The following is a 55,870-nucleotide window of genomic DNA, read 5'->3' as shown; positions in this document are numbered from 1 at the left end:
GTGGGCGGCACGTTGCCCGTCTGGAACTCCGCGGCGGCCTCGCGGTACCGGTCAAGGACTGCCTGCTGCCTCTTGTCCTCGGAATCCAGCACCGAGGGTGGACCGTTGGGATGTGGGGCCCGACGGCCTCCCTCCTTGCCGTACACCGCCGATGGTCCGATCCACGGTCCGTACCCGTGCCAGTGCCCTGACCAGCTCATCTGTGCCCTTCTGGAAGTGCGGGGCCGCCCCGCCAGAGCAGGGCGGCCCGTTTTGTCCTGGATGGGGAAGCGCCAGACTAGAGCGCCAGACCCCGCTTCTTGGCCCAGCCGATGACGAAGTCGTCCACCTCGCTCGCGGTGGCGCGCAACTCCTGGCCGAGCCCCTCGGGCTTCGAGTCACGGAGCGCGAACGACTCCTCGGCGCCGGGGATGGCTGCCACGCCGATGCACGACTCGTGCTCGCCGTTGAGGTTGCCGCCGCAGAAGTTCTCAAACGCGCCGTCATCGACGGCAGGGAGGGTGTAGAGGTTCTGCACGGGTAGTCCTCCTTGCACATGTACTGTGCGGAGATTCGTTCTCCGCGCCGTGGTGCACTTGTCACCCGCCCCGGCCCGACCTGTCCTTCTTCGGGGTACTGGCTTGCCTGGGTGGGATTTGAGTTCCGCCCCGCGAAGGCAAGGGCCGTACGGGGGGTCGGCGGAGGTCACCTCGGGGACGGAAGATCATCAGTTCACGAACCAGAGCGCGATGCCCACGGGCGAAACCGCAAGGGTTATGAGGCCCTGGAAGACCCACAGAGTTTTTCAGTCACCGTGGACACCACGCGTCTCCCCTCGGTACCGCATGGCTTGCGGCTTCCTTGGCTGCTCGGTCGGAATGAACGTAGAGCGGTCGACAGCCAACTCCCAAGTAGATTGCGCGAGTTTGCAGCAAGTCCTTTGACGAGCTCGAATGCCTCCTCGACCATCGGTGTGTCGCGCAATTTTGTGCAAGGCGGACGACAGGAGAACGGCCATGAAGCTACGGTTCCTTGGTAAGAACTCCCAAGTGGGCGACTGCCCGACCCTCTACGCCACCGACCGTGACACCTACCTCGTACAGGGGTGGAAGATCTTCGCGAACGACCTGCTGAGGCAACTCACCCTTTCCGAGGGCGAGACGGCCGTGGAGGTCCCCACCGAACTGTTCGAACACCTGGAGAAGGACAGCCTCCCCTCTGGCGAGTTCAAGCGCTGTGAGGACCCCCTGATGGTCCTCACACCCGGCGGTACGTACGTTGTCCAGGGCCGGGCGGTGACCGACCCCGAGACCCTGGCCCAGATGTCGATTCCGGACTACGAGACCGTGGTCGAGGTCTCCAAGGCCGCGATCACCGCCCTACTGGAGGAACCACGTGGAGCTGATCTCCAGCGCCGAGCGCAACCAGCTCTTTGAGAGCTTCGCGCACGACGCCTTCCACCTGGAACTGAGGGACGACTACTCAGTCCCAGCAGAAGACGGCCCGTACGAGAGTTGGCTCCGAGGGACAGTCGACAACTCGTTCATGGTGCCGTGGACACAGCTCATGAAGCGCGTCACCGACTCCGGGAAGACCGTGCGCCGTGTGCGGGTCGTCACCGAGCCCCATAGCTCCTACATCCAGTGGGAGTACGCGACTGCCCACGTCAACGTGGAGGCGGGCGAGTCCATCCGCTGGCTACCGCGCCACAAGCTGCACGAGGATCTGGTCTTCCCTGTAGAGGGCAATGACTGGTGGCTCTTCGATGACAAGCTCCTGGCCGTGGGGCACTTCGACGACTCAGGGAGGGTTCTCGGGTCCGAAGTGACCGATGATCCCGAGACGGTCGCCGCCTGTGTCCGCGTGCGGGATCTGCTCTGGGCCTCCGCCATCCCGCACTCCGAGTACACGCCCTGACAGTTCCGTGAGCGACCAAGCACAAGCGACACGCGAGGCGCTGGGTGCCCGGCTGCGTGGATTCCGCAAGGACGCGGGGTACAGCAGCGGCCGGGCCTTCGCCGCTGCCACAGGATGGCAGGAATCCAAGGTCTCTCGTATCGAGAACGGGAAGCAGAACGCGAGCGAGGAGGACATCCGCGTCTGGTGCCACTCGACGGGACACAAGACCGACTTCCCCGACCTGGTGGCCACAGTTCGCCACATCGACGAGATGTGGATGGAGTGGCGCCGGCAGCTCCAGGACGGGGCCGCGAACCGTCAGAGGAAGTCTCTGCCGCTCTACCAGAAGACCAAGGTGTTCAGGATCTGGGAGCCCAATGTCATCTGGGGCACCATTCAGACCGCCGACTACGCCAAGGCCATCTTCGAGGAGGTATCGAACTTCCACGAGAGCCCGGCCGACACGGAGCCAGCAGTGGCGAAGCGCCTCGAACGGCAGAAGTACCTCTACGAGGGAAACCGGATCTTCAACGTTCTCCTCGGCGAGCAGGCCCTCTACTCAAACCACGGCGGCTCCGAGGTCATGAGGGCACAACTGGATCGGCTTCTGGCCGTGATGGCGCTTCCACGGCTCAGCCTGGGCATCGTCCCACGGTCCGCCCGCCTCGCCCTCTGGCTCGGGCACGGCTTCTCGATGTTCGACGAGCTCGTCATGGTGGAGGCGCTCTCCGCAGAGATGTCCGTGACACAGCCGAGGGAAATCGAGCTGTACCGCAAGGCATTTGCACTTCACCGGCAGTCCGCCGTCTATGGCCAGGCTGCCAGGGACCTCATCCTGACTTCCATCGATCACTTCGACCGCCGGCGAAGGGAAAATCGTGACTGAAATACAGGATTGGCACACCAGCACCTACACCAAGTCCGATAACTGCGTCGAAGTCGCCGATAGCGACCCAGCCGAGGTCAAGGTCCGGGACTCTAAGCGCCGGGGAGGCGTAATCCTGACCTTCCCCCAGTTTTCCTGGGGCCAATTCATGGATTTCATAAAGCTCTGAGCTGCTCATGCTGCTCGCGGTTTGACCGGCGGGTACCGGCCCCCGCCGCAACGCGGCGGGGGCCGGTACCCATGACCGTCCTCGGTCAGTCGAACCACCGCGCCCGCGCCAGCTCATCCCCCCGCTCCGGGTCCTCCAGCAGGGCGGCGACCTCGAAGCGGCGCGGCCACTGGCCCGCTGCCCAGGCCAGGCCTGCCGCCACGCCCTCCAGGGTGGCGGCGTGGAGGGTGCCGTCGGGGGTGTAGCGCCAGTCCAGTTCGGCGGTGGCGTCGGGGCCGTCGCCGACGAGGAGTTCCTCATGCTCGTAGTACGCGTGGGGGGTGGCCGGGCCGAGCAGGGCGCGGACGGCCTCGGGGACCTCGTGCTGCACGCCCTCGGAGCGCACCTCGGCGCTGACCGCCTCGCTCAGGCGCCGTACCTGGAGCAGTTCGGCCAGGGCGGCGGCGCGGGCCGGGCGTACCGGGAGCAGGGCGTGGCCGGCGGCCAGTGGCACCAGGTCCGGGGCGTCGGCGACCACGGCGTCGGCCGCGTCTACCACCTGGACTTCCTGGTCGCGCACGGTCCGCAGCTCGTCCGGGAGGGTCACCTGGTCGGGGTCCAGGTCCGCCAGCAGGCCGTAGAGGGCGTGCAGTTGGGCGGCGCCGACGGTCAGGTCCGGGTCGGCGAGCCGGGCCAGCAGTTCGGCCGCGCCGCCCGGCTCGTCGAGGAGGGCGGCGACGGAGGTGCGGACGCCGAGGGCCCGGAGCACCTGGGCGTCGACGTCGCCCGCGTCGGCGGACTCGTACAGCCCGGCGAGCAGCGCGTCGCCGCCCGCCGACCGCAGACCGGCGGGCCGGCGCCCGTCCAGCACCGGGTGTCCGCGCAGCCACCAGGCGGTGTACGGGCGGACGGATTCGGTGGTGCCGTCGGGGAGCAGGACCCGTACGGGCGCGGTCAGGGCGTCGCGCAGCGGGGGCTGGGACAGCATCGCCAGCACCTGCGGCCAGGCGTCGTCGTCGACCAGGTCGAGGTCGCGGACCGCGACCAGTTCGGTCACCACCGGGGGGACGGGGGTCTCCGGCAGCGCGTCGAGGATGTCCTCGCACCAGACGTCCACCGCGTCCAGCAGTCCGACGTCGTCCGGCTCGGCGAAGTCGCCCTCCCGGGGCTCCATCTCGTCCGGGTCGAGCACCACATCGGTGGCCCGGACCAGCGCGAAGGCGGCCATGACGCCCACGGCCGTCAGCGGCTGCTCGCCCCAGCGTTCGGCCAACTCCGCGTCACAGGCCGCGATTTCGCCCTCCCGGATGACGCGCTCGAAGGCGCTGCCCGGGTAGACCAGCTCGCCCGCCGGTGCCAGTTCGCCGTCCTCGTCGGGCAGCGCGAGCGCCCCGAGCCAGGGCTCGTCGCCCGGCGTGAGGTTGGCGTCCCGGACCAGGCCGAGCACCGTCTCCGCCAGCTCCTCGGCGCCCAGCGGGGCCCCCGGCCCGTCGCCCAGCTCGTCGGCGAAGACGTCGTACGCGTCCTCGTCGGCCTCCAGGGAGTTCGCCACCGCCGCCCGCACCTGGGGCGTGGTCAGTACGGCGCGCGGGGCGGCCGGGGTGGCGCCCAGCTTCTCCAGCAGCGGGTGCACCGCGTCGGGGTGGGCGACCTTCAGGCCGAGCCGGGCGAGCGTACGGTGCCGGGCAGCGGCGTCCTCGTCGGGGCCGCCGCCGGGCAGCGGCAGGAGCACCTGACGCGGCCCGATCGTGGTCCGTACGCCGCCCTGCGCGCCGCCGGGTGCCTGGCCGGCCGTGCCCGCGAGCGGGACCGGCAGCCCGCTGAGCCGGTCCGGGTCGGTACCGGCCAGCGCGTCGTAGAGCCGCCACCACCAGCCGGGCGAGCGTTCGACACCGGCCAGCCGGTCGATCATCTCGCCGAGCGGCACCCGGGCCACGCCCAACGCCCGCAGCTCCGGACGGCGTTCGAGCCCGGCCGGCAGCAGGCTGGGGAACAGCTCCGCCAATACGCCCACGGCCGCCGCGCCCGCGCCCTCCACCAACTCTGCGTCCACCGGGCGCAGGACATACCGGTCCACCCCGCCGTCGCCCTCGTCCCACTCGTCCGCCGGCGCCGCCTCGGGCTCGGCCGTACGCCCGCCGGCCGGCGCGCCCGCGCTCGGCAGGAACCGCACCCGCGGCAGCAGTTCCAGCACCTGGCGGCGCAGCTCCCCGTCCAGCCCGCCCTTGCCCAGCGGGCCCGGCACCAGATCGAGGGTGCCGACGGACACCGGCTGCCAGTCGCCCAGCAGCGCCGCATACGTCGCGGCCACCCGCTCCACCAGGAAGTCCGTCAGCGCGCCCGGCGCGACATGGCGCCGGGTCGGCTCCAGCGGGAACGAGGCGATCAGCAGCGCGGGCAGCCCCAGCGGCTCGTCCGTCGGCGTCGGGGCGTGCACCACCGCCGCCGTCCCCGGCCGCACCGGCGCGCCCTCGCCGTCCACCGGAACCGCCCAGGTCACCGACCAGACCGGCCGCAGTCGCTCCTCGACCGGCCGGTCCGCCAGCAGCGCCGGATCCAGCGACCCGCCGTCGCTCGCCACCCGCCACCGGGTCGCGCCCCGCTCGCTGTCCTCGATCAGGACGTACGGGCCGTCCTGGCTGCGCCGCAACTCCCGTACGCCCTCCGGGGTCTCGACCACGACCTCGGCCAGCCCCGGCAGCGTCAGCAGCAGCGCCGCATCGATCCCGGTCAGCAGCCGCTCGGCGAGATCCTGCGCCGCGACATCCCGCAGCGGCAGCACGACGGCGGTGTCATACCCCTCGGGCGCGCCGCCCTCCGCGGGCAGCGGCAGCCGCAGCAGCGGGACATGCCCGTCCCGGCGGCGCAACTCACCACCCAGTCCGGGGCTGTGCGCCGCCACCTCCTCGGCCATCGCCCGCGCCTCGGCCAGCGACCAGCGGACGCCGCCGGTCCGGCCCACCAGTGCCGGCTCATCACTCACCGACAGCACCGCGGCGAAGCCCACACCGAACCGGCCGACCGCACCGGCCGCCACACTGGGCTCCCGCTTCGCGGACGCCCGCAGCGTCGACAGCGACTCCACCCCGGTGGCGTCCAGCGGGGCACCGGTGTTGGACGCCACGAGTACGGCGGGCGCGTCGCCGTTGGCCGCGTGCAGGGTCAGCCGGAGCCGGCCGGGCACCCCGGACCGGGCAGCCGCGTCCGCCGCGTTCTGCGCCAGCTCCACGGCCAGCCGGTCGCGGTAGCCGCCGAGCGCCAGGTCCTCCTCGGCGTTCGCGTCCTCCCGGAACCGGGCCGGCGAGGCGGCCCAGGCATCCAGCACACCACGCCGCAGTCGGGCCGTCCCGAACGGGTCTCCGGCTGCGCCTCGCACCCACGACGTAGCTGTCACTGTCGGTCTCCCTTTAAGCGTGTGTCGGTGGGCCGACGGTATCGCCCCACGTTGCGGGTGGCGCCGCCGTACCTCGTCTGTTGTTTCGCCTGTCGGCGGGAGGGGGTGTTTTGGGGTGGGGCCCCGGTGTGTGGTGGGTGCCGGGTGTGCGGCCTCCGGGGTGGGTGTTCGGACTGCTTCGCTTTACGTCCGAACACCCACCCCTCCGGCCCCACACCCTCCCGTAAGCAGAAGGGACCCCACCCCTGTGAGAAGGATTGTCAAAGACCAGTAGTGCGGCCGCATCGTGACGCGGCAGAACTACTGGTCTTTGACATTCCCCCCACCGGACGGAGGCCGCCATCCGTACGGGAGGGGGCGGCCCGGAGGGGTCTGTGTTGTGGACGTAAAGCGAAGCAGTCCACAACACAGGCCCCGGAGGGCCGCCACCGGCACCCACCAGCAATAACCGCGGCCCCCGCCCAAACACCCACCCCGCCGGAGGCGACACGGCGTCGCAGACGACAACGTGGGGCCAGGGGCCCAGCCCCTAGCTGTGGCCGAGCTCCTCGGCCGGCCCGGTCTCCTCGACCGACCCCCCGTCTCGCTCGGGACGCAACGACAACGGCTCGACAACGGTCTCGTCGACAACCGGCGCGGCAGGCCGCGGCGGTTTAGGCATGACGGCGGCCTCGGAATGCGCCCCGCACCCGTAGGCGAGGGAGACGACCCGGCCGTCCGCCGGGGAGAACTCGTTGGCGCAGACGCCGAACGCCTGGCCCAGGGAGCCGGGCAGGGTGGTGAGGAAGCCGCAGGTCACGCAGGTGGCGGGGGCCGCCTGGGCCATGGGGGTGCGGGCGCCGTAGGCCTCTTCCCAGCGGTCGGCGGCGGTGTGCAGGCCGTAGCGGGAGAGCACCCGGGCGCGGCGCATGCCCAGTTCCTCGGCGACGGCCGCGATGCTGCCGCGCTGGGGGGCGGGCTGGACGGCGGGTGAGCCCGGGAGGACGTCCGCCTCCTCGGTGTCGGCGACGTCGGCGGCCATGCCCTCGGCGACCGGGGAGTTCGGGGGCGGGACGTCCTCGCCGGTGAAGCCGGGCTCCAGGCGCAGGTCGTCGGCCTCAGTGGGCAGCAGATCGCCTGGGCCCATGTCGCCGGGGCGCAGCCGCTCACTCCACGGCACCCACTCGGGTGCCAGCAGGGCGTCGGGGCCGGGCAGCAGGGCCACCTCGTCGAGCGTGACGCTCTTGGCGCGGGAGGCCCGGGCAACCGTCGCGGCCCAGCGCCAGCCCCGGTAGCCGGGCTCGTCGCAGGCGAAGAGGTGGGTGACGACGCGGTCTCCGTCGGCAACGGCCTCGAGGTACTCCCCGACCATGCCGGGCAGTGCGGCTTCCTCCGCCGCCGCCCTCGCAAGGTCAACCGCCTCGGCGCACAGGCGGTCGGGGGTACGGCTTCGCATCGCAGCACTCACAAGAATCGATTCTCTCTTCCACGCCGTCTCACGAGTGCGCCAGCCGGAGCTGTCCTTGTCCTGTCCGGACGACCGGCGGTGCCGGGGCGGGCGGAGCGGACCTGGGGACCGCGTCGACGTCCGCGCCCGGTCGTTTCGGTCGAGCGCACCTCTTACGTCCCATTCTGCGGGATCGCGCGGAGGCACGCGGCCAAGAACGACCGCCGGTGGCGCGCTACACACGCTACCCCTTCAACGGTGGACGACCCCTCGGTGGGAGCGGCAAATGTCCACAGCCACGACCGCGGACGGGTACGCCTCGCGCGCCAGGACGGAGAAAGTGCCCCCTCCTGGGCGAGTTGGGGCACTATGACCGGATGGCTGCCGTACGGGCGTCGAAGGTGTCTCAGGTGTCGAGGACAGCAGGGAAATCGTCACGGGTCTCGCGCGCCTCGACGCGCGGCGGGGACGGACGCAATCGGGTCCGCCGGGCGGGCCGGGCCGTCGGCCGTGCGCTGCACCGCCCGTTCACCGGCGCGGCGCGCGGGGTGCGGCGCGCCACGCATGCGCACGGCGCCGGGGAGTCGGGCCTGGGCAAACTGATCGAGCTGCACGCGGTGAACTCCGCCGGCGACATGCTGATCACCGTGGCGCTGGCTTCGACGGTGTTCTTCTCGGTGCCGACGGATGAGGCGCGGGGCCGGGTGGCGCTGTATCTGGCGGTCACGCTGGCGCCGTTCGCCCTGCTCGCACCGGTGGTCGGGCCGCTGCTGGACCGGGTGCCGCACGGCCGCCGGGCGGCGATGGCGGGCGCGATGCTGGCGCGGGCCGTGCTGGCGCTGACGATGTCCGGCGCGGTCACCACCGGGGGGCTGGAGCTGTATCCGGCGGCGCTGGGCGTGCTGGTGTCTTCGAAGGCGTACGGGGTGGTCCGCAGCGCGGTGGTGCCGCGGCTGCTGCCCCCGCGGATTTCGCTGGTCAGGGCCAATTCCCGGGTGACGCTCGCGGGGCTGCTGGCGACGGGGGCGGCGGCCCCGGCGGCGGCCGGGCTGCATCTGATCGGGCCGAGCTGGCCGCTGTACGGGGCGTGTGTGGTGTTCGTGGCCGGGACGGTCCTGTCGTTCTCGCTGCCGCACAAGGTCGATTCGGCGAAGGGCGAGCGCCGGGCCCGGCTGGCGTCCCGGGACGCGGCGGCGCGCCCGGCGGGCGGCGGGCGCAAGCCCGGACTGCGCACGGTCGGCCCGTCGGTGCTGCACGGTCTTCAGGCCAATGCCTGTCTGCGGGCGCTCTCCGGATTCCTGACGTTCTTCCTGGCCTTCCTGCTGCGGGAGCATCCGCTGGACGGGCTGGGCCCGGCGGCCTCGCTCGGGCTGGTGGTGGTGGCGGCCGGTGCCGGCAATGCGCTGGGGACGGCGGTGGGCGCCTGGCTGAAGGCCCGCGGGCCGGAGCGGATCATCGCCGCGATGCTGGGGCTGGCGCTCTGCGCGACGGTGCTCGCGGCGGTGTTCTACCAGGCGGTGGCGGTGGTCGTGGTGACCGCCGCGGCGGCGGCCGCGGGGCTGTGCCAGGCGCTGGCGAAGCTGTCGTTGGACGCGATGATCCAGCGCGATGTGCCGGAGGAGGTGCGTACCTCCGCGTTCGCCCGGTCCGAGACGGCGCTCCAGATGTCGTGGGTGGTGGGCGGCGCGATCGGGATCTCGCTGCCGCTGATCGGCACGCTGGGGATGGCGGTGGCCGCGGGGCTGGTGGCGCTGGGCGTGGTGCTGGCCGTACGGGGACTGCTGAGCGCGGCCCGGCGGGGCGGTGCGCGCAGCGCCCGGGTGGCCTGACCGGCGACGGACGGCGCGGCACGCCGCACCCGGGCGTGGCGTGAGCTGAGGCGCCAGATAGCCTGCCCGTATGACCGCTGCGTTGATCTCCTGGGGCAAGGGCCGCCGTGCCGCTGCCGCCATCGGTGCCGTGTCCCTGGGTCTCATCACCCTCTCCGCCTGCGAGAAGCCGACCGCGCTCGCGACCGTGACCGTCGGTTCGTCGACCGTGACGGCCGAGGCCACCCCCGGCTGCGACGGTGACGGCAAGGTCCTGTCCAAGAAGGACGTCTCGGCCTGCCTGACCAAGAAGGGCGGCAAGACGATCACCGTGCACCCCGGTGAGAAGGTGCGCGTCGGCGTCGACCCCGAGGTCGCCAAGTCCGGCTGGATCGTCATCGGTGCCGGCCCGGTCATGCGCGAGCCCAGCAAGCAGACGTACCGCAGCTTCGACGCGGACACGCTCTTCATGCAGCAGAACCCGCAGACCGGCCAGACCACGTACTCCAAGGACGTCACCCTCCAGGTCGCCGAGCTGGGCGCGGGCGAGGGCCCCAAGACGATGTGGCACTTCACGCTGAAGCAGGAGAACTAGGCGCACGGGCCGGATGATGCGGGTCCTGGTCGTCACGGCGGTGGCCGCCGAGCGTGACGCGGTGTGTGCCGTGGCGGGGTCCTGCGCGGCGGTGACGCTGCCCGGCGGGCAGGAGCTGCGGCGGGCCGCCGGGCTTCCGGTGGCGCTCGACGCGCTGGCCGCCGGTGTCGGTCCGGCCGCCGCGGCCGCCGGCACGGCCACCGCGCTGACCGCCGCCGCCCTCGCCGGGCAGCCGTACGACCTGGTGGTCTCGGCCGGTATCGGCGGCGGCTTTCCCCCCGCCGCGCCGCTGGGGTCGGTGGTGGTCGCGGACGCGATCGTCGCGGCCGACCTCGGCGCGGAGACCCCCGACGGCTTCCTCCCGGTCACCGAACTAGGCTTCGGGACGGTCGTGCACCGCCCCGACCCGGCGCTGGTGCGGACCGTCGCGGCGGCGGCCGGCGCGGTGTCCGGCCCGGTCGTCACGGTCTCGACGGTCACCGGCAGCGCGGCCCGCGCCGCCGAGCTGGCGGCACGTCACCCGGGGGTGCTGGCCGAGGCGATGGAGGGCTTCGGGGTCGCCGAGGCGGCCGCCGCCCACGGGGTGCCGGTGCTGGAGATCCGCGCGGTCTCCAATGCCGTCGGCCCCCGCGACCGCGCCGCCTGGCGCATCGGGGACGCCCTCGCCGCGCTGACCGGCGCCTTCCGTACGCTCCCCGGAGCCCTCACGGCCGCCACCGGACCGGCTCCGGAACCTCTCCACCACGTCCCTGAGGAGACCCCGTGACCCGGCCGCTGAACATCGCGTACTCGCCGTGCCCGAACGACACCTTCGTCTTCGACGCGCTGGCGCACGGCCGCGTCCCGGACGCGCCGGAGCTGGCGGTCACCTTCGCCGATATCGACCTCACCAACGGCATGGCCGAGCGCGGTGAGTTCGATGTGCTGAAGGTGTCGTACGCGGTGCTGCCGTGGGTGCTCCAGGACTATGCGCTGCTGCCCTGCGGCGGGGCGCTGGGGCGCGGCTGCGGGCCGCTGGTGCTGACCCGGGAGCAGGGCGCGGCGGCGGATCTGGCGGGCAAGACGGTCGCGGTGCCCAGTGAGCGGTCCACCGCGTATCTGCTGTTCCGGCTGTGGGCGGCGGCCGAGGTGCCGGGCGGGGTCGGGGAGATCGTGGTGCTGCCGTTCCACGAGATCATGCCGGCCGTGCGCGACGGCAAGGTCGATGCGGGCCTGGTCATCCACGAGGCGCGCTTCACGTACCAGAACTACGGCCTGTCCTGCCTGGCCGACATGGGCGAGCACTGGGAGCACACCACCGGACTGCCGATCCCGCTCGGCGCGATCATCGCCAAGCGGTCGCTGGGCGAAGGGGCGTTGCGCGATCTCGCGGCGGCGATCCGCAGTTCGGTCCTGATGGCCTGGGACGATCCGGCGGCCTCCCGGCCGTATGTCCTGGAGCACGCACAGGAGATGGACCCGAAGGTCGCCGACCAGCACATCGGGCTGTACGTCAATGAGTTCACCGCCGACCTCGGCGAGGACGGCTATGCCGCGGTGCGCGGGCTGCTCACCCGCGCCGCGGCCGAGGGGCTCGTTCCGCCCCTCGGCCGCGATGCGCTGAGCTTTGTGTGAGAGCTGCCGGGTGTGACGGCCGCGGTGCGGGCGGGGTGCGCCGGTCCGCGGCCGGGTGCGTCAGACGTCCATCTGGTCGGCGACGGCGCGCAGCATGCCGGCGATCTTGGCGCCGTGCACCTTGTCCGGGTAACGGCCCCGTTCGAGCTGCTGGGTGACGTTCTCCAGAAGCGTGGTGAGGTCCTGGACGATCGAGGCGAGTTCATCGGGCTTGCGGCGCTGGGCCGCGGCCACCGATGGGGCGGGGTCGAGCAGTGTCACGGTCAGCGCCTGGTCGCCGCGCTGGCCCGCGACCACGCCGAATTCGACGCGCTGGCCAGGCTTGAGTGCGGCTACGCCGTCGGGCAGCACCGACGAGTGCACGAAGACGTCACCGCCGTCATCGCGGGAGAGAAAGCCGAAGCCCTTCTCACTGTTGAACCACTTGACCTTGCCGGTAGGCACGTCTGTCCTCGTCCTCGTACTCGTTGGAAAATAACTGGGCCGGGTCTACTGCGGAATCTGCGGGCTGGCTTCCTCTCCGCCCGGGCGAGGCCGGGCTGAAGAGGTCTGGAGAGCAATGCAGCGGGCCGCAGGACCCGCCACCCCAAGGCTAATGGTCCCAAGGCCGGTGACAAGACGCCGCCGGGTGGATACTCCGTGCTTCTGGCCCGGACTTACCCTGGTCAGGTGTCTGACGAAACGCCCCTTGCCGGGGATCTGCTGGTCCGAATCGGCGCGATCATGTTCCTAGTTGGCGCAGCGGCCACTCTCGCCACCGTGGCCCCGCTGTTCCTGGGAACCGATCCGCTGCCGTCCGTCTTCTACGGCGTGTGCATGCTGATGGGCGCCGGTTTTGTGGTCGCGGCGGCCGGAGTGATCCGTTCCGCGCTCGCGCAGCGCCGTCAGATGGCGGCGGCTTCGCCCCCGTCCGCCCCCTCCGCCACATAGCGCGCCAGCCAGGACGGAAACTCCGTCAGGTCGCCGAGCACCACCTCGGCGCCGGCCGCGCGCAGTTCCGTGGCGTCGCACGGGCCGGTGGCGACCGCGACGGACAACGCGCCGGCGGTGTGCGCCCCGACGACGTCACCGATGTGATCGCCGACGTAGACCTGCGCCTGGTGCTTGTCGAGCGCCTCGGCCTTACCCGCCGCCCACAGGGAGCCGTAGAGGGCGTCCACGTCGAGCCCGAGGTGTGCCAGGTGCAGCTTGGCGTTGGGTTCGTACTTGGCGGTCACCACGATCGCCTGGCCGCCCGCCCGGTGCACCGCGTCGATGGCCTCCCGGGCGCCGGGCAGGGCGGGCGTCGCCGCGATCCCGTACTCCGGGTACAGCGACCGGTAGAGGCCGGCGATCTCCGCCACCCGCTCCGCGGGGAACCACCGGCGGATCTCCTCCTCCAGCGGAGGCCCCAGCCGGCTCACGGCGAGGTCGGCGTCGACGAAGGTGCCGGTGCGGGCGGACAGCTCGTGATAGGCGGCCCTGATGCCGGGGCGGGAGTCGATCAGCGTCATATCGAGGTCGAAGCCGACCGTCAGGGTGTGTGCAGCCATGCCTGCCATTGTGCCCGCGGCGCCGCGCCGGTCACCCGGCCCGGTTCGCCGCGCCCGTTCACCGCGGGATCCGCCGCATCCGCCACACCAGGAACAGCGCCGAGGCGACGGCCGCCACCCGCGCCATCACCGGCAGCCCGGCCAGCGTTTCCGCCCCCAGCCGGCCCTGGGCGAGGGGCTCGCCCCACCGCCCGTCGAACCGGCCCCACAGCCACACCACCAGGCCGCCGACGACGGTGCCCGGCACCCCGAGCGCCGCGAACTTGGCCTCCGCGCGGGTCAGCCGCCGGGAGACGTAGGCGAGCCCCCAGCCGCCCGCCAGCGCGAGCCACGACCCCAGGGCCGCACCGGCCACCAGCAGCAGCACCGCCAGCGTCAGAACGGGGCTGAGCGGGGCCCGCGCCGCCACCGCCACGACCTCTTCGCCGGCCTCGGCCTCGACCGGGGGCGCGGGAGCGGCGCGCCCACGGCCCAGCGCGCGCCGCAGCATCCGGGGCAGCGGGCGCTCCGCCGGTCCGCCCTCGTCCGCGGCCTGCCCGTCGGCCCCGGCGGCTTTGTCCGTGCCGTCCTTGGTCAGTGACAGCGGGCGCTCGTCCTCGGGCCGGTCCCACATCTCCGGGATCTCGATCCCGCCGACGAATCCGGGCACCGTCTCCCCCGGCCCGAACGGCGCGGGCTCGACCCGCCACCAGTCCGGTGCGTCCTCGGTGTCACCCAGCTCGTCGGCGCCGGCCAGATGCGGGGGCAGGCCGACCGTCGGCGCGGGGCCCGGCGCCCCGTCGCGCGGTGCGGGGACCGAGCCGCCCGTGGCCGCCCCACCGCTCCCGGCCGCCTTGCCCGTCAGCCCGCTGCGCGCGGCCAGGCCGGTGAGCTTGTCGCGGGCGCCGCTCCACCGCCGGGGCGACTCGGCGGGCCTCGGGCCGAGCGGTACGGCAGGCCCGTCGGCGGTCCCGGTGCCCGGCTCCTGCCGCGTCGCGCCGCTCCAGGCGGCTCCCGGCACCCGGTCGTCCGCGCTCCCCGCGGCCGCGACCACCGCCTCCGGCGTCCCCAGCCGGGCCAGCAGCCGCTTCACCCCGGGCACCGAATCGGCCTGCTCGCCGTCGATCTCGGCCCGGAGCCCGGTCACCAGCCGCATCCGGGTGGCGGCGGGCAGCCCCCGCTGCTGGGCCAGGTCGCCCACCCGGCTCAGATAGTCAAAGACGAGCTGATCACTCTCGATCCCCACGAAATCCCCTGCGGCGTCCGCTGGTTGCTGCCCCGACGGTACCCCTTCGGCCGGCGGCCGGGCCGGAGGCGGCCCGGGGGCGGCGCAGCGGGTGTCTCACGGATCGGGGCGGACCGGGGCGGCGCCGTGCGGCCGCGCGCTCCCCCCTCTTCCCCGGCCCCGCTAACGTAGGACGAATGACCGGTACACCCCGCACCCTCGCCGAGGAGCTCAGGACCCGCACCGACCGCGGGCTCGTCGGGCTGCTGCGGGCACGTCCCGACCTGCTCAATCCGGTGCCGGGCGATGTCACCCAGCTCGCGACCCGGGCCGGGACGCGGGCGTCGGTGGTCCGCGCGGTGGAGCGGCTCGACCGGTTCGTGCTCCAGACCGCGGAGGCGCTGGCGGTGGCGCCCGACCCGTGCCCGTACGACACGCTGGGCGCGCTGATGGCCGGGGACGCCGGGGACCCGGCGGTCGCCGCCGAGCTGCCCCGGGCGGTGGCGGAGCTGCGGGCGCAGGCGCTGGTGTGGGGCCCGGACGACCGGCTGCGGCTGGTGCGGACGGCCCGTGAGCTGCTCACGCCGAGCCCCGCGCACCCGTCGCCGACCGGCCTGGGCCCGACCGTCGCCGAAGCCATGGCGGGGATGTCGCCGGGGCGGCTCCAGGAGATCATCGCCGCGGCCGGGCTGCCCACCACCCACGACCCGGTCACCGCGGTCGGCGCGCTCACCACGCTGTTCGCCGACCGGGTCCGGATGGCGGCGCTGCTGGACACCGCGCCCGCCGAGTCCGTCGCCGTCCTCGACAAGCTGCTGTGGGGCCCGCCCTACGGCGCGGTCACCGACCGCCCGGCCCCGCATCTGCAGTGGCTGCTGGACCGGGGCCTGCTGATCCCGGCGGGCGCCCGGAACGTCGTGCTGCCGCGGGAGGCGGCGCTGCATCTGCGCGGCGGCCGCGCGCATCACGCCGCCGAGCCGGTCCCGCCCGCGCTCGCGCCCGCCACGGAACGCGATCCACAGCTTGTGGACAACGCCGCCGCGAGCCAGGCGTTCACCGCGCTCGCGACCGTCGAGGAGCTGCTCAAGGAGTGGGACCTGGGCGGACCGGCCGTCCTGCGGGCCGGCGGGATGAGCGTCCGCGACCTCAAGCGGACCGCCACCGCCCTGGACACCACCGAGCAGCTCGCCGCCTTCTGGCTCGAACTCGCCTACGCGGCCGGGCTGATCGCCTCCGACGGCGAGGCCGGCGAGCGGTTCGCGGCCACCCCGGCTGCCGAGGAGTGGCTCCAGCTGCCCGACCACGCGCGCTGGGCGGAGCTGGCGGCCGGCTGGCTCGCCGCGACCCGCGCCCCCGGGATCGTCGGCACCGCCGACGCCAAGGGCCGCGCGCTCGCCGTGCTCGGCCCGCACCTCGACCGCTCCCCCGCCCCCGAGGTCCGCCGCCGCGCCCTCGCCCTGCTCGCCGCGCTGCCGCCGGGCACCGCCGTCCCGGCGACGGCCGTACTGGCCCGGCTGCGGTGGGAGCGGCCGCTACGCGGCGGCGCACCGGCCACGGGACAGCTGCCGGCCGACGGCGCCACCGCCGCTCCCGGACCCGCCGACGACCTCCGCTCGCGCCTGGCCCAATGGACGCTGGCCGAGGCCGAGTTGCTCGGCGTGACCGGACGCGGCGCGCTCGCCACCCACGGCCGCATCCTGATCGACAGCCCGTCGGACAGCACCGCGCCCACCCCCGCCGAAACCACCGCCGCCGCGACCCGCGCCGCCGCCCTGCTCGCCCCGCTCCTCCCCGAGCCCGTCGACCATGTGCTCCTCCAGGCGGACCTGACCGCGGTCGCGCCCGGCCCGCTGCGCCGCCCGCTCGCCGAGGCGCTCGGCGTGCTCGCCGACATCGAGTCCAAGGGCGGTGCGACGGTCTACCGCTTCACCCCCGGGTCCGTACGCCGCGCCCTGGACGCCGGCCGGTCCGCCGCCGAACTCCAGGAATTCCTCGCCGCCCACTCCCGCACCCCGGTCCCCCAGCCGCTCGCCTACCTCGTCGACGACGTGGCCCGTAAGCACGGGCAGCTGCGGATCGGCGCGGCCGCCGCCTATGTCCGCTGTGACGACGACGCGCTGCTCTCCGAGATCCTCGCGGACCGCCGCGCCGCCACCCTCCGGCTGCGCCGCCTCGCCCCGACCGTGCTCGCCGCCCAGACCTCCCCCGACCAACTCCTCGACGGCCTCCGGGCAATGGGCTATGCCCCGGCCGCCGAGTCGGCCGCCGGTGACGTCCTGATCGCCCGCGCCGACTCCTACCGGACCCCGCCGCGCACCGCCCCCGCCCCGGTCCCCGACGGCCCGCCGTCCCCGGACCCCACCCTGCTCGCGGCGGCGGTCCGCGCCATCCGCGCCGGCGACCTCGCGGCGACCGCGGAACGCAAACCGGTCCAGGCGCCCGCCCCGGCCCCCGGCGGCTTCCCCCGCACCACCTCCGCCGAGACCCTCGCCACGATGCAGGCCGCGGTGCTGGCCAACTCCGCGCTTTGGATCGGCTATGTCAACGCCGACGGCGCCGCCAGCCAGCGTGTCATCGCGCCCGTACGCGTCGAGGGCGGCTTTGTGACGGCGTACGACCACACCTCCGACGAGGTGCGGACGTACCCGCTGCACCGCATCACGGGCGTGGCGGAACTGGCGGACGACTCGGTCTGAGCGGACGGCTGAGGGGCGTGCCGGTGCCGGCCGCCCTTTCCGGACGGCCGGGCACCGGCGGGGATCCGTCGGGCCGCGGCGTGATCAGCGGGGCCAGCCGCAGTGGACGTGGGTGGCGTGTCCGGCGCTCCCCGGCCCGAGGACCTCGGTGGCGCCGAGCTTCCGGCAGGCGGCCATCAGGTTGCGGTGCGGGGCGCCGCTGCCGACATGGCGGCCGTTGATGTAGTTGATGTCGAAGGCGAGCCCGGCGTAGTGGCGGGAGCGGCTGCTGTGGTCACCGCCGACGATCTCGGAGACGGCGATCCGGTAGCCGTACCGGGTCCGCAGCTTCAGCATCCCGTCGAGCATCCGGGCGTCCAGGGCGACCCGGCGGTTCGGCCGGTCGCCCCAGCGGCTGGTGAGCGCGCCCTTGCCGTGGGCGGTGTCGACGAGGTTCTGCCGGGCGGTGGATGCGGCGTGCTGACCGCCGACGTGGCCGGTGGCCGGTGCGATCCCCTTCGTGGCCAGGATCTGCTGCGCGAGTGCGGCCCGGCCGGGGGCGGCGGTGGCGGTGGCCGCGGTGCCCATGAGGGCGGCGAGGGCGGCGGCACCGGCGATCAGGCGCGGGGCGAGGGTGCGTACGGACATGGGTGACTCCTTGTCAGGTGTGGTGGTTGCTGTCGGCGCGGCCGTCGCCAGGGCGGCGGGCGCGGGCCCGGCCGTGGGACAGCGGTCCTGGCCGCGGTACCGGCCACGCTTCCGGCAAGGGCGGTACCTCCCCGAAAGGGTGATGTCAGCGGCATAGTCGTCTCCCTCGTTTTCCTTGCTGCACCGATGCGTTGAGCCCCTCCGCTCCCGGATTCGCGCAGGCCGGCGCACCCCTGGGCCAGGGGTGGGAACGGAGCGGAGGGTGCGCGGCCCGACCGGCGGCGCCCTTCCACGATGCAGCACCGGCGGGGGACTTCACTACGCTCTGCCGGGCTCCGGCTCATGCATCGATGCAGCTCCTCGATGCACGCTGCTGACCTGCGCTTATGCAGCGGTGAGCGGCCGAGCGCGACAGCTGAGGACATTCGAACGCCCCGGGGGAAGCATGACGGGACCCACCGCAGCGGACCGGGACGCGGTCCGCGCGCTGGCGGAACTGCTCAGGACGTGGTGGGAGTTGTCGGCGCGGGAGGGCCGGCCGAAGCCCACCCAGCAGTCACTGGCCGGACGTCTGAGCATCGACCAGACCACCCTCTCCCGCTATCTCAACCCCCGGCACCCCTCCACCGCGCCGCTCAGAACCGTCGAACTCCTCCATACCGTGCTGCGCGCACCGGCCGCCGACCTTCCCCGGGCCCGCGCCCTGGCCGAGGCGGCGGCGGCCGGAGCGGCCCGTAAGTCACCCCGCCCGTGCGGCACCGTCCCGGCGGACGGTTCGGTCGACCCCGCCCCGGTCCCGGCGGCCCGCGTCACCCGCCGCACAGCCGCCGCCCGCGCCGCCCTCGCGTTCCTGGGCGTACTCACGCTCGGCGGCGGTATCGGCCTCGGCTGGGGCGTGCTCGCCCACCGCGCCGGCCCGGACGGGCCGCCGGTCGCCGCCGTGGCCGCCTCGGCGGGGCCCACGGCCGCCGGCTGGCCGCTGGCGCGCAAGGGCGATCTGCTGTGGAAGGCCCGTGCCGTCCAGTACCTGCTCCGGGCCCACGGCCATGACATCGAGGCCGATGGCGATTTCGGGGTGCGGACGGCGGCCGCGGTGAAGAAGTTCCAGGCCGCCCACGGGCTGCTGGCGGACGGCAAGGTCGGCGCGCGGACCTGGTCGCATCTGATCATCCGGATCGATTCCCAGCACGCCCCGCAGCAGGCGGTCGTGGCCCTCCAGTACCTGCTCGACAACAGCGGCACCGCCACCGACATCACCGGCCTCTTCACCCCCTCCACCACCCGCTCCCTGGAAACCTTCCAGCGCGACCGGGCCCTCCCCGTGACCGGCGTCGCCGACCGCGACACCTGGCGGGCCCTCCTCACCGCACAAGGGCCCGGCATCCATCGCTGACGGCCGCCGCGGCGATGCGGCACACTGGACGTTTGGCCGTATCTGCGGTCGATGTCCACGGTCGTGATCAACGGCCTGGGGCTGCGGCCGGTCCCGGCGGCCGACGGCCGGAAGCGAAAGGCGAGGCCTGTGAACGGACCCCTCATCGTCCAGAGCGACAAGACGCTGCTGCTGGAGGTGGACCATGAGCTGGCGGACGCCTGCCGGCGGGCCATCGCGCCCTTCGCCGAGCTGGAGCGGGCGCCCGAGCACATCCATACGTACCGGGTGACGCCGCTGGGACTGTGGAACGCGCGGGCCGCCGGGCACGACGCCGAGCAGGTCGTGGACGCGCTGGTGCAGTTCTCGCGGTATCCGGTGCCGCACGCACTGCTCGTCGACATCGCCGAGACGATGTCCCGCTACGGGCGGCTGACGCTGGTCAAGGACCCCGCGCACGGTCTGATGCTGACCACCACCGACCGCCCGGTGCTGGAGGAGATCCTGCGGTCGAAGAAGGTGCAGCCGCTGGTCGGGGCGCGGCTGGACCCGGACTCGGTCGTGGTGCACCCGTCGGAGCGCGGGCAGATCAAGCAGACGCTGCTCAAGCTGGGCTGGCCGGCCGAGGACCTGGCCGGTTACGTCGACGGTGAGGCGCACCCGATCGAGCTGGACGAGAACGGCTGGGCGCTGCGGCCGTACCAGCAGCAGGCCGTGGAGGGTTTCTGGCACGGCGGCTCGGGTGTGGTCGTGCTGCCCTGCGGTGCGGGCAAGACGCTGGTCGGGGCGGGCGCGATGGCGCAGGCCAAGGCGACCACGCTGATCCTGGTGACGAACACGGTCTCGGCCCGGCAGTGGAAGCACGAGCTGGTGAAGCGGACCTCGCTGACCGAGGAGGAGATCGGCGAGTACAGCGGCGCGCGCAAGGAGATCCGGCCGGTCACCATCGCCACGTACCAGGTGCTGACGACCAAGCGGAAGGGCGTCTACCCGCATCTGGAGCTCTTCGACTCCCGGGACTGGGGCCTGATCGTCTACGACGAGGTGCATCTGCTGCCCGCCCCGGTCTTCAAGTTCACCGCCGATCTTCAGGCCCGGCGGCGGCTGGGGCTGACCGCGACGCTGGTCCGCGAGGACGGCCGGGAGTCGGATGTCTTCTCCCTCATCGGGCCCAAGCGGTTCGACGCCCCGTGGAAGGAGATCGAGGCCCAGGGCTATATCGCCCCCGCGGACTGTGTCGAGGTCCGGGTCAATCTGACCGAGTCGGAGCGGCTGGCGTATGCCACGGCCGAGACCGAGGAGAAGTACCGCTTCTGCGCCACCACGGCCAGCAAGCAGTACGTGACCGAGGCGCTGGTCCGCCGGCACCAGGGCGAGCAGACGCTGGTCATCGGCCAGTACATCGACCAGCTGGACGAGCTGGGCGAGCATCTGGACGCACCGGTGATCAAGGGCGAGACCACCAACGCCCAGCGCGAGAAGCTCTTCGACGCCTTCCGTCAGGGCGAGATCTCGGTGCTCGTGGTCTCCAAGGTCGCGAACTTCTCCGTCGACCTCCCGGAGGCGACGGTCGCGATCCAGGTGTCCGGCACCTTCGGCTCCCGCCAGGAGGAGGCCCAGCGGCTGGGCCGGGTGCTGCGCCCCAAGGCGGACGGGCACGAGGCGCGGTTCTACTCGGTCGTCGCGCGCGACACCATCGACCAGGACTTCGCGGCCCACCGCCAGCGCTTCCTGGCCGAGCAGGGGTACGCGTACCGGATCGTGGACGCGGACGAGCTGCTGGCGGCCGACGAGGACGTCTGAGCCGGACGGCCGCCGGGCTCAGACCGCCGGGGACCGGCTGGCCGCCGGCTCCGGTGCGGTGCGCGGCGACGGGAGGCCACCGCCGTCCGGAGCCACCGGCGGCCGCCGGGTCCACCAGAACACCGCCGCCAGCAGCGCCAGCCCGAGCAGCGGATACAGCGACGCGAACGGCTGCTGCCACCAGGGGATCCACAGATCGAGGTCGCCGGTGTGCGGGACGATCCACATCGTGCGGGCGGTGAAGGCGAGGGTGACGGCGGCCAGCAGCGCCCTGCGCCACGGGTCGCGACGGGTGCGGGCGGCGAGCGCGACGAGCAGCGGCACACACCAGACCCAGTGGTGGGACCAGCTGATCGGCGAGACCAGCAGCGCCGTGACGGCCGTGCACAGCACGCCCCAGCCGTCCAGGCCGCGGCGCAGACAGATCCGGCGGGCGGCCCAGAGCCCGGCGGCCGTGGCGAGCAGCGCGGGCACCGCCCACAGGAGGCCGGGCTCCGGCTCGTGCAGCACCCGGGTGATCAGGCCCTGGAGGGACTGGTTGTCGACGATCCAGACCTTGCCGACCCGGCCGGTCTCGAACATCCGCCGGGTCCAGAACTCGACGCTGGCATCGGGCAGCACCAGCCAGCCCACCAGCACCGAGCACAGGAACCCGGCGAGGGCGGTGCAGGCGGCCTTCACCCGGCCGGTGACGAGCAGGTAGACGGCGAAGAGCGCGGGGGTGAGTTTGATACCGGCCGCGACACCGGTGGCGAACCCCTTGAAGCGCGCGCCGTCCGGACGGGCGAGGTCCCACAGGACCAGGCAGGTCAGCGCGAGGTTGACCTGCCCGAAGACGAAGGTCTGGAAGACCGGCTCCAGCCAGAGGCCGAGCGCGGTGGCGGCCAACAGGACGGGCGTGGTGTGGGCGGCCCTGCGCAACCCCGCGGCCTTGCAGGAGAGGTGGATGAGCAGCGCGAGCAGGGCCGCGTTGACGAGCACGCAGACGACCTTGAGCGTGCCGAGCGAGAGCCAGGTGGTCGGTATGAAGAGCAGGGCGGCGAAGGGCGGGTAGGTGGCCGGAAGGTGCCACTTGGTGACCGTGAAGCCGTAGAGATCACCGCCGGTGGCGGCGGCCGCACCCTCGGCCCGGTAGACCGCTATATCGGACATCGGCAGCGGCTGGACCTGGTAGAGCACCCAGAGTCCGGCGAAGGACACCAGGAGCAGCGCTGCGGCGAGCGCCAGGCGGCCGGGATGGGCGGTGCTCCGCGCCCAGGTGCGTCTCCACGTCCTTGTCCCCTCGGCGGCAGACACCCGCTGACCCCTCCCCATCGCCCTGAGCGCGCCTACCGCGGTGACGCTAGTGGATCGAGGCCGGTCGTCCGTTACGGTTTCCGGTCATCCGGATGTCGACGCGGGGGCCGGCTTCGCGCGCCCGATCGCGCGTGTGGTGTGCATGATCTGTACGTGCCTGGGCGGCACGCGTCAGATGCGGCTTCTTGCCCGTATTGTGCGCCGTGCGGGCGGACGGGGCGGCCGGGGCACGCGCTCAGCTTCATGCGGTGGGGCTCAAGCTCCATGTGGCGGGGCTCAGCTCCATGTGACGGGCCGCGGCATCAGTCGTTCGCGTACTCGCCCATGACGACGACGCTGAAGGCGGCCGAGGCGAAGACCTTGATCGCGCGGAGGGCGTTGCCCACGACATAGCGGTGCTCATGGGCGGTCGCCGGATCGCGCCCGGGGTCGACGAGGGCGGTGGCGCCCTTGGCCGGGTGAAGGGAGACGGGGTGGACAGGGCCTGGGGGAATCGCTGCGCTGCTCATGACTCCATGATGGAATTCACGCGATTGCAGCACATCGGTCCATAGGTCCATCCCTAAGGGCCGGATGTCCGTCTTCAGGCCCACCCGGCCCCCTACGGGAGATCGAGGCCGCCGTCGCGCCGGAGACCGCCGCGGCCGGTCAAAAACCCGTTGGCGCCCTCATGAACCGCTGACTACAATCGCGCGTCTGCCTGCCTCCCGTCGAGGAGTGCCGCCGTCCGGTCGGAAACCGGGCGGCCTTCGCTTCGCCGCTGACCCGCACACGCAGGATCCGCGCTGTGCACCGACACCGGCCCGCCGCGCCCGCGCTACCGGCGCGCGCCCGCCGACGTAACCGCCACGGAGGCAACGCCGTGCCCTCGCACGCCCCCCACCCGACCACGGAGCCGCGCACCGACCGCCCCCGGCCGTCATCCGACGACCCGCTCCTGCGCGAAAAGTCCCACCTCGCCGCCTCCCGCTCCGCCCTGCGCGCGATGCGGGCCGACGCCGAGGCGCTGAACATCGCCGATGTCACCGCGAACTGGGTCAACGCCGAGGTCCTCCAGGGCGAGATCGACGCCCGGATCAAGGCGCTCGCCGACCTCTCGCACACCCCGCTCTTCTTCGGCCGCCTCGACTACCTCCACGCCCCCGGCCTCGAACTCGCCGAGGGCGCCGAAGGAGAGAACTTCTACATCGGCCGTCGGCACGTCCACGACGCCGATGGCAACCCCATGGTCATCGACTGGCGCGCACCCGTCTCCCAGCCGTTCTACCGGGCCTCCACGAAGGACCCGATGGACCTCAAGCTGCGCCGCCGCTTCGGCTACACGGGCGGTGAGCTGACCGCGTACGAGGACGAGCACCTCACCGACCCGGCCGAGGCCACCCGGACCAGCGCCCTGCTCCAGTCGGAGATCGAGCGGCCGCGCGTCGGCCCCATGCGGGACATCGTCGCCACCATCCAGCCGGAGCAGGACGAGATCGTGCGGGCCGGTATCGGCGGCTCGGTCTGCGTCCAGGGCGCGCCGGGCACCGGAAAGACAGCGGTCGGCCTGCACCGGGTCGCCTATCTGCTCTATGCGCACCGCGAGCGGCTGGCCCGCTCCGGCACCCTCGTCATCGGCCCGAACCGCTCCTTCCTGCACTACATCGAGCAGGTGCTGCCGGCCCTCGGCGAGCTGGAGGTCAAGCAGGCCACCGTCGACGACCTGGTCGGGCATGTGGAGGTGCGCGGCACGGACGAGGCGGCCGCCGCGACGGTCAAGGGCGACGCCCGGATGGCGGAGGTGCTGCGGCGCGCGGTCCGCTCACACATCACAATGCCGCAGGAGCCCTGTGTGGTCGTCCGCGGCTCCCGCCACTGGCGCGTACCCGCCTATGAACTCGAAGAGATCGTCCAGGAGTTGCGGGACCGCGAGATCCGCTACGGCGCCGCCCGGGAGGCCCTGCCGCAGCGGATCGCCCATGCCGTGCTGGTGCGGATGGAACAGGCGGGCGAGGCCCCGGACGACCGGGTGCAGGACGCGGTGGCCCGTAACACCGCCGTGAAAGCCACGGTCAAGACGGTCTGGCCGCCGGTCGATCCGGCGAAGCTGGTCCTGCGGCTGCTGGGCGACGCCGACTTCCTCGCCGAGCAGGCCGAGGGGGTTCTGACCACTGAGGAGCAGAAGACGATCCTGTGGACCAAACCGGCCCGCAGCGTGAAGAGCGCCAAGTGGTCCGCCGCGGACGCGGTGTTGATCGACGAGGCGACGGACCTGATCGCGCGCACCCCGTCGCTGGGCCATGTGGTCCTCGACGAGGCCCAGGACCTCTCCCCCATGCAGTACCGCGCGGTCGGCCGCCGCTGCACGACCGGCTCCGCGACCATCCTCGGCGATATCGCCCAGGGCACCACCCCCTGGGCGACCAACACCTGGGAGGAGGCGCTGACCCACCTCGGCAAGCCCGGTTCGGCCGTCGAGGAACTCACCCAGGGCTTCCGCGTGCCGCGCGAGGTCATCGCCTACGCCTCCCGGCTGCTGCCCGCCATCGCCCCCGACCTGACGGAGGCCACCTCGATCCGTGAGTCGGCGGGCGACTTCGCGATCCGTCCCGTCGACGCGGCCGCCCTGACCGCCGCCACCCTCACGGCCTGCGACGACGCACTGGCGAAGGAGGGCTCGATCGGCCTGATCGCCGCGGAGGCCCGGATCCCGGAGCTGCGTACGGCCCTGGAGGCAGCGGGCGTGACCTGCCTGGCGCCCGGCGAGGAGACCTCGGCCGAGGCCCGGCTGACGCTGGTACCCGCCACCCTCGCCAAGGGCCTGGAGTACGACTACGTGGTCCTGGACGAGCCCGCCGCGATCGTCGACGGCGAACCCGACGAACGGACCGGCCTGCGCCGCCTGTACGTCTGCCTGACCCGTGCGGTCTCCGGTCTGACGGTGGTCCATGCGGCGGCCCTGCCGGAGCAACTGGCCGACCGCTGAGGGCCCCTGCGGGCAGCCCGCCGGGGGCACGGCGCCTGACGCGGCGGCGTCAGGCGACCTTGGCGCAGATCATGGTCGTGCCGTCGTAGACGTTCCAGGAGTAGCGGTAGCGGCCCGGCTCCCCCGGGCAGGCGCCGGTCCCCGCCGAAGCCCGCATGACGGCCGTGACCTGCATGATGTAGTCGAACTCCCGGGGCACCCGGTCGGCGCTGCAATTCCACGCGGTGAGCAGGTTCGCCGGCCCGGGGCGACCGCCCCGGGCCTTGGCCAGGAAGCACTGCCCCATGCGGAACTGCCGCTCCACACACAGGTTGGTGGACGAGGACCCCGTCCCGCTGTGCCACCAGCCACCCCGGCCACCGCCGGACGGACAGCTCCCGGCCCCGGCCACCCGCAGCACCCGCAGATACGCACTGGCGGCCCCGCAGCCGACCCGCACCGGCGCCGAACGGCTCCAGTTGCCGTAGCCGTCCTGGTAGGCGTCGAGACAGTCGCCGCTCCGTACGGCCGCGAAGGCCGCGTCGACCGGGCTGGGGGTACGGGACGCGGCGGCCGTCGGCCGCGAACCGGTCCCGCCGCTGGTGGACGTACCGCTGGAGGTACCGCTCGACGAACCGGAGGTGTCCGTGGCTTCCCAGGGTTTCCAGAGGAAGACCACGAAGGCGATGCACAGGAGCACCGGCCAGAAACAGCCGCTGCCGGACGAGGAGTTGGCGGTCTGCGGGGTGGGCGACGTCTTGGCCGAGCCGGACACGGCGGCCTTCGACGAGGCCGATGCGGTCGCCGAGGTCCGGGCCCGCTTCTGCCGCAGCGCCTCCTGGGCGCGCTGCTGCCGCTCCGCCCGCTCCTCCTGGTTCCGGCGGGCGGCCCGCTCCTCGGTGTAGACGCGGGTGGGGCCCGGTGGCGGGACCTGTTGCGTCCCCTCGTCGGCGGCGGGGGGCTGCGCGCCCGTGGTCTCGCGCAGATAGAAGAGCGTCGCGCCCAGCAAGTACACGTCGGACGCCGTGGTGGACTGCTCGGCACGGGCCTGCTCCGGCGAGGTGAAGGCGACGGTACCCAGCGTCAGCGTCGTCCGGGTGATGTCGTTGGCGTGCGAGATGCCGAAGTCGATGAGCCGGGGACCGGCCAGCGGCAGCAGGATGTTCTGGGGTTTGACGTCCCGGTGGACGATGCCCTCGTCATGCAGGATCACCAGGGCCTGCGCGGTACCCGCCGCGATCCAGCGCACCGCGGAGCCGGGCAGCCGTCTCGCGCTGCGGACGAGCTCGGAGAGCGCGGGCGCCGGTATGTACTCGATGGCCATCCAGGGCAGTTCGGCGTCCGGATCGGCCTCGCGCACCCGGGCCGTATAGGCGCTGTCGATCCGCCGGGCCAGCGTCACCTCGCGGGCGAACCGCCGCCGGTCGGTGTCGCTGACGACGCCCTCGGCGAGCAGCGTCTTGACGGCGGCCAGCGACCCGTCGACCGTGGACCGCGCCAGATAGATCCGCCCCATACCGCCGGAGCCGAGCCGCCCCAGCATCCGGTAGCCGCCGAGCCACCGCGGGTCGTCACCACCGAGCGGCTTGACTCCCATACCCGTCATGCCGTGTCACCCTCCCCCTGGTCCCCCCACCGTGACACTCGTCAAACGGTCCCATGCCAAAGGGAGTTGAGGAAGCGGGCGGGGCGGGGGGCGGGTGGGCCCGATGGAGCCGTTTCCCTGGGGAGGCGGCGCCTTTCGGCGCCGTCTGATGCTCGGCTCTCTCGGCGCCGTCGAATGCTCGGCCTTCTGGGATGGCTTGGCCGTCTTGGCCGGGTCGGGCTGCCTCGGCCGTCTCTGGCTACCTCGGCTACCTCTGGCTGCCTTGGCCGGGTCGGGCTACCTCGGCCGTCTCGGCTGCCTCGGACCCCTCAGACCCGCTGGGCGACGGGCAGATCCAGTGCCTCGCGCCACTCCCGTACCGCCGCCGCCTCCACCGGGGCCGACCATCCGGCGGGGCGGGCGGCGCCCCCGATGTGGAACGCGTCGAGACCAGCCGCCCGCAGCGCCGGCAGATGGCCGAGCCCGAGTCCGCCGCCTACCAGGATCCGCGGCGCGTACCCGGGCTCGCCCGCCGCCGTACGCGCCTGCTCGGCCAGCAGCGTCGGCAGCCCCCGGTCGACGCCCTCCGCGGACCCGGCCGTCAGATAGGTGTCGAGCCCCGCGGCTCCGGCCGCCCCGGCCAGCTCCCTGCGCAGCGCGTCCCGGTCGGCGGCCCGGTCGATGGCCCGGTGGAAGGTCCACCGGCAGCCGTCGATCACCTCGGCCAGCGCCGTCACCGCCGCCAGATCCGGCCGCCCGTCCGGCGTGAGAAATCCGAGGACGAACTCCTCGGCACCCTCCGCCCGCAGCGCCGCGGCCTCCTCGCACAGCGCCGCCACATCGCCCGCCGCGAAGCCGTCGGCGGCCCGCAGCATGACCCGTAGGGGGAGACCGACGGCCGCCCGGATCGCCGCGAACGTGGCCCGCGGCGGGGTGAGACCGTCGGCCGCCATGTCCGTCACCAGCTCCAGCCGGTCGGCCCCGCCGGCCTCGGCGGCGACCGCGTCCTGCGGGCCGAGCGCGATCACCTCCAGCAGCGCGCGCTTGCTCATATGACCCAATCCTCCGCTGACGACATGACGGGACGGACCCCTAACAGGTCTAGTCCAATATCCCAGAGTACGGGCCACCCGGCCCTCCGGACACCAGCCCCTCACCGGCACGCCCGGAAACCGCCCATACGCCTTACCCACGCCGCCACCCGCACGACCGCCCGGCGGCCGCCGGCCGCCGCCTTGTGCCAAGGGCGATCGCCACCCTCTCCTGCCGCTGCCGTCCGCAGACCTGACCGGGCCTCACCCTCCGCCCCAGATTTCGCCGGGTGCGAGGCACAATGGCTGGCATGAATCCCGTGCCCCGTACGGCAGACACCACCGACCCGGCGCCGGAGCTGCGGCAGCGCTGGGCCGACACCGTCACCGCGGCCCGCGGCACCAAGAACCCCACGGCCCCCGACCCGGCCCCGTACGCGGACAACCTCCTGTCCCGTTGGCGCGAACCGCAGCGGCGCTACCACACCGTCGACCATCTGGCCGCGGTCCTGCTGCGCATCGACGAACTGGCCGAGCACGCGGATGACTTGCCCACCGTCCAGTTGGCGGCCTGGTTCCACGACGCGGTCTACCGCCCGGAGCGCTCCGAGAACGAGGAGCGCAGCGCGGCCCTCGCCAAGCGGGCACTGCCCGAGCTGGGCATCGGCGCGGCCCGCACGGCCGAGGTCGCCCGCCTGGTGCGGCTCACCGTCACCCATGACCCGGCGCCCGACGACCCCGACGGCGAGGTGCTCTGCGACGCGGATCTCGCGGTGCTCGCCGGGTCCCCCGACCAGTACGCCGCCTACGCCGCTGCGGTCCGCGACGAGTACGCCTTCGTTCCCGACCCCGACTTCACGGCCGGCCGCTCCGCCGTTCTGACCCAACTCCTCTCCCTCCCACGCCTCTTCCGCACCCCTCGCGGCTACGACCTCTGGGAACACACTGCTCGCCGCAACCTCGCTACGGAGCTGGATTTGTTGCGGGGGGCGTAGGGGGCTTGGGGCTTGGGGCCCGCGCTTTGTCTGCGGGTGGCGTGGTGGCTGGGCACGCAGTTCCCCGCGCCCCTGTGGGGGTGACCGCGGCCTTTTGCTGCGGCTGCGTATGGGCTGGCGCCGTTGCGGAGTACGTGGTTGCCGCGGGGGCCGGAGGGGACGCACCGGGACCCTCCCCCAGCCTCCGGCCGGGAGGTGCCCCCACGGCGCGGGCGACGCGGCTACCTGCGATTGAGCACCCCGGTGTTTGCTCCGGTCCTGCGGGCGGGCCCCGGTACATCCCCTCCGACCGTCCCCCGTTGCCGATTGCCGGCCGGTGACACCGCCCGTCACCACCCACCTCAACCCGCGCCCCACCTGCGGGCGGCCGGACCAGAAGCCTCCCAAGGGGCGCAGCATGGCCTCGCGAACCAGGTGCCTGCCAAGGGATGCCGCTGCCTTGCCGTAACGGTCATCCGTACGGCGGGACAGCCGCGCACAGACGGAGGGCGGAGGGGATGCCCGGTGAGCCGCCCGCAGGACCCGGAGCAAACAACGGGGCGAAGAACCTCTGAGACCAGGGCCGCCCGCGCCGAGGACGGCTTACCGGGCGTCCCCTCCGACCCCACCACCCACCAAGCCATAGGCGCACCGGCCCCAGCCCACGGCAAACCCGCACCCACGCCCAGCCGGGAATGTAAGGCGTCCTATCGCTGTTAGTAGCTGACATGCCTGCTCAGTCCGACCGCGTCCGCCTGCCCATTGCCGTGTATGTGCTCGGCCTGTCCGTCTTTGCGCTCGGGACGTCCGAGTTCATGCTGTCCGGCATCCTCCAGCCGCTGGCCCGCGACCTGGACGTTTCTATTCCGCAGGCCGGGTTGCTGGTCTCCGCCTTCGCGGTCGGCATGGTGGTCGGCGCCCCGGTGCTGGCCGCCGCAACGCTGCGGCTCCCACGGCGGACGACACTGATCGCGCTGCTCGCGGTGTTCGGACTCGGCCAGGTGGCGGGCGCGCTGGCCCCCTCCTACGGCGTGCTGTTCATCTCGCGCATCCTGAGCGCCCTGGCCTGCGCCGGCTTCTGGGCGGTCGGCGCGGCGGTAGCGGTCTCGCTGGTGCCGGTGACCGCGCGGGCCCGCGCGATGGCCGTGATGGTCGGCGGCCTCAGCATCGCCAACATCGCGGGCGTCCCGGCAGGCGCCCTGCTCGGCCAGCATGCCGGCTGGCGCGCCGCCTTCTGGGCCGTGGCCGGTCTGGCCGCGATCGGCCTGCTCGGCGTGATCGCGCTGGTGCCGCGTACGGCCGTGCCCACCGGCGAGGACCGTCCGCAGCTGCGCCGTGAGCTGACCATCTACAAGGACAAGCAGGTGTGGCTGGCCCTGACCGCGACGGCCCTGAACGGCGCCGCGGTCTTCGCGCTCTTCTCGTACCTCTCGCCGCTGCTGACCGACACCGCCGGCCTCGCCGAGAGCTGGGTGCCGACGGTGCTCGCCCTCTTCGGCGTCGGCGCGCTGACGGGTACGTTCATCGGCGGCCGGATCGCCGACGCGCACCTCTTCGGGACGCTCTTCGGCGGCATCGCCGCGTCCACCGCCGTGCTGGCTCTCCTGGCGCTGACCGCGCACAGCCCGGTCGCCGCCGTCGCGCTCGCCCTGATGCTCGGGGTGACCGCGTTCACCACGGCCCCGGCGCTCAACGCCCGGATGTTCAACGTGGCGAACGCCGCGCCGACGCTGGCCGGCGCGACCACCACCGCCGCGTTCAACATCGGCAACACCCTCGGCCCCTGGCTCGGCGGGCTGGCCATCGGCGCGGGCTGGGGCTACCCGTCCGTGGCCTGGACCGGCGCCGCGCTGGCGGCGGGGGCCGTGGTCACCACGGCCTTCGCGTTCCGGCTGCACCGCGCGACGCACCAGTCCCGGCTGATCACCTCGTCGGCCGGCGCCACGCCCGCCACGCCTGCTGCACAGGCCGGGGCAGCGCAGCCGGTGGATTTCGCCAAGGCAACGGGGGCGGCGGGGCACCGCTGAACCTGTGGGAAGGGCGCCGCGCCCGGTCGTTCAGGCCCCGCCGTCGAACGTCCACCGCGTCTGGCTGTAGGTCTCGCCCCGGCCGAACCCGAAGGCCGTGACCGGCTCGACCCGGAAGACCACGGCCCGGTTGCCCTCCCCGTAGAACGCGCCGTCGCGGACGTCGAAGTGCCAGTCGCTGCCGTACTTCTCGCCGTACAGATCGGCCAAGCGGCGCAGTGTGGGCTCGTCGCGCACCGCCACCGCCTCGCCTTCGACGACCACATCGAGCCCGGCGTGCAGGTCGTTGCCGCCGGCCGTCGATGTCGTCAGCACACAGTGCGCGTTGGTGGCGAGGTTCTTGGCCTTGCGTTCCTCGGGGCCGGTGCAGAAGTGCAGCGCATCGTCCGACCAGACGGCGAGCAGCGGGGTGACATGCGGGCGGCCGTCCGGCCGGACGGTGGTGAGCCAGAAGATCTCGGCCTCGGTCATTCCGCCGACGGCCGCGGGCCAGGCGGTCGCCGTGGCGTCCGCGCTGCTGTAGTTCGGGTCGAGGTCGGTGGCCGGTTGTCCGCCTTCGCTGGCTGACATAGCTGTCCCCTTTCGGTGCGGCGCACGGTCAGGCCCATCGTGCGGGGGTCCGCCGCCGCGCCGCCGCTACGACGCGCCGCGGCGGGCCGTACGGGGTGCCGGCCGGTGCTTGGGGCGGCGCAGACCGGCCGCGGTCAGCCGGCGCACCAGCTCCTTGGAGCCGATCTCCAGCGCCCCGGCGCGCACCGCGTCGCCGTACCGCTCCGACGGCAGGTCGTAGTGGTCGCGTTCGAACGCCCGCCGGGGCGCGCCGAGCCGCGCCGCGAAGGCGTGCAGTTCGTCGAAGGAGTGGTCGCTGACCAGATGCGACCACATCCGCCCGTGGCCCGGCCAGGTGGGCGGATCTATATAGATCGCCACCTCAGCGCTCCGGCCGGATCGCCACGTCAGCCCGCCGCACCATCAACCACCTCAGCCTTCCATCGGGGTGCCGAGCCGGCCGACCCGGGCCACGGCGACAGCTGTCTTGGGGCAGACCCAGTGCGGATCGGTGCCCAACTCCGGTTCGACATCGAGCGCATGGGGATCCCCCGACTCCGTGCACACGGGGCACAGCGGCCAGCGGCCGTAGCGGTCCAGGAGGGCGTCCTGGACGTCCTGCGCTATGAGTCCTGCGACGAATGCCGCGCCTTCAGGCCATTGCTCCACCCACCACCGGCGGTGGACGACCGCATCCTCCACGAGCGAGACGATGTCGGCGTCGGCCACCTTGTCCGCCATCAGGTCGGCGAGCACCAGCGCCCGCGCGGCGTGCAATGCCTGTTCCATCTCCATGCCCCCCATTGTCTCCCGGCCGCCGACCGCCGAGCGGGTTGTCCACAGCCCCGCCGCGACCTCTCCGCTCTGTCCACAGCACTCACAGAGGGTATTGACGCCGAGCGTCGATGAAATTACTTTTCAAGCGTGAGCAGTAGCGTGAAGGAAACTTTCAAGGATGTGGCCGTCGAGACCCGACCGGCCCCGGCCCCACCCGCCCCCGCGGCGCTGGCCGCCAAGGTCCGCACCCTCGCGCCGACGATGACCCGCTCCATGCAGCGGGTCGCCGAGACCGTCGCGAGCGACCCGGCCGGCTGCGCCGCCCTCACCGTCACCGGCCTCGCGGAGCGCACGGGCACCAGCGAGGCCACCGTCGTGCGGACCTCCCGGCTGCTCGGCTACCCGGGCTATCGCGATCTGCGCCTCGCGCTCGCCGCGCTCGCCGCGCAGCAGGCGGCCGGCGGCGCACCCGCGGTGACCGCGGACATAGCGGTCGACGACTCCCTCGTCGATGTCGTCGCGAAGCTGGCGCAGGAGGAGCAGCAGTGTCTGGCCGACACGGCCGCCGCGCTGGATGTCACCCAGCTCGAAGCCGCCGTCGCCGCGCTCGCCGGTGCCCGCCGTATCGATGTGTACGGCATAGGGGCCTCCAACCTCGTCGGCCAGGACCTCGTCCAGAAGCTGCTGCGCATCGGCCTGATCGCCCATGCGCACGCGGACCCGCATCTGGCCGTGACGAACGCCGTGCAGATGCGCACCGGCGATGTCGCCATCGCCATCACGCACTCCGGGCGGACCACCGATGTCATAGAGCCCCTGCGGGTGGCCTTCGACCACGGTGCGACGACGATCGCCATCACCGGCCGCCCGGACGGCGACATCGCCTCGTACGCCGACCACATCCTGACCACGTCCACGGCCCGCGAGAGCGAGCTGCGCCCGGCCGCGATGTCGTCCCGGACGAGTCAGCTGCTGGTCGTGGACTGCCTGTTCATAGGCGTCGCGCAGCGTACGTACGAGACCGCGGCCCCCGCGCTGTCCGCCTCGTACGAGGCACTCGCCCACCGCCACTCGCCGCGCAACAACCAGCGCTGACCTCGCACCGCCCCGCCGTTGTGGGCCTCCGCACCATCGGGAGGCACGGGTGGACACGACGGCACCGGGCGGCGGGGCAGCCGAAGAACCACGGCCCCCCACGAGCCCGACCGAAGAGAGTCGCCACGCCATGACCTCCACCGCCGACCACGACCCTCTGCGCGCCCAGTTGGACACCCTCACCACCGAGGCGTACCGGCCCGAACTCGCCGAGATCGACCGCCGCCCCACCCTGGACATCGCCCGCACGATGAACGACGAGGACGCCACCGTCCCCGCCGCCGTCGCCCGGCGGCTCCCGGAGATCGCCGCCGCCATCGACGCCACCGCCGCGCGGATGGCCCGCGGCGGCCGGCTCATCTACGCCGGCGCCGGCACGGCCGGCCGTCTCGGGGTGCTGGACGCCAGCGAGTGCCCGCCGACCTTCAACACCGACCCGTCCCAGGTGGTCGGGCTGATCGCGGGCGGCCCGTCCGCGATGGTCACCGCTGTCGAGGGCGCCGAGGACAGCAAGAAGTTCGCGATCGAGGATCTGAGCGCGATCGGCCTGACCGACCTGGACACCGTCGTCGGCATCTCGGCCTCCGGCCGTACGCCCTACGCGATCGGGGCCGTCGAGCATGCCCGCGCCCTCGGCGCGCTGACCATCGGCCTGTCCTGCAACGCCGATTCGGCGCTGGCCGCGGCCGCCGAGCACGGCATCGAGGTCGTGGTCGGCCCCGAGCTGCTGACCGGCTCCACCCGGCTCAAGGCGGGCACCGCCCAGAAGCTGGTGCTCAATATGCTCTCGACCCTCACCATGATCCGGCTGGGCAAGACCTACGGGAATCTGATGGTCGACGTCCGCGCCTCCAACGAGAAGCTGCGGGCCCGCTCGCGCCGAATCGTCGCGCTCGCCACCGGTGCTTCCGACCAGGAGATCGAGACCGCACTCCGCAGCACGGACGGCGAGGTGAAGAACGCCATCCTCACCCTCCTCGGCGGAGTCGACGCCCCCACCGCCGCCCGCCTCCTCGACGCCGCCGACGGCCACCTCCGCGCCGCCCTCCAGGCCGCCGAAGAGCACTGAGCCCCACCACAGCCCGCCACACCCTGTACGGCCCGACCCCCTCGCCTCGTTCGACCGCACAGCAAGGCACCGCACATGCCCGAAGACAAGAACCGCGCCATCGCTGCCGCGCTCCTCCCTCTCGTCGGCGGCGCCGGAAACCTCACCTCCATCGCCCACTGCATGACCCGGCTCCGCCTCGGCATCCAGGACCGTTCCCTGGTCCAGGACGAGGCCCTCAAGGCGCTGCCGGCGGTCATGGGCGTGGTCGAGGACGACACGTACCAGATCGTGCTGGGCCCCGGGACGGTCGCCCGGGTCACCCCGGAATTCCAGCGCCTGGTGGCGCAGTCCCGCGACACCCCACCGGCCACGGAAGCGGAGTCAGCCGCACCCACACCGACGACGGCCCCTGCCGGGGCGCCCCCGGCACCGGCCCTGGTCCCGACACCACCCACGACCGTCGGCACCCCCGCCTCCGACGCTCCCGCCACCGCCACCGCCGACGACCTGGCCGCCCAAGGCGCCGCCCTCAAGGCCCGGCAGAAGTCGCGGAACGCCACGCCCGTGAAGCTGTTCCTCCGCCGGATCGCCAATATCTTCGTCCCGCTGATCCCGGCCCTGATCGGCTGCGGCATCATCGCCGGCATCAACGGCCTGCTGACCAACCTCGGTCAGCTGCCGTCCGTCGCCCCCGCCCTCGCGGCCATGGCCTCCGGCTTCATGTCCCTCATCGCCGTCTTCGTCGGCTACAACACCGCCAGGGAATTCGGCGGCACCCCGATCCTCGGCGGCGCGGTCGCCGCCGTCATCGTCTTCCCCGGCGTCACCCACATCACCGCCTACGGCCAGCACCTCTCCCCCGGCCAGGGCGGGGTGCTCGGCGCACTGGCCGCGGCGCTGCTCGCCGTCCAGGTGGAGAAGTGGTGCCGCAAGACCGTCCCCGAGGCACTGGACGTCCTGGTCACCCCCACCGTTACGGTCCTGGTCACGGGCCTGGTCACGCTCTTCGGCCTGATGTACGTCGCGGGCGAGGTCGCCACCGCGATCGGCACGGGCGCCAACTGGCTGCTGGCCCACGGCGGCGCGTTCGCCGGTCTCGTCCTGGGCGGCCTCTTCCTCCCCCTCGTCATGCTGGGCCTCCACCAGGCCCTCATCCCGCTGCACACCACCCTCATCGAGCAGCAGGGCTACACGGTCCTGCTCCCGATCCTCGCCATGGCCGGCGCGGGCCAGGTCGGCGCCGCGATCGCCGTCTACTTCCGTCTCCCCCGCAACCCCTCGATCCGCCGAACCATCAAGTCCGCCCTCCCCGCAGGCTTCCTGGGCGTCGGCGAACCACTGATCTACGGCGTCTCGCTCCCCCTGGGCCGCCCCTTCATCACCGCCTGCCTGGGCGGCGCAGCCGGTGGCGCGTTCGTCGGCCTCTTCAACCAACTCGGCGACGCCGTCGGCTCCACCGCCATCGGCCCCTCCGGCTGGGCCCTGTTCCCCCTGGTCAAGGGCAACCAGCCGCTCGCCACCACCCTCGCCGTCTACGCCCTGGGCCTGGCCGTCGGCTACCTCGTCGGCTTCCTCGCCACCTACTTCTTCGGCTTCAGCAGACACACACGGACGGAGCTGAACAGCGACCCGGACGGTGCGGGCGGCCCGGGCAGCGTCCCGGCGGCCGGTGCGTCGCCGGCCGCCTCCGCACCGCCCACAGTGACCTCGGCGTCATGAGGTCATGGCATCCGGCTCTGCCAGTTCAGCTCTCGCACGCGGGCGGCCAGTACGGCGGACGGCGGGGCGGCACGCAGTTCATACGGCGGGCAGTTCCACACCGTGCCACCCCCGGGCGGCCGGAGCTGCACGAACGGCCCGTCGCAGCCCATGACCCGGCCGACGCGCCCGTCCCGCCCGTCCACCGCATAGCTTCCGGGCGGCGGGATCACGGCCGTCGCTCCTCCGGACCGTGTTCGGCTGCGACGGTCCTGGCGTAGTCCGCCAGCACACCGGCGAGCCGCCGGGCGGTGTCCAGATTGCAGCGCCCCAGCTCGACCAGGGGCGCCATGAAACCGCCGGCACACGACACCGGGTCGACGCCGAGGGACGGCAGGGTGATCCCGGCCTTCTGAAGTGCGGTGCGCAGCTCCGCCGTCACATCCTCGGCCTGCTGCACCCGCTCACACGCCGTCATCGTCGTCATCATCACCTTCCACGCTGAGTGTTCCCGTTGCGCACACAGCGTGGTGGTTGCGGGTCTAGCCTGCATAGAGGCGCAGACCCAACAACCGATCGTGTGTAACAGGGAGTTGCTGCGATGCCCGGACCGAAACCCCTCGACCCCTCCTCGTCACCCCGCGCCATGCTCGGCGCCGAGTTACGGCACAAGCGCGAAGAGGCGGGACTCACCCAGGAAGAACTCGGCCGTCCCCTCTTCGTCAGCGGGTCGTTCATCGGCCAACTGGAGGCCGGGACGCGGCGGATGCAGATGGAGTACGCCGTGAAGATCGACGAGATCCTCGGCACGGACGGCTACTTCACCCGCAACTGCGAGGCCGCGACGAAGTCGAAGTATCCGGACCATTTCGCGGAGGCGGCGGAGGCGGAAGCCGTCGCCGCCACCATCAAGGAGTACGCGCCGCAGCTGATTCCGGGGCTGCTGCAGACGGAGGCGTATGCGTGGGCGGTTTGCCGCGCGTACCAGCCGACGGCACCGGAGGCCGAGATCGGCGAGACGGTCACGGCACGACTCGAACGCGCGCTCCTTCTCGACCATCCAACAACTCCGATGTTGTGGGTGGTGCTGGACGAGGCCGTACTGCGCCGCAAGACCGGCGGTCCGGCGGTGATGGCGAAGGCCCTGCGGCATGTGGCGGAGCTGATCCGGAGGCATCGGGTGATCGTGCAGGTGTTGCCGTTTTCGGCGGGGGACCATGCGTCGATGAACGGCTCGGTCAAGCTGATGACCTTCAAGGACGCGCCTCCGGTCGCCTACCTTCAAAGCTTGGGAACTGGCTGTCTGCAGGACGAACCGGCTACGGTCGCCCGCCACGAACTGACTTACGATTTGATCGGGGCCAGCGCACTATCCCCCCAAGATTCCCTGGCCCTGATCGAATCAGTGGCGGAGGATTACGCGCATGAAGATCAGCGCTGAGTACGACCTGAGTGCAGCCGTCTGGCGTAAGTCCAGCTACAGCGGCGGCGACGGCGGCGACTGCCTAGAAGTCTCCGACGACCACCCCGGCATCGTGCCCGTCCGGGACTCCAAGGACCCGGACGGCCCGGCGCTCGCGTTCCGGGCACCGGCATGGGCTGCGTTCATCGAGGGCATCAAGTCCAGTTCCCTGTAGGGCGCCTGACGACACCCGGGGTCCGGGGCTCAAGCCGCGGACCCCGAGCCCTCTTTCCAAGGAACGGGTGGACGGAAGTAACCCACCCGCCCTCCCCCGGTTCCGCCAACTCCCGCTCACACCAGCGTGGATGACATTCCGTGACCGGCTTGCGACACCCTGCTGCGCCGGTCTAGCGTGCGCAGCAACAAACAACCCCGGCAGGTGCTACCAACACCGACCGGGGTCTGACCATCAAGATCGGAAAGAGCGATCTCATGGCTGGTGAAAACCTTAACCCTGCCCCGTGCGCGTCCGCACGCCCCCACCCCTCCGCCCGCCCCGGCTACGGCAAACGCGCCGCGCCCGACCAACGGGCATCCCGCCCCGGCGACTTCGCACATCTCCCCCGCCGCGAGGCATCCATCGCCGCCTACCTCGACCGGCTGCCCGAGGGTGCCGACATCTCCGTGAAGACGCTGGCCAAGGTGTTGCCGGACTACGGGCAGTGCGCCCTGCGGACCGCGCTCCGCCGCCTCTCGGAGGCCGGTCATCTGCGGCGGGTCACCGAGACACACACGAGTGACGGCGGCAGCCCGCTCTGGGTGACGCGTACGTACTTCTCGCGTACGGCCCGGGACGACTCCTGGTGGATGGCCTTATGCGCCGGGAACGTTCCGATGACCGACGACGACAGTGACGGCGGCGGCGACAGTGACGCCCCACCTCCCACCTCCGGGCCACCGCGCCCGCAGGCTCCACACGTCGACGTCGACGTCGACGCCCACGTCCGCACCCGCCAACCGCGGTCCCCCGGCTACGCCGCCCTCGCCGCCCTCGGCCGCGCCGAACCCCGTATGACGCTGTCCGCTGACGACTGCGCGTCCCTCGAAGCATTCGCGGAGGAATGGCTGGCGCGCGGCGCGACCCGCGACCAGCTGCTGTCCGCCCTGACCTCCGGGCTGCCCCCGCACATCCACCACCCGGGACGGCTCGCCCGCTCCCGGCTGCTCGCCAAGATGCCGCCCGAAGCCGCTGGGCCGGGAGCGGGCGGCCCGGCCCGAGGGCCGTCGTCCGGCCCCCTCCGGATCATGGAGTGCACCGTCTGCCGCGCCCCGGGTCGGCCCGAGGCGCTTCCCGGGGGTGTCTGCGGCCCCTGCCGGGGCGAGGCACCACCGGACCGGCGGCGGAATCCGGCGGACCCGACGGCCGCCCAAGTCCGCGCCCGCGTGGAGCGTTTGCGCGCGGCCGCACGGCCACCGGCACCCAGCCGTACGGCCGCCGCCGGCCGACCGTGATCCTGCCGCACCGCGGCGCGGCAGTAAGTAGGGTCGGCGCCATGCTGATCCGATTACGCCGCCCCTGGCGCGCCAGGCTGATCGTGGCGCTCACCGCGCTCGTGCTGACCGCCGGCGGGGTGGCACTGATCCTGTGGGGCGAGACACCGCCCCCGTTCCCGCCGCTGCCCAAGCTGCCCGCGGCGCACGGCAATGTCGTGATCCAGGTCGCCGTCGAAACCACCCTCGACCGCGACGCCCCGCCCGCACCGGCTACCCTCTGCGGCGCCGTGCTGCTGTCCGTGGCCGGGGCGCTGTGCCTCGCGGGCTGCCTCATCGGCCGCCGGCGATAGCCCGCCCGACGGCGCCCGGCCCCGCCCCGAAAACGCCGCCGGGGCGGCACCCCCCTGGAAGGAGGGTGCCGCCCCGACGTACGTCTGGACGTGTTGATCCGGGAGGATCAGCGTTCCGATCCGCGAGGATCAGAAGTCCATGTCACCGCCCGGCATGCCGCCGCCGGCCGGGGCAGCGCCCGCCTTCTCCGGCTTGTCGGCGATGACGGCCTCGGTGGTGAGGAAGAGCGCCGCGATGGAGGCGGCGTTCTGGAGCGCGGAGCGCGTGACCTTGGCGGGGTCGATGATGCCCTCGGCGATCATGTCGACGTACTCACCGGTCGCGGCGTTGAGGCCGTGGCCGATGGGCAGGTTGCGCACCTTCTCCACCACAACGCCGCCCTCAAGGCCGCCGTTGACGGAGATCTGCTTGAGCGGGGCCTCCAGGGCGAGCTTCACGGCGTTGGCGCCGGTCGCCTCGTCACCCTCGAGCTCCAGCTTCTCGAAGACCTGGGAGGCCTGGAGCAGGGCGACGCCACCGCCGGCGACGATGCCCTCCTCGACGGCCGCCTTCGCGTTGCGAACGGCGTCCTCGATGCGGTGCTTGCGCTCCTTGAGCTCGACCTCGGTGGCGGCACCGGCCTTGATGACGGCCACGCCGCCGGCCAGCTTCGCCAGACGCTCCTGGAGCTTCTCGCGGTCGTAGTCCGAGTCGCTGTTCTCGATCTCGGCGCGGATCTGGTTGACCCGGCCCTGGACCTGCTCGCTGTCACCGGCACCGTCGACGATGGTGGTCTCGTCCTTGGTGATGACGACCTTGCGGGCGCGGCCGAGCAGCTCGACGCCGGCGTTCTCCAGCTTGAGGCCGACCTCCTCGGAGATGACGGTGCCACCGGTGAGGATGGCGATGTCGCCGAGCATGGCCTTGCGGCGGTCACCGAAGCCCGGGGCCTTGACGGCAACGGACTTGAAGGTGCCACGGATCTTGTTGACGACCAGGGTCGACAGGGCCTCGCCCTCGACGTCCTCGGCGATGATCAGCAGCGGCTTGCCGGACTGCATGACCTTCTCCAGGAGCGGCAGCAGGTCCTTCACGCTGCCGATCTTGGAGTTGACGATGAGGATGTACGGGTCGTCGAGCGACGCCTCCATACGCTCCATGTCGGTGGCGAAGTACGCCGAGATGTAGCCCTTGTCGAAGCGCATACCCTCGGTGAGTTCCAGCTCCAGACCGAAGGTCTGGGACTCCTCGACGGTGATGACGCCTTCCTTGCCGACCTTGTCCATGGCCTCGGCGATCAGCTCGCCGATCTGGGTGTCAGCGGCGGAGATGGAGGCGGTCGAAGCGATCTGCTCCTTGGTCTCCACGTCCTTGGCCTGCTCCAGCAGGGCGGCGGAGACGGCCTCGACGGCACGCTCGATACCGCGCTTGAGGGCCATCGGGTTGGCGCCGGCGGCCACGTTGCGCAGGCCCTCGCGGACCAGAGCCTGGGCCAGGACGGTCGCGGTCGTCGTGCCGTCACCGGCGACGTCGTCCGTCTTCTTCGCGACCTCCTTGACCAGCTCGGCGCCGATCTTCTCGTACGGGTCCTCGAGCTCGATCTCCTTGGCGATGGAAACACCATCGTTGGTGATCGTGGGGGCGCCCCACTTCTTCTCGAGGACGACGTTACGGCCCTTGGGGCCGAGGGTGACCTTGACGGCGTCGGCGAGCTGGTTCATCCCGCGCTCGAGACCGCGCCGTGCCTCCTCGTCGAACGCGATGATCTTGGCCATGTGAAGTGGTCCTCCCGGACTGGGGTGGATTGCTCCGGACCGCGCTGGCGCCCGCGACGGACGACCTGCAGACCTGTGTGGTTCCTTGCCCCACCGATCCGCGGGCCTCGCCGACCCGGTCCTTCTTTGTCACTCTCACTGGGAGAGTGCTAACGCAATGATTAGCACTCGGGGTAGGAGAGTGCAAGCCGCCCGGAGGGCGTCGTTGAGGGGTGGCGGTCGGGCGACGGGTGGGCGCAAGCCGCCCGGAGGGCGTCGTTGAGGGGTGGTGGCCGGGCGACGGGTGGGCGCAAGCCGCCCGGAGGGCGCGGTTGGGCAGCGGGCGGGCGCGAGGCTGCCGTGAAGGCGCCCTCCCCTAGGGGGACAAGTGGGCCGCACGCACCCCGCCCCCGCGCGACCCACCCACCCCGCAGCCCCCCCACTCCCCACCCCGCAGACAGCCGAAGGCCCGTACCCCCCTCAGGGGTACGGGCCTTCCTCACGCAGCAGTCGGTCGGCGCCTCAGCCGGCCACCCGGACCATGTCCGCCTGCGGCCCCTTCTGGCCCTGCGAGATCTCGAACTCGACCCGCTGACCCTCCTCAAGGGTGCGGTAACCGTCCATCTGGATCGCGCTGTAGTGGACGAAAACATCCGCACCACCGTCGACCGCGATGAAGCCGTACCCCTTCTCCGCGTTGAACCACTTGACGGTGCCCTGAGCCATGCCTAACTCCCCTATTACTGGCCCTTGCGCAGGACCGCACTCCGCGGACCCGGGTCAGACCTCACCCCGCGAAAGGCCCGTGGGGTGTGCGCCGGAACGCGTCGACCGCCGCTGAATGTATCTGCACAGATGCCCAGAGCAACAGGTCAATCGGACGAGAATTCCGGGGCCGGAGAATCGGCTATATGCGGCGAAATCCCGTTTCTCCAGGGCAAGTCAGGCCGGGCATAGGGCACCTAGGCGACAAATACCGCCCACACTTTGGCCACAACTGATCGCGAACACATATGCGTTCGGCACGCGCACGGTGATATCCGGAGGGGGATCACCCCAATGGTATCTCCTTTCACAACATGGAATTGCCCCGTCCGCTTTCTGGCGGACGGGGCAATTCCGGTCATGCAGGAGAAGAGTTGGCGCAAATCAGCAGCCGCCGGCCACCGCCGGGATGATCGAGATGCCCGCACCGTCCGGGGTGGGCGTCTCCAGGCCCTGCTCGAAGCGCACATCGTCATCGTTGACGTACACGTTCACGAAGCGGCGCAGCTTGCCGGCGTCGTCCAGCACCCGGGCCGCGATGCCCTGGTGGTTCTGCTCCAGGTCGGCGATCACCTCGGAGAGGGTCGCGCCCTCGGCGGGGACCTCGGCCTGGCCACCGGTGTACGTGCGGAGGATGGTGGGGATGCGGACCTTGACGCTCATGGTTCTGCCTTCCAGGGGTACGGAGTGCGAGTTCGGGGGCTGGGCGCGGCCCCGTCCGCCGGATGCCGGACGGGCCGTCGGCCTCAGCGGGCCAGGCCGGCCGAGCGGAACGCGTCCAGGTTCGGACGGATCGTCGCCGTGGGCCCGGAGGTGGGGGCGACCGCGTCGAGTGTCTTGAGGCCGTCACCCGTGTTCAGTACGACGGTGGTCAGGGACGGGTCGAGCACGCCGTCCTCGATCAGCTTCTTGGTCACGCCGACGGTCACGCCGCCCGCGGTCTCCGCGAAGATGCCTTCCGTCCTGGCCAGCAGCTTGATCGCGTCCACGACCTGCGCGTCGTTGACATCCTCGACGGCACCGCCCGTACGGCGCGCGATGTCGAGCACATACGGCCCGTCGGCGGGGTTGCCGATCGCCAGCGACTTGGCGATGGTGTTCGGCTTCTGCGGGCGGACGACATCGTGGCCGGCCTTGAACGCCGTGGACACCGGCGAGCAGCCCTCCGCCTGGGCGCCGAAGATCTTGTACGGCTTGTCCTCGACCAGGCCGAGGGCGATCAGCTCCTTGAGCCCCTTGTCGATCTTCGTGAGCTGCGAGCCGGACGCGATCGGGATGACGATCTGGTCCGGGAGCTGCCAGCCCAGCTGCTCACAGATCTCGTACGCGAGCGTCTTGGAACCCTCGCCGTAGTAGGGGCGCAGATTGACGTTGACGAAACCCCAGCCCTCACCCAGCGGGTCACCGATGAGCTCGGAGCAGAAGCGGTTGACGTCGTCGTAGTTGCCCTCGATGCCGACCAGGTCACCGCCGTAGACCGCGGCCATCACGACCTTGCCGGCCTCCAGGTCGTGCGGGATGAACACACAGGACTCGAATCCGGCCCGGCGCGCCGCGGCGCCGACCGCACCGGCGAGGTTCCCGGTGGAGGAGCAGGAGAGGGTGGTGAAACCGAAGGCGCGGGCGGCCTCGACGGCGATCGCCACGACGCGGTCCTTGAAGGAGTGCGTCGGGTTGCCGGAGTCGTCCTTGACGTACAGACCGCCGGTGACGCCCAGCTCGGCGGCGAGCCGGTCGGCCTTGACGAGCTTGGTGAAACCGGGGTTCAGGTTGGGCTTGTCGGCCACGTCGGCGGGGACGGGCAGCAGCGGGGCGTAGCGCCAGATGTTGTCCGGACCGGCCTCGATCTGCTTCCGCAGGCTCTCGGGGTCGCCGCTCGGCAGGTCGTAGGCGACTTCGAGCGGCCCGAAACATTCCTGGCACGCGAAGATCGGGCCGAGCGGGAAGCGCTGTCCGCACTCGCGGCAGGACAGAGCTGCGGCGGGGCCCAGAGCGACGGTGGGGGTGTTTTCGGTGACTTGCACAGCCATGGAGGCGAGGCCCTTTCTCCTCATCTTCCTCGCAGCGAATCTCGCCACGAGACGGATTTGGCACCTTCCCTAGCCGGGAGCCTCACGCGCGCGGGACGTCAGCGTCCTGGCGGCAAGACCGGCTGGAGGGTTGCCGGGGCTTCAACGGGCCGTATCCCTCTGCCCCTCTGGATGAGCGGTATGGCGCTGGGACTGAACCCAGGCATTTGTGGCGCGGGGACCCCGACATGCGACGGTCATCCGCGTTGTTCAAGACTGTAACCGAAGGCACTGACAGTTGAGATAGTCGTCCGAACCGCGAGATGGATCACACAGGCCGCCGATCGGGCGGCGACCGAGGAGTAGTAGACGTGCTGGAAGAGGTCGAGAGCTGGCTGACCAGCCACTCCTGGTCCGCCGCTGACCGTCCGCTGGGGCAGCTTCTGGAGGCCAAGCGCCAGACGGGCCGTACGGTCAGTGTCGTGCTGCCCGCGCTCGACGAGGAGGCCACGGTCGGGGCGATCGTGGCGGTGATCCGTGCCGAGCTGATGACCGAGACCGTTCCCCTCGTCGACGAGCTGGTGGTGCTGGACTCCGGCTCCACCGACCGCACCGCCGAGGTCGCCGCGGCGGCCGGCGCCCGGGTCGTCCCCCGCGACAGCGTCCTGCCACGGCTGCCCGCGCTGCCCGGCAAGGGCGAGGTGCTCTGGCGCTCCCTCCTGGCCACCACCGGCGACATCATCTGCTTCATCGACGCCGACCTGCGCGAATTCTCCGCCGCCTTCGTCTCCGGGATCATCGGCCCGCTGCTGACCGACCCGGACATCCAGTTCGTGAAGGCGATGTACGACCGTCCGCTGGAGACCGGCGACGAGGGTGCCGGGGCCGGCCAGGGCGGCCGGGTCACCGAGCTGGTCGCCCGCCCGCTCCTCAACCTCCACTGGCCCCAGCTGGCCGGCTTCGTCCAGCCCCTCGGCGGCGAGTACGCGGCCCGCCGCTCCCTCCTGGAACGCCTCCCCTTCCCCGTCGGCTACGGCGTGGAACTCGGCCTGCTCGTCGACTCCCTGCACACCGTCGGCCTCGACGCCCTCGCCCAGGTGGACGTCGGCGTACGCAAACACCGCCACCAGGACGGCCAGGCCCTCGGCCGGATGGCCGCCGCGATCTACCGCACCGCCCAACTACGCCTGACCCGCGGCCACTTGGTCCGCCCCCGCCTCACCCAGTTCGACCGCGGCAACGAGGGCTTCGTCCCCCGCACCACAGACGTCGACACCGAGGAACGCCCCCCGATGACCGAAATCCCGGAGTACGCGGCCCGCCGGGCGGCGTGAGCGCTCAGGCGTCGAAGTCGTACTCCAGTACGTAGGCGGACGCGTCGAGGATCATCTCGTTGACCTCGACCGTGCGCCCGTCCTCGGTGCGGGCCATCCGGCTGATGAGGATGACGGGCGTACCCGCCGGAAGGCGCAGCCGGTCGGCCTCCTCCGGCGCCGGCATACGTGACCGCACCTCCTCCCTGAAGCGGACAGGCCCCGCACCGAGCTCGGCAAGCCGGGCATAGGTGCCGCCCGCCCCGGTATCCGGCTGAGTGATCGCCGATCCGGCGACAAGAGCAGCCGGGAGGTAGGAGGTGGACAGCAACACCGGCTTTCCGTCGAGCACGAACCTGCGGCGCCGCACGATCACAGCGTCTCCAGGCGCTATGCCCAGCTGCGCCGCGACGGTTTCCGCCGCCGGTTCCTCGTCCACGGTGACTTCGTCGACCGCCAGGTCACGGTCCGGGACATCGGCCGACCAGACCGACCGCCCCTCGCCCCAATGCTCCCGAGCCAGGCGCGGGACACCGCGTCGCCGGATCGGCTGGAACGCCCGCACGAAGACCCCGGCACCCTTGCGGGCCTCGGCGAGCCCCTCCGAAGTGAGCACCCCGAGCGCCTGACGTGCCGTCATCCGCGCCACGCCGTGCCGGTCCATCAGCTCGTTCTCCCCGGGCAGCCGGTCACCGGGCTGGAACTCCCCCGCCGCGATCGCCCGCTTCAGCGCGTCGGCAATCCGGCGGCACTTGGGCGACGAGCTCTCCTGTGCGGCCATGGCGACGCATCCCTCCTGACGATCTCTAGACATCCTAGAGATCTGTTCGAGTGCCACGGGGTCACCATCCGCTCCAGGGCTTGCCCGGTTACAAGGCAGGCGGACGCCGTTGAACGGACCCAGCTCGTATCCGGTGAGATCCTCTCGGGGTGCACCCGTGCCCTTCTTCGCGGGGACGGGACCATCACCCCCGAACTGCGCTTTCCGGCCTGTTGTTTGACGTGCGCGCTCGGCGACACGCTCCGTATCTCCAGCAGCCGGGGCGACCGTCTCGGCTGCCGACACCCGGAACCCGCCGAGGCGGAGTCACCATGCCCCTCCCCGCCTTCCGGCCGGGCGGCGGCTGAGGAGTAGCCGCCCGCCCCACCCCTTGACCGCTTCCGTACGTTTGCGCGGATCTGTGGCGGGTTACTTTCGCGACATGGTCTCCGAGCGCAGTGCGGTGCAAGCAGGTGCTGAGGTTCTTGTCGCGTCCAATCGCGGGCCGGTGTCCTATGGCCTGGAGGAGGGCGGGGCGCTGACCGCCAAGCGGGGTGGTGGTGGGCTGGTGTCGGGGCTGTCGGCGATCGGGCCCGAGACGGATGCGGTGTGGGTGTGTGCCGCGCTCGGGGACGGGGACCGGGAGGCCGTGCGGCGGACGGGTGGTGTGCTGGAGCCGGGGGATACGGGTGGACAGCGTGTCCGGATGCTGGACATTCCGGCCGAGGTGTATGCCGCCGCCTACAACAGCATCGCGAATTCGGTGCTGTGGTTCGTGCACCACATGCTCTATCAGACACCGCTGGAGCCGGTCTTCGGCGCGGAGTTCCGGGCGCAGTGGGCGGCCTACGAGACGTACAACGCGGCCTTCGCCGACGCGCTGGCCGAGGGTGCGGCGCCCGGTGCGGCCGTCCTCGTGCAGGACTACCACCTGGCGCTGGTGCCCGGCATGCTCCGCGAGCGCCGCCCCGACCTGCGTATCGCGCACTTCTCCCACACGCCGTGGGCCCCCGCCGAGTACTTCGCGATGCTGCCGGACGACATCCAGCGGAAGCTGGCGCTGGGCATTCTCGGTGCCGACCGGGCGAACTTCCTCACCCGGCGGTGGGCCGAGAACTTCGTGGCCTGCGCGGAAACCGGGCTCGACGGACAGTGCGAGCGCGTCCGGCCGGGGGACGGGGCGCCCGGCATCGTCGCGCTCGTCCCGGAGCGCAAGGCGCGCACGACCTGGATCGGTGTGCACGGCCTCGGCGCCGACGCCGACTTCCTGCGTGAGCGCGCGCACCGCCCCGACGTCGAGGAGCGGATGGCGGCGCTGCGTACCGAGATCGGCGGGCCGGGGCGCCGGACCATCGTCCGTGTGGACCGCACCGAACTCTCCAAAAACATCGTGCGGGGCCTGCTCGCCTACCGGCAGTTGCTCACCGACCACCCCGAATGGCGCGAGCGAGTGGTGCACCTCGCCTTCGCCTATCCCTCACGCCAGGATCTCGCCGTCTACCGCGACTACACCGCCGAGGTCCAGCGGGTGGCCGAGGCCATCAACGCCGAATACGGCACGGCGGGTTGGCAGCCGATCCTGCTGCACGTCAAGGACGATTTCGCCCGCTCCCTGGCCGCCTACCGGCTCGCGGACGTGGCACTGGTCAACCCGATCAGGGACGGTATGAACCTGGTCGCCAAGGAGATCCCGGTGGTGTCGGACGCCGGCTGCGCGCTGGTGCTGTCGCGGGAGGCGGGCGCGCACGAGGAGCTCGGCGCGGATGCCCTCACCGTCAATCCGTACGACGTCGTCGGCACCGCCGAGGCGCTGCACGAGGCACTGTCGATGGACGACGGCGAGCGCGCGGCACGCACCGAGCGGCTGGCCGCGGCGGCCACCGCGCTGCCGCCCGCGCGGTGGTTCCTGGACCAGCTGCACGAGCTGCGGGGCGAGGACGCTCAGGAGGGTGCGCGGCCCGCCTGAGCCGCCCCCGCCTACGCCCCGTGCGCCTCGTTCTCGTCCAGCCGGGCCGCCAGGGCGCCGAGCAGGCCGACGACGCCTCCCGGGCCGTCGACCACCAGGTCGGCGCGCTCGGCGAGTTCGGCGACCTCGGCGCTGCCGCTGCATACCAGGAGGCCGGTCAGGCCGTCGGAGCGGAGTTTTTCGACGGCGGCGAAGGCGGCCAGGTCGCCGAGGTCGTCGCCGGCGTAGAGGACGGTGGCGGCGCCGGTCTCGCGGACCCATTCGGCGAGGGCGACGCCCTTGTCCATACCGGGCGGGCGGAGTTCCAGGACGAGGCGGCCCGGTTCGACGATCAGGCCGTGGCGTTCGGCGAGCGCGGTGAGCGGGCCGCGCAGCTGGTCGAAGGCGCCCTGGGGGTCGGTGGCGCGGCGGGTGTGCACGGCGATGGCGCGGCCGCCCTTGCGCTCGATGGCGGTCTCGATCCAGGTGCCGTGCCAGACCCCGGAGGCGTCCAGGACGCCGGGGAGTTCGGCCTGTATGGCGGCGACACCGGGGTGCGGGGCGGGGGCGTGGACGGTGCCGGTGGCGGCCTCCCAGCGTTCGGCGCCGTAGTGGCCGAGGACGGTGAGGTGGTCCAGGCCGGGGACGTCCGCGAAGCCGCCGAGGCGGACCGCGACGGTGGCCGGGCGGCCGGTGATCACCGCGGCGGCGCGCAGCCGGGGCACCAGACGGCCGAGGGCGGCGACGGCGCCTCCATGGGCGCGGGCCTTCTCCGGGTCGGGGACGATCTCGGCGAGGGTGCCGTCGAAGTCGAGGGCGACGACGGTGCGTTCCGGGTGTGCCAGCAGTGCGGCGAGGCCGTCGCGGCCGGCGGGGGTGTGCGGGGTCGGCACGGGTCCGGGTGTCGGCCGGTCCGCCGACGCGGCGTTCGGGGGGCTGCCCATGGCGCCGACCCTACCGGCGCGCGGCGGGCGCCGGGGGTAGCTCTCCGGTGACAGTCGGGGTGTACGGGCGCACGGGGACGGCGGCCGGGGCGCCCGGGTCAGCGGCGGGCGCGGCGGGCGTCCCGTATGCGGCGCAGGCGGTTGACGGTGACGGGGTCATGGGCGAGCGCGCGGGGGTCGTCCAGCAGGGCGTTGAGGAGTTGGTAGTAGCGGGTCGGGGAGATGCCGAGCTGTTCGCGGATGGCGCGCTCCTTGGGGCCGGGGCCCGGCCAGGAGCGGCGCTCGACGGCGAGCACCGCCTCGTCCCGGGCGGAGAGCTCCGCGGCGCGCTCGACGGCCCCGGGCTCGCCGCCCGGACCGCCCGCACCCGCCGTCCCGTCCGTCATCACGCTTCCACGATAAGCGCACGGTCGGACAACGCCCGGCCGGTCGCCCCGGCGGCGGCCCGGCTCCGGGAGGCCCGCCCGTGCCCCGGCCGCACCGAGCCGACGCGCCTGCCCGTATGCCCGCCCGTATCGCTCCGGGACGCCGTCGCGTCCGCCCGCCCGCACCGCGTCATTCGGCCGCGCTGTCCGCGGTGTCCGCGGTGTTCTGGATGTCGGTGAGCACTCCGGACGGGTTGCCCCGCGGGCCGACCGCGGCGCCCATCTTGGCCTTGACGGTCTTGGAGATCAGCGGCCAGGAGGTCTTGTTCGCCGGGTAGAACTCGGCGCCGGCGAGCTGCTTGAGGAAGCCGTGGAACTTGGCGTACTTGTCGTCGGCCAGCATCGCCTGGGAGGCGGCGCTGGTGACCGGCAGCAGGCCGTACTCGCCGGAGAACTTCTCGACGTTCTTCTTGCTGTAGACGAAGTCGAGGAACTTGCCGGCCTGGGCGCGGTGGCCCCCCTGCTTGAAGGCCATCATCCAGTCGGCGACGCCCATGGTGGCCTTGGCCTTGCCGTGGGCACCGGGCAGCTCGACGGTGCCGTAGTCGATGCCCTTGGCCGCGGCCTGCTTCATCAGCGCGGGGTGGCCGTTGAGCATGCCGACCTCGCCGTCGGCGAAGCCCTCGAAGGCGTCCTCGCGGTTGAGCTTGGCGGGGTCGGCCCCGGTCAGGCCCTTGCCGACGAGGTCCTCCTTCAGCCACTTGAAGGCCTTGACGTTCTCCGGCGAGTCGATCGTGTACTTGCCGATGCTGTCGGTGTAGCCGCCGCCACCGCTGAGCATCCACTGCATCGTCTCGGCCTGGGTCTCCTCCGGGCCGAGCGGCAGCGCGAAGGGCATCTTGACGCCCCGTGCCTTCAGCAGCTGGGCGTCGTGGGCGATGTCGTCCCAGCTGGCCGGCGGGCTGGTGATGCCGGCCTGGCTGAACAGCTTCTTGTTGTAGAAGAGCCGCCGGGTGCTGGCGCCGAACGGCATGCCGTACTGGACCCGCTTGTATTCGCCGGCCTCCGCGAGGGAGGGGGTGAAGTCGGCCTGGGTGGGGATGGAGAGCAGCTGGTCGGCGCTGTAGAGCTGGTCCTTGGCCGCGTAGTCGGCGTAGGCGCCTATCTGCGCGAGGTCCGGGGCGTGGCCGTCCTTGACCAGGTCCTCGACCTTCTTGTCGACGTCGGTCCAGCTGTAGACCTCGACATCGACCTTGATGCCGGCGTTCTTCTCCTCGAAGGCGCGGGCGAGCTCGTCCCAGTAGTGCTGGGAGCCGTTGGCACGGCTGTCGCCGTAGTCCGCCGCGATCAGTTTGAGAGTGACGTCGTCGCTGCCGGAACCGCTGCCGCAGCCGGTAAGAGTCACTGTCATGGTGGTGGCGATTGCCGCCGCCAGGCTCACGTACCGCCGCTGCACTGCTGTTCCCGCCCTTTGTCCTGAAAATCCGTGCTTGTCGGGAATTACCCCGGCCGCCTCAGGGATCGCCCTCGAACGGCATGAACGGCAAGTCTCCCCCGCGTTCTTCATAAGGTCTACACCACCCCCCTCCCCCTCCGGCGCCACCTTCCGGCCGCCCGTCCGGCCCGATCACTACGGCGAGTGGACTAGACCTTTCCGGCCGGATCGCGCGAAACTGTTCCCGTGAGACACGTCATCGCCCTGGATGTGGGCGGCACCGGGATGAAAGCCGCCCTCGTGGGGGTGGACACCGCGTCCTCCGAGGGCACGCCCCCCGTGCTGCTGTACGAGGCGCGGCGCCCCACCGGCCGCGAGCGCGGCCCCGAGGCGGTCGTCGAGGCCATCCTCGGCTTCGCCGCGGAGCTCCGCGAGCTCGGCACGGCCCGCTACGGCGCCCCCGCCGCGGCGGCCGGTGTCGCGGTCCCCGGCATCGTCGACGAGCGGTCCGGCACCGCCGTCTACGCCGCGAACCTCGGCTGGCGGGACGTACCGATGCGGGCGCTGCTGTCCGAGCGGCTGGGCGGGGTGCCGGTCGCCCTCGGCCACGACGTGCGCACCGGCGGCCTGGCCGAGGGCCGGATCGGCGCGGGCCGGGGCGCCGACCGGTTCCTGTTCGTCCCCCTGGGCACCGGGATCGCGGGCGCCATCGGCATCGGCGGCCGGATCGAGTCCGGTGCGCACGGCAGCGCGGGCGAGATCGGCCACATCGTCGTACGGCCCGGCGGGCGGGAGTGCGGCTGCGGGCAGCGCGGCTGCCTGGAGACGCTGGCCTCGGCCGCCGCGGTCGGCCGTGACTGGGCGGCGGCCTGCGGCGATCCGCAGGCCGGGGCGGCGGACGCGGCCAAGGCCGTGGCGTCCGGCGACCCGCGGGCGCACACCGTGTGGCAGCGCGCCGTGGACGCCCTCGCCGACGGGCTGGTCACCGGCCTCACCCTGCTCGACCCGCAGACGCTGATCATCGGCGGCGGGCTCGCCGAGGCGGGCGACACGCTCTTCACACCTCTGCGGGAAGCGGTCCGCCGGCGCGTTACGTTCCAGCGGCTCCCCTCGATCGTTCCGGCGGCCCTCGGGGACGCCGCCGGGTGCCTGGGCGCAGGACTGCTCGCCCGGGATCTTCTCTCCACGGAGGTAACCCCCTGATGGCACAGCAACAGTCCGCGCAGCGGCCCTCGGACCCTCCGCGCACCATCCTGGCCGGGGCCCGGATCGCCCGGCCGTCCGGCGTGGTCGAGCGCGGCCGGATCGCCGTCGAGGGCGGCCGGATCGGCGATGTCCACAGCCGGGACCTCGATCTGGCCGAGGGGGTGGCCGGCAGCGTCGTGGACCTCTCGGGCCACCTCATCGTCCCCGGCTTCGTCGATATGCATGTCCATGGCGGAGGCGGTGGCTCGTTCTCGTCCGCCGACCCCGAGGAGTGCATGACGGCGGTCGAGACCCACCGCCGGCACGGCACCACCTCGATGGTCGCCTCCACCGTCACCGGTGAGCTGGCCGATCTCGCCCGGCAGGCCGCGGTGCTCGCCGAGCTGGTGCAGCAGGGCGAGCTGGCCGGCATCCACTTCGAGGGCCCGTTCATCTCCCCGCACCGCTGCGGCGCCCACCAGCCGGAGCTGCTGCGCGATCCGGACCCGGCCGATGTCCGCAAGCTCCTCGACGCCGCGCACGGCACCGCGTCGATGATGACCGTCGCGCCCGAACTGCCCGGCGGCCTGGAGTCCGTACGGCTGCTCGCCGACGCCGGGGTGATCGCCGCCATCGGCCACACCGACTCCTCCTACGACGCCACCCGCGAGGCCATCGACGCGGGCGCCACCGTCGCCACCCACCTCTTCAACGCGATGCCCGCGCTGGGCCACCGCGCGCCCGGCCCGGTCGCCGCGCTCCTGGAGGACGAGCGGATCACCGTCGAGCTCATCAACGACGGCACCCATCTGCACCCCGCGGTCCTCCAACTGGCGGTCCGCGAGGCCGGGGACGGGCGGGTCGCGTTCATCACCGACGCGATGGGCGCCGCCGGTATGAACGACGGCAGGTATCCGCTCGGCCCGATGCAGGTCGAGGTCAGGGACGGTGTCGCGCGCATCAGCGAAGGCCCCACGGCCGGTTCGATCGCCGGCTCCACCCTCACCCTGGACCGCGCCTTCCAACGCGCCGTCACCGTCGACGGCCTGACGGTCGACCAGGCCGTACAGGCACTTTCGGCCACTCCGGCCCGCCTCCTGGGCATCGACGACCGGGCCGGCGCCTTGCAGACCGGCAAGGACGCCGACCTGGTGGTACTGGACGCGGCCTACGACGTGGTGGGCGTCATGCGCAGGGGCGAGTGGCTGGTGCGCCCGCCGGGCGCCTGAGGCCCCGCCCGCGCGCCGGGCCCTCTCCCCCGGGCCGTGGCCCCTCACGGCGGCCGGGACGGGTCTGGGCCAACCACCACCGACGATGGCATGATCGCTCGCGCACTTGTCCGCATGCCACCGCCGTACGCGGTTGCCCGACGCCCGGCCGCCCGGCCATGACTGCCCGGAGGGGCGACCATGATCCTTACGGTCACGCTGAACGCCGCCCTGGACATCACCTACCGCGTCCCCCGGCTCCACCCGCACACCACGAACCGGATCACCGAGGTGTCCGAACGCCCCGGCGGCAAGGGCCTGAACGTCGCCCGGGTACTGGCCGCGCTCGGCCACCGTACGGTCGCCACGGGCTTCGCGGGCGGCGGCACCGGCGAGGCGCTGCGCGCGCTGCTCGCGGAGACCGAGGTCACCGACGCGCTGGTCCCGGTCGGCGGCGCCACCCGCCGCACCGTCGCCGTCGTCGACGCGGCCACCGGAGACACCACCCAGCTCAACGAGCCGGGCCCGGTCGTCTCCCCCGCCGAGTGGGACACCTTCCTCGGCACCTACCGCGAACTCCTGGGCGAGGCACGGGCGGTGGCCCTGTGCGGCAGCCTGCCGCCCGGCGTCCCGGTCGATGTCTACGCCCGGCTGACCCGGGCCGCGCGCAGCGCCGGCGTCCCGGTCCTCCTCGACACCAGCGGCGAACCGCTGCGCCGCGGGCTGGCCGCCCGCCCCGACCTCGCCAAGCCCAACGCCGATGAACTCGCCGCCCTCACCGGCAGCACCGAGCCCCTGCGCGCCGCCCGCGACGCCCGCCGCCGCGGCGCCCACGCGGTCGCCGCCTCCCTGGGCCCGGACGGCATGCTCGCGGTCACCGCCGACGGCATTTGGCAGGCCGCCCCACCCCACCGGATCACCGGCAACCCGACCGGCGCCGGCGATTCAGCCGTAGCCGGCCTGCTCTCCGGCCTGGTCGAAAACCTGCCCTGGCCGGACCGCCTCACCCGCGCGGTAGCCCTCTCCGCAGCAACCGTACGGGCCCCGGCAGCGGGCGAGTTCGATGCGGCGACGTATGAAGAGCTGCTGCCGCGCGTGACGGTGACGGATCACCGGGCGGTGGGATAAGGGGGACGGCGGGGCGGTCCCTCAGGGCCTGGCCAGCCACACCTTGTCGAGGTTCACGTCGCACTGATTCCCGCTCTCGCAGGACAGCTTGATGGTGTTGGTGCCCTTGTTGAGCTGCACATACGACCAGGACCTGGTCCAGCCCTTGTCCCAGGCGCCCTCCGGGGCGTGGGCGAAGTTCTTCAGTCTGATCGGCCGACCGTCCGCCGCGCCGTTCACGTTCAGTGTGAGGTTGGCGTCCGTGCCGGGCACGCCGTAACCGACCCAGAGCTTGTACTTGCCGGCAGCTTCGACATCGAGCGACCAAGTGGCCGCCGCGCCCTGGGTGTTCATACCTGCCACATAGGCCCCGCCGGGCGAGCGCGCACCCGGCACGTCCTTGGCCGTGGTCGCCCCGCCCTCGAGACGCAGGCTGCCCGCGTCCTGCTTGGGCAGTTCGCCGGGAGCGGGCTTGGAGGTGGGCTTGTCGTTGGGCTCGACCTTGTCCCCGGCCGTCGGCCCCGGCTTGCCCGCGGCGTCGTCCTTGGAGTCGTTGCCGTTGGTGAGCATCGCGACGCCGATGCCTATGCAGACCACCGCGACCACGGAGACGGCGCCGATCAGCAGGCCGTTGCGGCCGCGGCGCGGCTCCTGGCCGCCGTTTGCCGGGGCGGGGCGGGTGCGGTCGCCGCCGGGCAGGGTTTCGGGGGCGGCGTAGTGGGCGTTCTGCTGCCCGTACGTCACCTGCTGCGGGGCCTGCTGGCCGTACTGGCGCTGGCCGACCGCGCGGACCTGGTTGTAGGACGTCCGCGGAACGCCCGGCTGCCGCGCTGCCGCACCGTCGCCCGCCGAGCCCTGGGCGCCACCTTCGCCGCCTTCCGAGCGGTAGAGGTAGGCGAACGGGTCGTCGTTCTCCGGCGTGTCCGCGCCGTTGTTGCCGGCCGTCATTCCGTGTCACTCCCAAGCGATCTGTGCGCGTCTGTACGCGTCTCTACGCGTCCGCAGGCTTCATTGCGCGAACTGTCTTTCGGGCCCCCGGCGGCGCCGCGCCGCATCGGCGCAGCCTACCCCGTCGCGGCCTGCGCACACCGTGCCCGGAGGGCCACAAGATCGCTACGGAACGGTGAACTGCTGGTGTGCGGGCCGATGCGGGGCCGGTGTGAGATACGCGGCATCGCGCCCGGCCGCCGCGGCGGGCCCGCCGGCCGCTCAGCCCGCCCGCCGGTTCGCCTTCGAGCGGGAGCGCTTCTCGACGTACATCCGCTGGTCGGCCGACTCCAGCACCTCCTCGGCGGACATTCCGCAGCTCGCCCAGCCGATGCCGAAGCTGGCGCCGACCCGGACCGCACGGCCCTCCACCCGGATCGGCGGGATGATCGCGTTCCGCAGCCGGACGGCCAGATCCTGGGCGTCGGCGGTGCCGAGGCCGTCGGCGAGCACCACGAACTCGTCACCGCCGAGCCGGGCGACCGTGTCGCCGTCCCGGACGCCGCTGGTCAGCCGGCGGGCGACCTCTATCAGCACGGCGTCGCCGGTGTTGTGCCCGAAGCGGTCGTTGATCGACTTGAAGCCGTCGAGGTCGCAGAAGAGGACCGCGAGCCCCTTGGAGCCGTCGTCGGCCGGCCCGTCCGCGGGGGCGACGAGATGCACATGGTGGTCGAACGGGGGCGGGGGCCCGCCCTCGAAGCCTTCGAGCCCGTCGAAGGGCTCCTTCGCGTCCGCCCGGAAGCCGCGCGGTCCGCGGGGGTCGGTGCTGAGGGTGGCCGAGGAGGCGTAGGCGTCCGCCATCGAGCCGGCCGGGCGGGAGCACAGCCGGGCGCCGAGCCGGGCCCGCAGCTCGGCGC

54 protein-coding genes and 1 riboswitch (2 of these 55 cut by a window edge) are annotated in these 55,870 nt (G+C 72.5%); of the genes, 27 read left to right on the top strand and 27 right to left on the bottom strand.

Translation table 11 applies throughout. The features are described 5' to 3' along the window. A protein-coding gene (locus QT196_RS24175) for a hypothetical protein (protein ID WP_266734115.1) crosses the window boundary here: on the bottom strand, window positions 1-92 show its beginning. It extends 307 nt beyond the left edge of the window; only the first 92 of its 399 coding nucleotides appear in the window; it begins with the start codon at window positions 90-92; its stop codon lies off the left edge, out of view. A 185-nt stretch (window positions 93-277) separates the two neighbouring features. After that, window positions 278-517, bottom strand: a complete 240-nt coding sequence (locus QT196_RS24170) for a DUF397 domain-containing protein (protein WP_266734117.1) — start codon at window positions 515-517, stop codon at window positions 278-280. A 478-nt stretch (window positions 518-995) separates the two neighbouring features. Between QT196_RS24170 and QT196_RS24165 the strand changes: the two genes are divergently transcribed. Genes QT196_RS24165 through QT196_RS24150 form a run of 4 tightly spaced genes read left to right on the top strand, consistent with a single transcriptional unit; the run spans window position 996 to window position 2,933 of the window. Beyond that, window positions 996-1,415, top strand: coding sequence for a hypothetical protein (locus QT196_RS24165; RefSeq protein ID WP_266734119.1), 420 nt, complete (start codon window positions 996-998; stop codon window positions 1,413-1,415). Beyond that, window positions 1,375-1,896, top strand: coding sequence for a DUF6879 family protein (locus QT196_RS24160; RefSeq protein ID WP_266734121.1), 522 nt, complete (start codon window positions 1,375-1,377; stop codon window positions 1,894-1,896). The genes QT196_RS24165 and QT196_RS24160 overlap by 41 nt, the downstream gene beginning before the upstream one ends. 7 nt (window positions 1,897-1,903) lie before the next feature. Then, window positions 1,904-2,764: a helix-turn-helix transcriptional regulator gene (locus QT196_RS24155; RefSeq protein WP_266734123.1), complete on the top strand. Its 861-nt coding sequence runs from the start codon at window positions 1,904-1,906 to the stop codon at window positions 2,762-2,764. Then, the gene (locus tag QT196_RS24150) at window positions 2,757-2,933 is read left to right on the top strand and encodes a DUF397 domain-containing protein (protein ID WP_266734125.1); all 177 of its coding nucleotides are present in this window, start codon (window positions 2,757-2,759) and stop codon (window positions 2,931-2,933) included. Before QT196_RS24155 ends, QT196_RS24150 begins: the two co-directional genes overlap by 8 nt. Before the next feature lie 85 nt (window positions 2,934-3,018). Here the strand turns inward: QT196_RS24150 and QT196_RS24145 are convergent, their stop codons facing one another. Together QT196_RS24145 and QT196_RS24140 are read right to left on the bottom strand one after the other, a co-directional pair. Continuing rightward, complete coding sequence (locus tag QT196_RS24145; protein ID WP_290355664.1) at window positions 3,019-6,306, bottom strand: molecular chaperone Hsp90; 3,288 nt, start codon at window positions 6,304-6,306, stop codon at window positions 3,019-3,021. Window positions 6,307-6,835: 529 nt separating this feature from the next. Continuing rightward, window positions 6,836-7,741 carry a DUF3027 domain-containing protein gene (locus QT196_RS24140; protein WP_168480933.1) on the bottom strand — a complete coding sequence of 302 codons (906 nt, stop codon included), beginning with the start codon at window positions 7,739-7,741 and terminating at the stop codon, window positions 6,836-6,838. A gap of 341 nt (window positions 7,742-8,082) precedes the next feature. On the opposite strand from QT196_RS24140, the gene QT196_RS24135 reads away from it, so the two are divergent. From QT196_RS24135 to QT196_RS24120, 4 genes are all read left to right on the top strand, one after another. After that, window positions 8,083-9,561, top strand: a complete 1,479-nt coding sequence (locus QT196_RS24135; RefSeq protein ID WP_248001644.1) for an MFS transporter — start codon at window positions 8,083-8,085, stop codon at window positions 9,559-9,561. Between the two features lie 70 nt (window positions 9,562-9,631). Beyond that, on the top strand, window positions 9,632-10,135 hold the full coding sequence (locus tag QT196_RS24130; protein WP_042147220.1) for a hypothetical protein: 504 nt from the start codon (window positions 9,632-9,634) through the stop codon (window positions 10,133-10,135). Between the two features lie 16 nt (window positions 10,136-10,151). Further along, window positions 10,152-10,901 (top strand): futalosine hydrolase, encoded by a 750-nt coding sequence (locus tag QT196_RS24125; protein WP_290356711.1) that lies wholly within the window; start codon window positions 10,152-10,154, stop codon window positions 10,899-10,901. Next, window positions 10,898-11,749, top strand: coding sequence for a 1,4-dihydroxy-6-naphthoate synthase (locus tag QT196_RS24120; protein ID WP_168480932.1), 852 nt, complete (start codon window positions 10,898-10,900; stop codon window positions 11,747-11,749). The genes QT196_RS24125 and QT196_RS24120 overlap by 4 nt, the downstream gene beginning before the upstream one ends. A gap of 60 nt (window positions 11,750-11,809) precedes the next feature. Here the strand turns inward: QT196_RS24120 and QT196_RS24115 are convergent, their stop codons facing one another. Further along, on the bottom strand, window positions 11,810-12,193 hold the full coding sequence (locus QT196_RS24115; protein ID WP_085926275.1) for a cold-shock protein: 384 nt from the start codon (window positions 12,191-12,193) through the stop codon (window positions 11,810-11,812). A 279-nt stretch (window positions 12,194-12,472) separates the two neighbouring features. Here QT196_RS24115 and QT196_RS24110 point away from each other — a divergent pair, with 279 nt between their 5' ends. Next, a complete protein-coding gene (locus QT196_RS24110; protein ID WP_085926303.1) occupies window positions 12,473-12,679 on the top strand; it encodes a hypothetical protein in 207 nt (68 codons plus the stop codon). Here the strand turns inward: QT196_RS24110 and QT196_RS24105 are convergent. After that, complete coding sequence (locus QT196_RS24105; RefSeq protein WP_168480931.1) at window positions 12,634-13,281, bottom strand: haloacid dehalogenase-like hydrolase; 648 nt, start codon at window positions 13,279-13,281, stop codon at window positions 12,634-12,636. The genes QT196_RS24110 and QT196_RS24105 overlap by 46 nt on opposite strands. 58 nt (window positions 13,282-13,339) lie before the next feature. Further along, entirely contained in the window at window positions 13,340-14,506 is a 1,167-nt protein-coding gene (locus QT196_RS24100; protein ID WP_266734137.1) for a hypothetical protein, read from the bottom strand. 176 nt (window positions 14,507-14,682) lie between these two features. Here QT196_RS24100 and QT196_RS24095 point away from each other — a divergent pair, with 176 nt between their 5' ends. Continuing rightward, entirely contained in the window at window positions 14,683-17,181 is a 2,499-nt protein-coding gene (locus tag QT196_RS24095) for a helicase-associated domain-containing protein (RefSeq protein WP_290355663.1), read from the top strand. Between the two features lie 84 nt (window positions 17,182-17,265). Here QT196_RS24095 and QT196_RS24090 read toward each other — a convergent pair whose 3' ends face one another. Beyond that, complete coding sequence (locus QT196_RS24090; RefSeq protein WP_168480930.1) at window positions 17,266-17,808, bottom strand: hypothetical protein; 543 nt, start codon at window positions 17,806-17,808, stop codon at window positions 17,266-17,268. 445 nt (window positions 17,809-18,253) lie between these two features. Here QT196_RS24090 and QT196_RS24085 point away from each other — a divergent pair, with 445 nt between their 5' ends. Together QT196_RS24085 and QT196_RS24080 are read left to right on the top strand one after the other, a co-directional pair. After that, a complete protein-coding gene (locus QT196_RS24085) occupies window positions 18,254-19,201 on the top strand; it encodes a peptidoglycan-binding protein (protein WP_211117409.1) in 948 nt (315 codons plus the stop codon). A 129-nt stretch (window positions 19,202-19,330) separates the two neighbouring features. Beyond that, window positions 19,331-20,983, top strand: coding sequence for a DNA repair helicase XPB (locus QT196_RS24080; RefSeq protein WP_168480929.1), 1,653 nt, complete (start codon window positions 19,331-19,333; stop codon window positions 20,981-20,983). 18 nt (window positions 20,984-21,001) lie between these two features. On the opposite strand, the gene QT196_RS24075 is transcribed toward QT196_RS24080, so the two are convergent. After that, window positions 21,002-22,279 (bottom strand): glycosyltransferase 87 family protein, encoded by a 1,278-nt coding sequence (locus QT196_RS24075; RefSeq protein WP_290355661.1) that lies wholly within the window; start codon window positions 22,277-22,279, stop codon window positions 21,002-21,004. A gap of 302 nt (window positions 22,280-22,581) precedes the next feature. Beyond that, window positions 22,582-22,788 carry a hypothetical protein gene (locus QT196_RS24070; protein ID WP_168480927.1) on the bottom strand — a complete coding sequence of 69 codons (207 nt, stop codon included), beginning with the start codon at window positions 22,786-22,788 and terminating at the stop codon, window positions 22,582-22,584. Between the two features lie 353 nt (window positions 22,789-23,141). On the opposite strand from QT196_RS24070, the gene QT196_RS24065 reads away from it, so the two are divergent. Further along, the gene (locus QT196_RS24065) at window positions 23,142-25,244 is read left to right on the top strand and encodes an AAA family ATPase (protein WP_266734147.1); all 2,103 of its coding nucleotides are present in this window, start codon (window positions 23,142-23,144) and stop codon (window positions 25,242-25,244) included. 49 nt (window positions 25,245-25,293) lie between these two features. On the opposite strand, the gene QT196_RS24060 is transcribed toward QT196_RS24065, so the two are convergent. Together QT196_RS24060 and QT196_RS24055 are read right to left on the bottom strand one after the other, a co-directional pair. Beyond that, on the bottom strand, window positions 25,294-26,829 hold the full coding sequence (locus QT196_RS24060) for a serine/threonine-protein kinase (protein WP_290355660.1): 1,536 nt from the start codon (window positions 26,827-26,829) through the stop codon (window positions 25,294-25,296). A gap of 308 nt (window positions 26,830-27,137) precedes the next feature. After that, on the bottom strand, window positions 27,138-27,860 hold the full coding sequence (locus QT196_RS24055; protein WP_085926285.1) for a copper homeostasis protein CutC: 723 nt from the start codon (window positions 27,858-27,860) through the stop codon (window positions 27,138-27,140). A gap of 290 nt (window positions 27,861-28,150) precedes the next feature. On the opposite strand from QT196_RS24055, the gene QT196_RS24050 reads away from it, so the two are divergent. Beyond that, entirely contained in the window at window positions 28,151-28,834 is a 684-nt protein-coding gene (locus tag QT196_RS24050; RefSeq protein ID WP_290355659.1) for a hypothetical protein, read from the top strand. A gap of 707 nt (window positions 28,835-29,541) precedes the next feature. Further along, window positions 29,542-30,840: a Cmx/CmrA family chloramphenicol efflux MFS transporter gene (locus tag QT196_RS24045; RefSeq protein ID WP_266734155.1), complete on the top strand. Its 1,299-nt coding sequence runs from the start codon at window positions 29,542-29,544 to the stop codon at window positions 30,838-30,840. A gap of 30 nt (window positions 30,841-30,870) precedes the next feature. Here the strand turns inward: QT196_RS24045 and QT196_RS24040 are convergent, their stop codons facing one another. The 3 genes from QT196_RS24040 to QT196_RS24030 form a co-directional block, all read right to left on the bottom strand. Next, on the bottom strand, window positions 30,871-31,410 hold the full coding sequence (locus QT196_RS24040; protein WP_266734157.1) for a pyridoxamine 5'-phosphate oxidase family protein: 540 nt from the start codon (window positions 31,408-31,410) through the stop codon (window positions 30,871-30,873). A 66-nt stretch (window positions 31,411-31,476) separates the two neighbouring features. Continuing rightward, entirely contained in the window at window positions 31,477-31,770 is a 294-nt protein-coding gene (locus QT196_RS24035; protein ID WP_168480920.1) for a DUF4031 domain-containing protein, read from the bottom strand. A gap of 51 nt (window positions 31,771-31,821) precedes the next feature. Next, entirely contained in the window at window positions 31,822-32,184 is a 363-nt protein-coding gene (locus QT196_RS24030) for a hypothetical protein (RefSeq protein ID WP_085926290.1), read from the bottom strand. 162 nt (window positions 32,185-32,346) lie between these two features. Here QT196_RS24030 and QT196_RS24025 point away from each other — a divergent pair, with 162 nt between their 5' ends. The 3 genes from QT196_RS24025 to QT196_RS24015 all read left to right on the top strand — a co-directional run bounded on the left by QT196_RS24025 (window position 32,347) and on the right by QT196_RS24015 (window position 36,031). Further along, on the top strand, window positions 32,347-33,261 hold the full coding sequence (locus QT196_RS24025; protein ID WP_168483938.1) for a MurR/RpiR family transcriptional regulator: 915 nt from the start codon (window positions 32,347-32,349) through the stop codon (window positions 33,259-33,261). Window positions 33,262-33,391: 130 nt separating this feature from the next. Further along, window positions 33,392-34,330, top strand: coding sequence for an N-acetylmuramic acid 6-phosphate etherase (gene murQ / locus QT196_RS24020; RefSeq protein WP_266734160.1), 939 nt, complete (start codon window positions 33,392-33,394; stop codon window positions 34,328-34,330). A 75-nt stretch (window positions 34,331-34,405) separates the two neighbouring features. Next, window positions 34,406-36,031, top strand: coding sequence for a PTS transporter subunit EIIC (locus QT196_RS24015; RefSeq protein ID WP_290355658.1), 1,626 nt, complete (start codon window positions 34,406-34,408; stop codon window positions 36,029-36,031). Window positions 36,032-36,033: 2 nt separating this feature from the next. Here QT196_RS24015 and QT196_RS24010 read toward each other — a convergent pair whose 3' ends face one another. Together QT196_RS24010 and QT196_RS24005 are read right to left on the bottom strand one after the other, a co-directional pair. Further along, entirely contained in the window at window positions 36,034-36,243 is a 210-nt protein-coding gene (locus QT196_RS24010) for a hypothetical protein (RefSeq protein ID WP_248001722.1), read from the bottom strand. Then, window positions 36,240-36,497, bottom strand: coding sequence for a hypothetical protein (locus QT196_RS24005; protein ID WP_168483936.1), 258 nt, complete (start codon window positions 36,495-36,497; stop codon window positions 36,240-36,242). The genes QT196_RS24010 and QT196_RS24005 overlap by 4 nt, the downstream gene beginning before the upstream one ends. A 114-nt stretch (window positions 36,498-36,611) precedes the next feature. Between QT196_RS24005 and QT196_RS24000 the strand changes: the two genes are divergently transcribed. The 4 genes from QT196_RS24000 to QT196_RS23985 all read left to right on the top strand — a co-directional run bounded on the left by QT196_RS24000 (window position 36,612) and on the right by QT196_RS23985 (window position 39,256). Next, window positions 36,612-37,451 carry a helix-turn-helix transcriptional regulator gene (locus QT196_RS24000; RefSeq protein ID WP_290355657.1) on the top strand — a complete coding sequence of 280 codons (840 nt, stop codon included), beginning with the start codon at window positions 36,612-36,614 and terminating at the stop codon, window positions 37,449-37,451. Further along, a complete protein-coding gene (locus tag QT196_RS23995) occupies window positions 37,435-37,647 on the top strand; it encodes a DUF397 domain-containing protein (protein WP_168480916.1) in 213 nt (70 codons plus the stop codon). Before QT196_RS24000 ends, QT196_RS23995 begins: the two co-directional genes overlap by 17 nt. A 257-nt stretch (window positions 37,648-37,904) precedes the next feature. Beyond that, entirely contained in the window at window positions 37,905-38,924 is a 1,020-nt protein-coding gene (locus QT196_RS23990; protein WP_290355656.1) for a hypothetical protein, read from the top strand. Between the two features lie 41 nt (window positions 38,925-38,965). After that, entirely contained in the window at window positions 38,966-39,256 is a 291-nt protein-coding gene (locus QT196_RS23985) for a hypothetical protein (protein WP_168480914.1), read from the top strand. Between the two features lie 129 nt (window positions 39,257-39,385). On the opposite strand, the gene groL is transcribed toward QT196_RS23985, so the two are convergent. The 4 genes from groL to thrC form a co-directional block, all read right to left on the bottom strand. Then, entirely contained in the window at window positions 39,386-41,011 is a 1,626-nt protein-coding gene (gene groL, locus QT196_RS23980; protein ID WP_168480913.1) for a chaperonin GroEL, read from the bottom strand. A 501-nt stretch (window positions 41,012-41,512) separates the two neighbouring features. Beyond that, window positions 41,513-41,716, bottom strand: a complete 204-nt coding sequence (locus QT196_RS23975) for a cold-shock protein (RefSeq protein WP_003986833.1) — start codon at window positions 41,714-41,716, stop codon at window positions 41,513-41,515. Window positions 41,717-42,139: 423 nt separating this feature from the next. Beyond that, on the bottom strand, window positions 42,140-42,418 hold the full coding sequence (locus QT196_RS23970) for a MoaD/ThiS family protein (RefSeq protein WP_018089727.1): 279 nt from the start codon (window positions 42,416-42,418) through the stop codon (window positions 42,140-42,142). 83 nt (window positions 42,419-42,501) lie between these two features. After that, window positions 42,502-43,785 (bottom strand): threonine synthase, encoded by a 1,284-nt coding sequence (thrC, locus tag QT196_RS23965; protein ID WP_266734173.1) that lies wholly within the window; start codon window positions 43,783-43,785, stop codon window positions 42,502-42,504. A gap of 17 nt (window positions 43,786-43,802) precedes the next feature. Beyond that, window positions 43,803-43,963, bottom strand: a riboswitch (SAM riboswitch). Between the two features lie 172 nt (window positions 43,964-44,135). Here thrC and QT196_RS23960 point away from each other — a divergent pair. Next, complete coding sequence (locus QT196_RS23960; RefSeq protein WP_168480911.1) at window positions 44,136-45,098, top strand: glucosyl-3-phosphoglycerate synthase; 963 nt, start codon at window positions 44,136-44,138, stop codon at window positions 45,096-45,098. Between the two features lie 4 nt (window positions 45,099-45,102). Here QT196_RS23960 and QT196_RS23955 read toward each other — a convergent pair whose 3' ends face one another. Then, window positions 45,103-45,858 (bottom strand): GntR family transcriptional regulator, encoded by a 756-nt coding sequence (locus QT196_RS23955; RefSeq protein ID WP_290355655.1) that lies wholly within the window; start codon window positions 45,856-45,858, stop codon window positions 45,103-45,105. Between the two features lie 421 nt (window positions 45,859-46,279). Here QT196_RS23955 and QT196_RS23950 point away from each other — a divergent pair, with 421 nt between their 5' ends. Continuing rightward, entirely contained in the window at window positions 46,280-47,803 is a 1,524-nt protein-coding gene (locus QT196_RS23950; protein ID WP_168480909.1) for a trehalose-6-phosphate synthase, read from the top strand. Window positions 47,804-47,814: 11 nt separating this feature from the next. Here the strand turns inward: QT196_RS23950 and otsB are convergent, their stop codons facing one another. From otsB to QT196_RS23935, 3 genes are all read right to left on the bottom strand, one after another. Next, window positions 47,815-48,726, bottom strand: coding sequence for a trehalose-phosphatase (gene otsB / locus QT196_RS23945; protein ID WP_266734179.1), 912 nt, complete (start codon window positions 48,724-48,726; stop codon window positions 47,815-47,817). A 98-nt stretch (window positions 48,727-48,824) separates the two neighbouring features. Then, on the bottom strand, window positions 48,825-49,112 hold the full coding sequence (locus QT196_RS23940) for a DUF3263 domain-containing protein (protein ID WP_042147145.1): 288 nt from the start codon (window positions 49,110-49,112) through the stop codon (window positions 48,825-48,827). Window positions 49,113-49,281: 169 nt separating this feature from the next. Continuing rightward, a complete protein-coding gene (locus QT196_RS23935) occupies window positions 49,282-50,502 on the bottom strand; it encodes an extracellular solute-binding protein (RefSeq protein ID WP_248001284.1) in 1,221 nt (406 codons plus the stop codon). A gap of 270 nt (window positions 50,503-50,772) precedes the next feature. On the opposite strand from QT196_RS23935, the gene QT196_RS23930 reads away from it, so the two are divergent. The 3 genes from QT196_RS23930 to QT196_RS23920 all read left to right on the top strand — a co-directional run bounded on the left by QT196_RS23930 (window position 50,773) and on the right by QT196_RS23920 (window position 54,047). Further along, window positions 50,773-51,729, top strand: a complete 957-nt coding sequence (locus tag QT196_RS23930; protein ID WP_168480906.1) for an ROK family protein — start codon at window positions 50,773-50,775, stop codon at window positions 51,727-51,729. Beyond that, entirely contained in the window at window positions 51,729-52,940 is a 1,212-nt protein-coding gene (gene nagA, locus QT196_RS23925) for an N-acetylglucosamine-6-phosphate deacetylase (RefSeq protein ID WP_290355654.1), read from the top strand. The genes QT196_RS23930 and nagA overlap by 1 nt, the downstream gene beginning before the upstream one ends. Window positions 52,941-53,120: 180 nt before the next feature. Then, complete coding sequence (locus QT196_RS23920) at window positions 53,121-54,047, top strand: 1-phosphofructokinase family hexose kinase (RefSeq protein ID WP_290355653.1); 927 nt, start codon at window positions 53,121-53,123, stop codon at window positions 54,045-54,047. Window positions 54,048-54,068: 21 nt separating this feature from the next. Here the strand turns inward: QT196_RS23920 and QT196_RS23915 are convergent, their stop codons facing one another. Together QT196_RS23915 and cdgB are read right to left on the bottom strand one after the other, a co-directional pair. Then, complete coding sequence (locus QT196_RS23915) at window positions 54,069-54,974, bottom strand: carbohydrate-binding protein (RefSeq protein ID WP_290355652.1); 906 nt, start codon at window positions 54,972-54,974, stop codon at window positions 54,069-54,071. A 261-nt stretch (window positions 54,975-55,235) separates the two neighbouring features. Continuing rightward, window positions 55,236-55,870, bottom strand: partial view of a diguanylate cyclase CdgB gene (gene cdgB / locus QT196_RS23910; protein WP_266734190.1) — the end only. 1,039 nt of this gene lie beyond the right edge of the window; 635 of the gene's 1,674 nt are visible here — the last part of the coding sequence; its start codon lies beyond the right edge, outside the window — the gene reads right to left on this strand; its stop codon occupies window positions 55,236-55,238.

Origin of the sequence: Streptomyces sp. P9-2B-2 (genome assembly GCF_030406865.1) — a bacterium.
Lineage (GTDB): Bacteria > Actinomycetota > Actinomycetes > Streptomycetales > Streptomycetaceae > Streptomyces > Streptomyces platensis.
This window is presented reverse-complemented; position numbering and strand designations above follow the sequence as displayed.

Excerpts from the sequence above, each read along its gene's own strand:
- QT196_RS24130 (WP_042147220.1), top strand. The coding sequence starts at position 9,632 with ATGACCGCTGCGTTGATCTCCTGGGGCAAGGGCCGCCGTGCCGCTGCC.
- QT196_RS24000 (WP_290355657.1), top strand. The coding sequence starts at position 36,612 with ATGCCCGGACCGAAACCCCTCGACCCCTCCTCGTCACCCCGCGCCATG.
- thrC (WP_266734173.1), bottom strand. The coding sequence starts at position 43,785 with ATGGCTGTGCAAGTCACCGAAAACACCCCCACCGTCGCTCTGGGCCCC.
- groL (WP_168480913.1), bottom strand. The coding sequence starts at position 41,011 with ATGGCCAAGATCATCGCGTTCGACGAGGAGGCACGGCGCGGTCTCGAG.
- nagA (WP_290355654.1), top strand. The coding sequence starts at position 51,729 with ATGGCACAGCAACAGTCCGCGCAGCGGCCCTCGGACCCTCCGCGCACC.
- QT196_RS23995 (WP_168480916.1), top strand. The coding sequence starts at position 37,435 with ATGAAGATCAGCGCTGAGTACGACCTGAGTGCAGCCGTCTGGCGTAAG.
- QT196_RS24105 (WP_168480931.1), bottom strand. The coding sequence starts at position 13,281 with ATGGCTGCACACACCCTGACGGTCGGCTTCGACCTCGATATGACGCTG.
- QT196_RS23940 (WP_042147145.1), bottom strand. The coding sequence starts at position 49,112 with ATGACGGACGGGACGGCGGGTGCGGGCGGTCCGGGCGGCGAGCCCGGG.
- QT196_RS23920 (WP_290355653.1), top strand. The coding sequence starts at position 53,121 with ATGATCCTTACGGTCACGCTGAACGCCGCCCTGGACATCACCTACCGC.
- QT196_RS23970 (WP_018089727.1), bottom strand. The coding sequence starts at position 42,418 with ATGAGCGTCAAGGTCCGCATCCCCACCATCCTCCGCACGTACACCGGT.
- QT196_RS24005 (WP_168483936.1), bottom strand. The coding sequence starts at position 36,497 with ATGACGACGATGACGGCGTGTGAGCGGGTGCAGCAGGCCGAGGATGTG.
- murQ (WP_266734160.1), top strand. The coding sequence starts at position 33,392 with ATGACCTCCACCGCCGACCACGACCCTCTGCGCGCCCAGTTGGACACC.
- QT196_RS24125 (WP_290356711.1), top strand. The coding sequence starts at position 10,152 with ATGCGGGTCCTGGTCGTCACGGCGGTGGCCGCCGAGCGTGACGCGGTG.
- QT196_RS23985 (WP_168480914.1), top strand. The coding sequence starts at position 38,966 with ATGCTGATCCGATTACGCCGCCCCTGGCGCGCCAGGCTGATCGTGGCG.
- QT196_RS24140 (WP_168480933.1), bottom strand. The coding sequence starts at position 7,741 with ATGCGAAGCCGTACCCCCGACCGCCTGTGCGCCGAGGCGGTTGACCTT.
- QT196_RS23950 (WP_168480909.1), top strand. The coding sequence starts at position 46,280 with ATGGTCTCCGAGCGCAGTGCGGTGCAAGCAGGTGCTGAGGTTCTTGTC.
- QT196_RS24085 (WP_211117409.1), top strand. The coding sequence starts at position 18,254 with ATGACGGGACCCACCGCAGCGGACCGGGACGCGGTCCGCGCGCTGGCG.
- QT196_RS23915 (WP_290355652.1), bottom strand. The coding sequence starts at position 54,974 with ATGACGGCCGGCAACAACGGCGCGGACACGCCGGAGAACGACGACCCG.
- QT196_RS24015 (WP_290355658.1), top strand. The coding sequence starts at position 34,406 with ATGCCCGAAGACAAGAACCGCGCCATCGCTGCCGCGCTCCTCCCTCTC.
- QT196_RS23975 (WP_003986833.1), bottom strand. The coding sequence starts at position 41,716 with ATGGCTCAGGGCACCGTCAAGTGGTTCAACGCGGAGAAGGGGTACGGC.
- QT196_RS24070 (WP_168480927.1), bottom strand. The coding sequence starts at position 22,788 with ATGAGCAGCGCAGCGATTCCCCCAGGCCCTGTCCACCCCGTCTCCCTT.
- QT196_RS24040 (WP_266734157.1), bottom strand. The coding sequence starts at position 31,410 with ATGTCAGCCAGCGAAGGCGGACAACCGGCCACCGACCTCGACCCGAAC.
- QT196_RS24090 (WP_168480930.1), bottom strand. The coding sequence starts at position 17,808 with ATGTCCGTACGCACCCTCGCCCCGCGCCTGATCGCCGGTGCCGCCGCC.
- QT196_RS24050 (WP_290355659.1), top strand. The coding sequence starts at position 28,151 with ATGAATCCCGTGCCCCGTACGGCAGACACCACCGACCCGGCGCCGGAG.
- QT196_RS23990 (WP_290355656.1), top strand. The coding sequence starts at position 37,905 with ATGGCTGGTGAAAACCTTAACCCTGCCCCGTGCGCGTCCGCACGCCCC.
- QT196_RS24060 (WP_290355660.1), bottom strand. The coding sequence starts at position 26,829 with ATGACGGGTATGGGAGTCAAGCCGCTCGGTGGTGACGACCCGCGGTGG.
- QT196_RS24055 (WP_085926285.1), bottom strand. The coding sequence starts at position 27,860 with ATGAGCAAGCGCGCGCTGCTGGAGGTGATCGCGCTCGGCCCGCAGGAC.
- QT196_RS23935 (WP_248001284.1), bottom strand. The coding sequence starts at position 50,502 with ATGACAGTGACTCTTACCGGCTGCGGCAGCGGTTCCGGCAGCGACGAC.
- QT196_RS24095 (WP_290355663.1), top strand. The coding sequence starts at position 14,683 with ATGACCGGTACACCCCGCACCCTCGCCGAGGAGCTCAGGACCCGCACC.
- QT196_RS24045 (WP_266734155.1), top strand. The coding sequence starts at position 29,542 with ATGCCTGCTCAGTCCGACCGCGTCCGCCTGCCCATTGCCGTGTATGTG.
- otsB (WP_266734179.1), bottom strand. The coding sequence starts at position 48,726 with ATGGGCAGCCCCCCGAACGCCGCGTCGGCGGACCGGCCGACACCCGGA.
- QT196_RS24165 (WP_266734119.1), top strand. The coding sequence starts at position 996 with ATGAAGCTACGGTTCCTTGGTAAGAACTCCCAAGTGGGCGACTGCCCG.
- QT196_RS24110 (WP_085926303.1), top strand. The coding sequence starts at position 12,473 with ATGTTCCTAGTTGGCGCAGCGGCCACTCTCGCCACCGTGGCCCCGCTG.
- QT196_RS24030 (WP_085926290.1), bottom strand. The coding sequence starts at position 32,184 with ATGGAGATGGAACAGGCATTGCACGCCGCGCGGGCGCTGGTGCTCGCC.
- QT196_RS23955 (WP_290355655.1), bottom strand. The coding sequence starts at position 45,858 with ATGGCCGCACAGGAGAGCTCGTCGCCCAAGTGCCGCCGGATTGCCGAC.